The sequence below is a fragment of the Chitinophagaceae bacterium genome, from assembly GCA_007695095.1.
Lineage (GTDB): Bacteria > Bacteroidota > Bacteroidia > Chitinophagales > REEL01 > REEL01.
The window spans coordinates 1-43,337 of sequence record REEL01000123.1 but is presented as its reverse complement, the minus strand read 5'-3'; the positions used below and the strand labels follow the sequence as shown (position 1 = coordinate 43,337).

The 43,337-nt window shown below is 36.0% G+C and carries 41 protein-coding genes; 15 read left to right on the top strand and 26 right to left on the bottom strand.

Going from position 1 to position 43,337, the window contains the following annotated elements; translation table 11 throughout:
* Nucleotides 1-442 precede the first annotated feature (442 nt).
* The 7 genes from EA412_09805 to EA412_09775 all read left to right on the top strand — a co-directional run bounded on the left by EA412_09805 (nucleotide 443) and on the right by EA412_09775 (nucleotide 6,195).
* Nucleotides 443-1,567 (top strand): ATP-binding protein, encoded by a 1,125-nt coding sequence (locus EA412_09805; GenBank protein TVR77986.1) that lies wholly within the window; start codon nucleotides 443-445, stop codon nucleotides 1,565-1,567.
* Between the two features lie 191 nt (nucleotides 1,568-1,758).
* On the top strand, nucleotides 1,759-1,938 hold the full coding sequence (locus EA412_09800; GenBank protein TVR77985.1) for a hypothetical protein: 180 nt from the start codon (nucleotides 1,759-1,761) through the stop codon (nucleotides 1,936-1,938).
* Nucleotides 1,939-2,403: 465 nt separating this feature from the next.
* Nucleotides 2,404-3,504 (top strand): deoxyribodipyrimidine photolyase, encoded by a 1,101-nt coding sequence (locus EA412_09795; GenBank protein TVR77984.1) that lies wholly within the window; start codon nucleotides 2,404-2,406, stop codon nucleotides 3,502-3,504.
* Between the two features lie 39 nt (nucleotides 3,505-3,543).
* Complete coding sequence (locus EA412_09790) at nucleotides 3,544-3,690, top strand: DUF2256 domain-containing protein (GenBank protein ID TVR77983.1); 147 nt, start codon at nucleotides 3,544-3,546, stop codon at nucleotides 3,688-3,690.
* Complete coding sequence (locus EA412_09785) at nucleotides 3,687-5,162, top strand: cryptochrome/photolyase family protein (GenBank protein TVR77982.1); 1,476 nt, start codon at nucleotides 3,687-3,689, stop codon at nucleotides 5,160-5,162. Before EA412_09790 ends, EA412_09785 begins: the two co-directional genes overlap by 4 nt.
* Before the next feature lie 195 nt (nucleotides 5,163-5,357).
* Nucleotides 5,358-5,753, top strand: coding sequence for a hypothetical protein (locus EA412_09780; GenBank protein TVR77981.1), 396 nt, complete (start codon nucleotides 5,358-5,360; stop codon nucleotides 5,751-5,753).
* A 61-nt stretch (nucleotides 5,754-5,814) separates the two neighbouring features.
* The gene (locus EA412_09775; protein ID TVR77980.1) at nucleotides 5,815-6,195 is read left to right on the top strand and encodes a hypothetical protein; all 381 of its coding nucleotides are present in this window, start codon (nucleotides 5,815-5,817) and stop codon (nucleotides 6,193-6,195) included.
* 16 nt (nucleotides 6,196-6,211) lie between these two features.
* Here the strand turns inward: EA412_09775 and EA412_09770 are convergent, their stop codons facing one another.
* The 9 genes from EA412_09770 to EA412_09730 form a co-directional block, all read right to left on the bottom strand.
* The gene (locus tag EA412_09770; GenBank protein TVR77979.1) at nucleotides 6,212-6,724 is read right to left on the bottom strand and encodes a DUF2480 family protein; all 513 of its coding nucleotides are present in this window, start codon (nucleotides 6,722-6,724) and stop codon (nucleotides 6,212-6,214) included.
* 108 nt (nucleotides 6,725-6,832) lie between these two features.
* Complete coding sequence (locus EA412_09765; protein TVR77978.1) at nucleotides 6,833-8,929, bottom strand: hypothetical protein; 2,097 nt, start codon at nucleotides 8,927-8,929, stop codon at nucleotides 6,833-6,835.
* Between the two features lie 105 nt (nucleotides 8,930-9,034).
* Nucleotides 9,035-10,300: an HlyC/CorC family transporter gene (locus EA412_09760; protein ID TVR77977.1), complete on the bottom strand. Its 1,266-nt coding sequence runs from the start codon at nucleotides 10,298-10,300 to the stop codon at nucleotides 9,035-9,037.
* A gap of 36 nt (nucleotides 10,301-10,336) precedes the next feature.
* Complete coding sequence (locus tag EA412_09755) at nucleotides 10,337-10,579, bottom strand: hypothetical protein (GenBank protein ID TVR77976.1); 243 nt, start codon at nucleotides 10,577-10,579, stop codon at nucleotides 10,337-10,339.
* Nucleotides 10,580-10,595: 16 nt separating this feature from the next.
* Nucleotides 10,596-11,285, bottom strand: coding sequence for an LPS export ABC transporter periplasmic protein LptC (gene lptC, locus EA412_09750; GenBank protein ID TVR77975.1), 690 nt, complete (start codon nucleotides 11,283-11,285; stop codon nucleotides 10,596-10,598).
* The gene (locus EA412_09745) at nucleotides 11,237-12,616 is read right to left on the bottom strand and encodes a tetratricopeptide repeat protein (GenBank protein TVR77974.1); all 1,380 of its coding nucleotides are present in this window, start codon (nucleotides 12,614-12,616) and stop codon (nucleotides 11,237-11,239) included. The genes lptC and EA412_09745 overlap by 49 nt, the downstream gene beginning before the upstream one ends.
* A gap of 61 nt (nucleotides 12,617-12,677) precedes the next feature.
* On the bottom strand, nucleotides 12,678-13,988 hold the full coding sequence (locus EA412_09740) for a hypothetical protein (protein TVR77973.1): 1,311 nt from the start codon (nucleotides 13,986-13,988) through the stop codon (nucleotides 12,678-12,680).
* Nucleotides 13,978-14,706: a type III pantothenate kinase gene (locus tag EA412_09735; protein TVR77972.1), complete on the bottom strand. Its 729-nt coding sequence runs from the start codon at nucleotides 14,704-14,706 to the stop codon at nucleotides 13,978-13,980. The genes EA412_09740 and EA412_09735 overlap by 11 nt, the downstream gene beginning before the upstream one ends.
* 3 nt (nucleotides 14,707-14,709) lie before the next feature.
* Nucleotides 14,710-15,462, bottom strand: coding sequence for an NAD-dependent epimerase/dehydratase family protein (locus EA412_09730; protein ID TVR77971.1), 753 nt, complete (start codon nucleotides 15,460-15,462; stop codon nucleotides 14,710-14,712).
* Between the two features lie 71 nt (nucleotides 15,463-15,533).
* Between EA412_09730 and EA412_09725 the strand changes: the two genes are divergently transcribed.
* Nucleotides 15,534-16,283 carry a sulfite exporter TauE/SafE family protein gene (locus EA412_09725; GenBank protein ID TVR77970.1) on the top strand — a complete coding sequence of 250 codons (750 nt, stop codon included), beginning with the start codon at nucleotides 15,534-15,536 and terminating at the stop codon, nucleotides 16,281-16,283.
* Here the strand turns inward: EA412_09725 and EA412_09720 are convergent.
* Both EA412_09720 and EA412_09715 read right to left on the bottom strand, forming a co-directional pair.
* The gene (locus EA412_09720) at nucleotides 16,280-16,546 is read right to left on the bottom strand and encodes a hypothetical protein (GenBank protein ID TVR77969.1); all 267 of its coding nucleotides are present in this window, start codon (nucleotides 16,544-16,546) and stop codon (nucleotides 16,280-16,282) included. The two genes, EA412_09725 and EA412_09720, sit on opposite strands and share 4 nt — an antisense overlap.
* Before the next feature lie 2 nt (nucleotides 16,547-16,548).
* Nucleotides 16,549-17,121, bottom strand: a complete 573-nt coding sequence (locus EA412_09715) for a sigma-70 family RNA polymerase sigma factor (GenBank protein TVR77968.1) — start codon at nucleotides 17,119-17,121, stop codon at nucleotides 16,549-16,551.
* A 55-nt stretch (nucleotides 17,122-17,176) separates the two neighbouring features.
* On the opposite strand from EA412_09715, the gene EA412_09710 reads away from it, so the two are divergent.
* The 5 genes from EA412_09710 to EA412_09690 all read left to right on the top strand — a co-directional run bounded on the left by EA412_09710 (nucleotide 17,177) and on the right by EA412_09690 (nucleotide 23,985).
* Nucleotides 17,177-18,427: a hypothetical protein gene (locus EA412_09710; GenBank protein ID TVR77967.1), complete on the top strand. Its 1,251-nt coding sequence runs from the start codon at nucleotides 17,177-17,179 to the stop codon at nucleotides 18,425-18,427.
* A 178-nt stretch (nucleotides 18,428-18,605) separates the two neighbouring features.
* On the top strand, nucleotides 18,606-20,270 hold the full coding sequence (locus EA412_09705) for a T9SS C-terminal target domain-containing protein (GenBank protein TVR77966.1): 1,665 nt from the start codon (nucleotides 18,606-18,608) through the stop codon (nucleotides 20,268-20,270).
* 198 nt (nucleotides 20,271-20,468) lie between these two features.
* Entirely contained in the window at nucleotides 20,469-21,833 is a 1,365-nt protein-coding gene (locus EA412_09700; GenBank protein ID TVR77965.1) for a hypothetical protein, read from the top strand.
* Nucleotides 21,834-21,955: 122 nt separating this feature from the next.
* A complete protein-coding gene (locus EA412_09695) occupies nucleotides 21,956-22,399 on the top strand; it encodes a response regulator (GenBank protein TVR77964.1) in 444 nt (147 codons plus the stop codon).
* The gene (locus EA412_09690) at nucleotides 22,399-23,985 is read left to right on the top strand and encodes an NAD(P)/FAD-dependent oxidoreductase (protein ID TVR77963.1); all 1,587 of its coding nucleotides are present in this window, start codon (nucleotides 22,399-22,401) and stop codon (nucleotides 23,983-23,985) included. The genes EA412_09695 and EA412_09690 overlap by 1 nt, the downstream gene beginning before the upstream one ends.
* 393 nt (nucleotides 23,986-24,378) lie before the next feature.
* Here the strand turns inward: EA412_09690 and EA412_09685 are convergent, their stop codons facing one another.
* Nucleotides 24,379-24,891 carry a hypothetical protein gene (locus tag EA412_09685; GenBank protein ID TVR77962.1) on the bottom strand — a complete coding sequence of 171 codons (513 nt, stop codon included), beginning with the start codon at nucleotides 24,889-24,891 and terminating at the stop codon, nucleotides 24,379-24,381.
* 360 nt (nucleotides 24,892-25,251) lie between these two features.
* A complete protein-coding gene (locus tag EA412_09680; protein ID TVR77961.1) occupies nucleotides 25,252-25,680 on the bottom strand; it encodes a hypothetical protein in 429 nt (142 codons plus the stop codon).
* Nucleotides 25,681-26,061: 381 nt separating this feature from the next.
* Between EA412_09680 and EA412_09675 the strand changes: the two genes are divergently transcribed.
* Nucleotides 26,062-27,726 (top strand): hypothetical protein, encoded by a 1,665-nt coding sequence (locus EA412_09675; GenBank protein TVR77960.1) that lies wholly within the window; start codon nucleotides 26,062-26,064, stop codon nucleotides 27,724-27,726.
* Between the two features lie 284 nt (nucleotides 27,727-28,010).
* Here the strand turns inward: EA412_09675 and EA412_09670 are convergent, their stop codons facing one another.
* The 9 genes from EA412_09670 to EA412_09630 all read right to left on the bottom strand — a co-directional run bounded on the left by EA412_09670 (nucleotide 28,011) and on the right by EA412_09630 (nucleotide 37,639).
* Nucleotides 28,011-29,222, bottom strand: a complete 1,212-nt coding sequence (locus EA412_09670) for an FAD-dependent oxidoreductase (protein TVR77959.1) — start codon at nucleotides 29,220-29,222, stop codon at nucleotides 28,011-28,013.
* Nucleotides 29,223-29,306: 84 nt separating this feature from the next.
* Entirely contained in the window at nucleotides 29,307-30,536 is a 1,230-nt protein-coding gene (locus EA412_09665; protein ID TVR77958.1) for a phosphoglycerate dehydrogenase, read from the bottom strand.
* A 31-nt stretch (nucleotides 30,537-30,567) separates the two neighbouring features.
* Entirely contained in the window at nucleotides 30,568-31,518 is a 951-nt protein-coding gene (locus EA412_09660) for a hypothetical protein (GenBank protein TVR77957.1), read from the bottom strand.
* Between the two features lie 9 nt (nucleotides 31,519-31,527).
* Nucleotides 31,528-32,733, bottom strand: coding sequence for an aspartate aminotransferase family protein (locus EA412_09655; GenBank protein ID TVR77956.1), 1,206 nt, complete (start codon nucleotides 32,731-32,733; stop codon nucleotides 31,528-31,530).
* Nucleotides 32,734-32,796: 63 nt separating this feature from the next.
* Nucleotides 32,797-33,573, bottom strand: coding sequence for a cyclase family protein (locus tag EA412_09650; GenBank protein ID TVR77955.1), 777 nt, complete (start codon nucleotides 33,571-33,573; stop codon nucleotides 32,797-32,799).
* Between the two features lie 12 nt (nucleotides 33,574-33,585).
* The gene (locus EA412_09645) at nucleotides 33,586-35,043 is read right to left on the bottom strand and encodes an aldehyde dehydrogenase family protein (protein ID TVR77954.1); all 1,458 of its coding nucleotides are present in this window, start codon (nucleotides 35,041-35,043) and stop codon (nucleotides 33,586-33,588) included.
* Between the two features lie 87 nt (nucleotides 35,044-35,130).
* A complete protein-coding gene (locus EA412_09640; GenBank protein TVR77953.1) occupies nucleotides 35,131-36,657 on the bottom strand; it encodes a hypothetical protein in 1,527 nt (508 codons plus the stop codon).
* Nucleotides 36,658-36,743: 86 nt separating this feature from the next.
* Nucleotides 36,744-37,157, bottom strand: a complete 414-nt coding sequence (locus EA412_09635) for a hypothetical protein (GenBank protein ID TVR77952.1) — start codon at nucleotides 37,155-37,157, stop codon at nucleotides 36,744-36,746.
* Between the two features lie 113 nt (nucleotides 37,158-37,270).
* A complete protein-coding gene (locus EA412_09630) occupies nucleotides 37,271-37,639 on the bottom strand; it encodes a hypothetical protein (protein ID TVR77951.1) in 369 nt (122 codons plus the stop codon).
* A gap of 76 nt (nucleotides 37,640-37,715) precedes the next feature.
* Between EA412_09630 and EA412_09625 the strand changes: the two genes are divergently transcribed.
* A complete protein-coding gene (locus tag EA412_09625) occupies nucleotides 37,716-38,177 on the top strand; it encodes a hemerythrin domain-containing protein (protein ID TVR77950.1) in 462 nt (153 codons plus the stop codon).
* Here EA412_09625 and EA412_09620 read toward each other — a convergent pair.
* The 4 genes from EA412_09620 to EA412_09605 all read right to left on the bottom strand — a co-directional run bounded on the left by EA412_09620 (nucleotide 38,174) and on the right by EA412_09605 (nucleotide 43,226).
* A complete protein-coding gene (locus EA412_09620) occupies nucleotides 38,174-38,743 on the bottom strand; it encodes a methyltransferase (GenBank protein ID TVR77949.1) in 570 nt (189 codons plus the stop codon). The genes EA412_09625 and EA412_09620 overlap by 4 nt on opposite strands.
* Before the next feature lie 56 nt (nucleotides 38,744-38,799).
* Nucleotides 38,800-39,582 carry a 2-(1,2-epoxy-1,2-dihydrophenyl)acetyl-CoA isomerase gene (locus tag EA412_09615; GenBank protein TVR77948.1) on the bottom strand — a complete coding sequence of 261 codons (783 nt, stop codon included), beginning with the start codon at nucleotides 39,580-39,582 and terminating at the stop codon, nucleotides 38,800-38,802.
* Nucleotides 39,583-39,652: 70 nt separating this feature from the next.
* On the bottom strand, nucleotides 39,653-41,629 hold the full coding sequence (locus tag EA412_09610; GenBank protein TVR77947.1) for an ABC transporter ATP-binding protein: 1,977 nt from the start codon (nucleotides 41,627-41,629) through the stop codon (nucleotides 39,653-39,655).
* A gap of 7 nt (nucleotides 41,630-41,636) precedes the next feature.
* Nucleotides 41,637-43,226 (bottom strand): LysM peptidoglycan-binding domain-containing protein, encoded by a 1,590-nt coding sequence (locus EA412_09605; GenBank protein ID TVR77946.1) that lies wholly within the window; start codon nucleotides 43,224-43,226, stop codon nucleotides 41,637-41,639.
* Nucleotides 43,227-43,337 lie beyond the last annotated feature (111 nt).

Sequence of the window (43,337 nt, the reverse complement as noted above, 5' to 3'; positions counted from 1 at the left end):
CTACCGGACAAGAAATTAAACGTAATTCTGAATTAAAATACGCATTCTACATCAAACAAACTAATTATACCGGCATAATTAGAAGTACTGCTATATAAATAATGTTCAGGTTCTGCTACCAATCCGGCATGCTACTTCCATGAAAAAACCGGATAAAAGACTTCGATAGCTCTCTGCCTAAGGCAGATAAAGAAACCAGTAGAAAACAAAAAGTAGCTAAACAAAACCGTTCTTTGAATAAATGCTTATTTTTTTAACTCGTCATGCAAAGAGGTCTTTTTAGAAATATAACCGGCTTTTTGTCTTGTTCGGAGGAAGCTCATGATTAGCGCGGAAGATAAACCAAAAACAACTCTCAAACTGACCAAATTAATACAAATTCTGTCATTATACTGACTAAATTAACAGTTTTATTAATTTTGTATTAACAATCTCAACAACAATGATAAACAGAGTATTGCGATATGAAATTGAAAAACATCTGAACAAGCAAAAAGTAACACTTTTGCTTGGTGCAAGACGCGTGGGTAAAACTGAATTGCTGAACACTATTTACCAAAAAAATAAAGACATTACTTTATGGCTTGACGGAGAAGACGTGCTTGTTGAAAAAATGTTGGAAGAACGCAGTGTATCCAATTATTCAAGAGTGCTTGAAGGCTATAAATTACTGATTATAGATGAGGCTCAATATATCCGGGATATTTCCCGGAAAGCAAAGCTGATGATTGATAAGATCAAGCCCCTGCATATCATTCTGACCGGTTCGTCTGCTTTCGATTTGGTTCAAATGGGCGAACCGCTGACAGGCAGAACGATTACTTACCATTTATTTCCGCTTTCTCAAGAAGAGTGGCAACAAAATGAGAACCCGTTGCAAACAAAACAAAACCTTGAATCAAGACTTGTTTTTGGCAGCTACCCTGAACTTTCTACAATATCCACACAAAAAGAAAAGCAGAAATACCTGAACGAATCGGTTAATATTTATTTACTGAAAGATATATTGGTATTTGAAAAAGTCAGGAATGCGAAGAGATTAAAAGATTTACTTGTTTTACTTGCTCATCAGATTGGTTCGGAAGTTTCTTCTAATGAACTTGGAAGGCAACTCGGTATGAGCAAAAACACAGTTGAACGCTACCTTGATCTTTTTCAAAAATCGTTTATCATCTATCCTTTGACTGGATACAGCAACAACCTGCGAAAAGAAGTGACAAAGAGCAAAAAATGGTATTTCTATGACAATGGCATCCGAAATGCACTCACCGGTAATTTTCAACCTCTTTCTGTCAGAAATGATACGGGCGAGCTGTGGGAGCAATATATCCTCAATGAAAGAATGAAATACAATATTTACCGGGATAAGCATATGCAGTATTTTTTTTGGCGGACTTATGACGGACAGGAAATTGATTTGATTGAAATGCACAATGGAAAATTGTTTGCCTTTGAATGTAAATGGCGAAATAAAAAAGTAAAACCACCCAGAGCTTTTGTGAAAAATTATCCGGATGCAACTTTCGAAACGGTCCATCAGGACAACTACCAGAAATTTATTACTTAATTTTAAATGGAAATAATTTCTTCATAAATGTATTTTAAATTTTCAATCCTCAAACTAACCAAATTAATACAAATTATGTCATCGTACTGACCAAATTAACAGTTATTTGTATATTTCATGCAAACAAGTTTTGTCCTAAAATTAGCGATATCAGCGATCGGGAATTGGAAGCGTTTTTGAAACTTGATTGCATGCTACTTACACGAAAAAATCGGATAAAACACTTCTGTGTATCTCTGCCTCAGGCAGATAAAGAAACCTGTAAAAATGGGATAGTAGAAAACAAAAGTTCTTTGAATAAATGCTTATTTTTAATTCGTCATGCAAAAGGTCTTTTTATAAATATAACCGGCTTTTTGTCTTGTTCGTAGCAAGGATGCTACGAACAGTGGGGGATGTTGAAATTGTTTGAACATGCGGCTAATAAACATAAGCGTAATAAACAATATCCTCCTGAGGCGGACATGTTCAGTTTTGGACACATGAAAATCAACCAAAAGAAATTTTTAGTCATAAGTTCATGCAACAAAAGCTTGATTACATCCATGAAAATCCTGTTCGGACACGTATAGTTGATAATCCGGAAGATTATATATATTCGAGTGCAAGAAATTATGCCGGAAAGTTGAGCGTGATTAAAGTTGATTTGTGTAATATTTTGAATGATTCGTAGCTACAACGAATAGCGGGGTCTTCTTTCCGAGGCTTATGGGTGAAATTATGCTTTTACTAAGGGTTTAAGCGAGACAGTTAAATCAGGGGAGGTTCTTATTATTTTTTTCAGAAAAAACAAGATTCCAATATTCTTGTTAAGTGTAGAACATTTAAAAATATAGATGAAAGTTGAAATACCAACAGACTACAAATCCGTTTTGGAAAAAATAGAACAAATCGACCCGCTGAAGTATGGGAAAACCCGAAACTATATTGACGGAGCCGTTACCTATTTGTCTCCCTACATTTCAAGAGGTGTTATTAGTACCAAAATGGTACTCGAAAGTGTTTTAAAAAGGGAGTTTAAACTTTACGAAATAGAAACCTTTGTAAAAGAGCTTTGCTGGCGGGATTATTTCCAAAGAGTGGGACAGGTAAAGGATTTAAATAAAGAGATTAAACATCTTCGGCAGGATTTTTTAAATTATGAAATCCCGGAGTCAATAGTAAATGGAAAAACCGGAATAGAGGGCGTTGACAGGGCTATACACCAATTATACAAAACCGGATATATGCACAATCATTGTAGGATGTACACTGCTTCTATCACTTGCAATATCGGCAAGTCACATTGGTTGCACCCCGCAAAATGGATGTACTATCATCTGTTAGACGGAGATTGGGCAAGTAATGCCTGCAGCTGGCAATGGGTTGCAGGAGTAAACAGCCATAAACAGTATTACGCCAATCAGGAAAATATCAATAAATTTACCCGAACCGGGCAGACAAATACTTTTTTAGACGAGGCCTATGAGCAGATTAAGGAGATGGAAGTTCCGACTGAGCTGCTGTCTACACAAAAGTTTTTACCGGAGACCAAATGGCCCGAAATCCCGGCTGTAGGGGTAGACAGAAACAAGCCTACTTTTATTTATAACTACTATAATCTGGACCCGCTCTGGCATAAAGAGGAAGAGGGAAACCGTATTTTGCTGATCGATCCTCAATTCTTTTCTGATTTTCCAATAAGTGAAAAGTGTGTGGACTTTATGTTGGCTTTGAGTAAAAACATTCCTGATATTCAGGTGTTTAGAGGCTCTTTTGAGTCCTTGGCTAATACTTATCAATTAGAAAAGATATATTTTAAAGAGCATCCGCTAAACTACGGATATAAAGGAATCATGGAAGAAAGAGATTGGATTTCTGAAAATATCAGTGGTTATTTTCCATCTTTTTTTTCTTACTGGAAAAAAGTTAATAAACAGCTGTCCAACATAAGCTGAAGGGATGTTTTACAACCAAAAACGCCAAAGGCTGTTTTTATGAAAAACATCCAAAAACAAAATTTACCCGAAAAGATTTGTATTGTATGCAAACGTTCTTTTTCCTGGCGCAAGAAATGGGAAAAGGTATGGAGTGAAGTAAAATATTGCAGCGATAAATGCCGAAAGAACAAACAAAAATTATGAAAAAAACAGGCATCCTTTTCCCACATCAACTTTTTGAGCAAAACCCACTTATTTCAAAATGTGAAACCATTTTTTTGATAGAAGAATCATTGTTTTTTAAGCAATTTAACTTCCACAAGCAAAAAATTGTATTTCACAGAGCAAGTATGAAGTTTTACGAAAGCTATCTTCAGTCAAAAAACATTCAGCTTAGATATATAGATTCATTTGATGAGTTGTCGGATGTTCGAAAACTCATTCCACACTTGAAGTCTAAAGGCATTCAAACTTTAGAATACATAGACACAACAGACAATTGGCTGGAACAAAGAATTAGCAAAGCCTGCAAGGAAAATCAGATTCAACTGAATAAAAACAGAACCCCATTATTCATCAATTCTTTTGAAGAAATAGAGAGCTATTTTTCAGGTAAAAAGCGATTCTTTCAAACGGATTTTTATAAGACTCAGCGGAAAAACAGAAATATTTTAATAGAAAACCGGCAAAGTCCGGTCGGTGGGAAATGGACCTATGACAGTGAAAACCGATTAAAATATCCGAAAGCTAAAGTCCCGCCAAAAGTCAATTTCGCAAGTTTAGACAATTTTTACAATGAGGCTGTAGCTTATACTGAAAAACATTTCCCGGATAATATTGGCAAAATAAATACCGGATTTATTTATCCAACAAATTTTTCAGAGAGCAAGAAGTGGTTAAATGATTTTTTTAAAAATAGATTTATGGAGTTTGGGCCTTATGAAGATGCTATAGTTTCAAAGGAAAATATTTTACATCACAGTCTTTTAACTCCCATGTTGAACACAGGCTTACTAACTCCCGGCTTTGTGGTAGAGGAAGCTTTGGAATTTGCTGAAAAAAACAATATACCTATAAATTCTCTTGAGGGTTTTATAAGACAGATTTTGGGCTGGCGGGAATTTATCAGAGCTGTTTATGAATTAAAAGGCAACGAAGAGCGAACAAGAAACTTTTGGGGGTTTAAGCGTAAGATTCCGCCTTCCTTTTGGGATGGCACTACCGGTATTGAACCTGTAGATGTCACGATTAAAAGGGTATTGGATACCGGTTATTGCCACCATATTGAACGGCTCATGATATTGGGTAATTTTATGCTACTGTGTGAGTTTGATCCCGATGAAGTGTATCGTTGGTTTATGGAGCTTTTTATTGATGCATACGATTGGGTAATGGTTCCGAATATTTACGGAATGAGTCAATTTGCTGATGGCGGTATCATGTCCACCAAACCGTATATTAGTGGCAGCAATTACATCATAAAAATGAGTGATTATAAAAAAGGTGGCTGGCAGCCGGTATGGGATGGCTTATTTTGGCGGTTTATGGACACCCACAGGGATTTCTTTTTACAAAACCCTAGGCTGGGAATGTTGGTAAAAACCTTTGACAAAATGCCAAAAGAAAAACAAAAAAAGCATTTAGAATATGCTGCCGGATTTTTAAAAACACTATAAGCTCAAAAAAGAAAACCCTCAAAATCATTTTTTCACTTTTTATTTAATAATATAAGGTATGAGGCCGGGTATTTACAGATACAGCAACTTTTGGGATAGAAAAAAACATTAGTTTTACCCAAAATTTATAGTTTGAGAAAATAAATTAGAGTTCACCTCTTTTACTTATTTCAATAGAATAAACACAAAAGTCAGATGATAGGATTTTTATCCAAAAACCCTCAAAAACTCTTTTTAATTGATAGCATAGGGGCATTGCTATCAGCATTTCTACTGGGGGTCGTTTTGGTAAAACTTGAGCCTTTTTTTGGAATGCCGCGAAAAGTCTTATATTTATTATCTGCAATAGCTTTAATCTTTGCAGTGTATTCCTTTTTCTGCTTTTTATATGCCCGTAAGGATTGGAGAATATTTATGAAGTATATCGCTTTTGCAAATTCGGCTTATTGCTGTTTAACCATTGCATTGGTATTTTACTTTAACAGGCTATTAACCATTGCGGGTCTTTTATATTTTATCATTGAAGTTACATTGATTTTTGGACTTGTAATACTAGAGCTAAAAGCGGCTTCAAGGAAGAGCGTAAAATAAAAAGGAAAGAAAAGCTTTTATTTTATAGATTTTATAATTCGAAAAGATTTAAACAATATTTATGGAAAGTTTATTTGTGCCGGGTATTATGGTTATGTTATTTGCTTTTTTACTGACATCCTGTAATAGTGAAGAGGTGTATGAAAAGATTACGGGTAAATGGGATTGTGTAAGCTGGACCTCTGAGGCACATGCTGATAATCAATGTTTTGGAAGAGATGTGTATTTTGTTTTTAATGATGACAGGACATACAAATCCAAATTGGGCGCAGAGATAGATAGCGGTACATTTAATATTAGTGGTAGAAATCTCACAGTCAACCCCATAAATAAATTAGACATAAATGTTGAAATACTAAGGCTTACACAGGACTCGCTTAGCTTTTTGATGAATGCCGGTGGAATAGAAGAAAAAATGCTTTTTGAAAAAGTAACTAACTGATAAAGAAGTTAATTTGTTAAGTTTTTTTCTTGTAAACCGGAACTGTAGAGCAAGGCTCCCCATACATAAGCGATTTGACGACAGGTAGTAGCTTATTGGTAATTGCAATATATGCAGCGGCATCAATTCCGGGTTTATTACAACCTTTTACAACAACTCTTTTAGATTCAAAGCTTTCAGGATTTAGTCTGCTTATTTCATCGATTAATTTTAATTTTAAAAGTTCTTCCGGTTTCATAAAGTAAACCTTCTCTGCAATGCCACTTAATTTTGCCGCTATCAACATATATGCCCAATGTGGCAGGATGGCGTCAGCGGAGCAATATAATGCAACCTCCTTCCCGGTAAAGGCTTCTGTTGAGAAGTCTTCTAAAGACTGGCGGAAAGGCTTTTCCATTAAAGCAATCTCCTGAACTAAAAATTGTTTTAAATCAATACTGCTGATACTATCTTTAGCCGGTAAATATTTTTCTAAATCAAGAGTAATAATTCCACTTTTTGCTACTCTGTTTACTAAATTCTCGCTCATTTTTTAATGTTTTATACCTTAGTTAAATCGGTTTTAAAATAAATAGTTCAAAAAAAAAGAGTTGCCTCAAAAGGAAGCAACTCTTTTTTCATTTATTTATAAAGCAGATTAATAAAACTCATGTCTGTTGTCAACGATGTTAGACGTTTCTTTTAAATTTTCAAGCAGATTAAAATCCACCCGATTATTAATATTTGTTTTAATCTGTTGCTTTTGAGTCGTAAAATCTGTAATCGAAGGAGCTTCTTGCTTAGAGATTAAAGAAATGACAAAAACACCTCTGTTGCCGATAATTGCCTGCGATAAGTTACCGGGTTCCATACCTGCAGCAAAAGCCACCACTCGTGGCTCTTGCCCGATGCCGGTAAGGAAATTTTCGTTATAACCTAAGCCGGTAGCCGTTTTTACATCTACTTCTAAAGCATTTGCTAACTGATTGATGCTTTGATGTTGACCTCTAAGTGTATTCATTCTTTCGGCCAGTCTTTCGCCTTTTTTTTCTAAAATTACAGCAGCTTTTGCCTGCTCTCTTACCATATCAAGCTCTGCTGTGCCTTTTCTGGTCGAAGCGGTAACTATAGCAACCACATAGCTGTCGTCAAGACTAAACGCACCTGAAACTTCGTGCAATCTTGAGCGAAAAGCCCATTGAACGATTTCTCTGGAAACACCAATTCCGGGCACCATGTAATCATTTTGGCCTAAGCCGTTAGCGCTTTTTATTTCATGGGGAGCATTTTCTCTAAACTCCTCCAATGTTCTGTTTTGACCGGCAAAAGCACTTGCCTTGGAAAAGGCGCTTCTTTCAGTTTCACTTCCGGCTCTTATAGAACGGGATAAATAAGCAACTTTCACTGCTTCAGTTGATGGTTCGGCTCTTGTTATTTCTATTATATGAAACCCTTGCTGACCGGTAACTATGAATATATCTCCCTGTTCTCTTTTAAAGAATAATTGATCATTAATTGTAGCAAACTGGTCTCCGGGCATTACCCAGCCTAAATCACCACCTTGTGAGGTTGTAAAAACGTCATCACTGAAGTCGTTGGCAATAGCAGAAAAGCTTGCGCCATCTTTAATTTCTGCCAGCAATGAATCGGCTAATTCTCTTTTAGTTGTAAACTCTTCCTGTGTGTTTACATTCAACTGAATGTGTCTTGCCTGAACAGAATCAGGAATTAACTTTCTATCTACCAACTTGGCTAAAACAAACTTATCGTTTTCAAGATACGGGCCTAAAATTTGTCTCGGCTCCATAGTAAAAAAGGTATCAGTAAATTTGCCACTGATTTGATTTATATTAAGGTAAGCCGGGTTAAAAGCTGTTTCTGAATATAGTCTGATATAGGTAGAGTCATCATTGGTCGCCTTAAAGTCATCTTTTCTTTCTAACAACCAGTTTTTTGATTCTAAAGAATCTTCTTTACTTGGTATGATAGGAAAGCTCACGAAGTCTATGCTTCTGGTGGCTTCTGTTTTATATCTTTTCGGATTGTTATTAATGTGATTTCTGAGGTCTCTGTCAGAAACATCGATTTCATCGTCCTCCAGAGTATTATAAGGAAGATAGACAAATTCAAAATTAACATTTTCGTTTTTTATCGTATGGTCAAAACGGGCTTGCCATTCAGGAACAAAAACAGCATGTTTAATCAGGTTATTATACTTTTCACGCTTTCTGTTTTGAAGTATAAAACGCTCAAAGGCTATCCACTGAGCACGCATTTCACCTGTAGGATCCTGGTCAAGGTTTTGAATAATGTTCAATACTTCCTGAGGATTGTACTGACCTGTTTCCGGATTTGTAAAAGCCTGAACAATGTTAGGGTCAGGGCTTTCTCCTGAAATCATTTCAAGTAATTCATCACTGGTTACCCTTATGCCTAACCTTTGGTATTCTCCGGTAAGGATAATTTGTTCAACCATTTCTTTCCAGGTGTCATTTCTAAGTGAAAAAGTAAGCTCTTCACCCAAAGTTCTTTGTCCTGTGTTAGCTCTGTAGTTGTCGAGCGTTTGCTGATATCTTCTTTCAAAGTCTTGAAGGCTAATGGTTTCACCATCTACACTTCCTACATTTGTAGGCCTCCCCCCTAAAGCTGTTCCTTCAGAACTGATGTCCATGAACAAAAAAGCAATAATAGCGACAGCTATAAGAGCAATGAGAAGAAATCCAAGTCGATTTCTGATTTTAATTATTACACCCATTTTATTTTTCAGGTTTTTTTTGATAATTTTTGCAAAATAACGGTTTTCTAGATATATGACAAAATAAAAGCGTCATTTAAATTACGTTTCTTCGTTCAAGATGTTTTATTGTTTTTCTAAAATCTTAATTTTTAAGGTTTCTATACGCTTTTCACTGACATTCAAAACAGTAAACTCAAAGCCATCAATTTCGATGACCTCATTCATGTCCGGAATGCTTTCATGACCTGAAACAACAAGTCCCGACAAGGTTTCAAAGTCTTCGTCAGGCAAGTTAAGATTATATTTTTCATTGACATAATCTATCTCCATTCTTCCTGAAAAAATATATTCAGTTTCTGAAATTTGTTTTTCAATAAACTCATCATGATCATATTCGTCTCTAATTTCTCCAAATATTTCTTCCAGGACATCTTCGATAGTTACAATTCCGGCGGTTCCCCCGTATTCATCAATAACCCAGGCAATACTTTTTTGGTCTTTTATAAAGCGGCTCAACAAATCTCTGGCAGGCATAGACTCCGGGATAACCGGTATTGGAAAAATGATATCTGTTATTTGTTCAGGCTTTTTTAACAATTCAAAATGGTGGACATACCCCACAATGTTATCAATATTAGTGTCATAAATTATTATTCTGGAAACCTTATTCCGAATAAACGTTTTTTTAAGCTCCTGAATGCTTGATTTTACTTCTAAAGCAATGACTTCAGGTCTCGGTATCATACACTCTCGCACCTTTACTTCTATAAGAAAAAGTGCCTTTTCAAAAATGGTTGTTTTTATATCTTCATCACCATTTTGTTTATTTAAGTAAGGGTTTTTAATGATGTGCTCGAGATCGTATTTGTTAAAAACAGGTGCCGCATCTGTATAGTTAAGTCTGAAAACATAATTTAAAAGAAATTTTGAAAGAGCCACCATTATTTCAACGAGGGGATATAAAAGGTAATATACGAACCAGATAGGGAGTGCGAAAAACGATAAGATGCTGTTAGGGTTTAGCCGGAATAGAATTTTTGGCAGAAATTCCCCAAAAAATAATACAACGAAAGTGGTAATTAATGTAATGAGCAGCAAACTGGTGAAATCACCGGAAATAGAAGCCGGAACAAGCTCAATGATAAAAGGTTCCAGCAAAAGAGACATCGAAAGCGAGAAAATAATTAATGCAATATTATTACCGATGAGCGTGGTGCCGAGAAAGCGAGACTGATTTTTAATAAATCGGGATAGAATTTTTCCGGAAAGGCTGCCTTTTTTCCTTTCCAGTTCTATTTGCAACTTATTGGAAGAAACAAAAGCCAATTCAATCCCGCTAAAAAAGCCGGACAAAATAATTGTAACAATCAGGATTTGTATACTATCCATTTAATAGGTGTAATTTTTTACAAAGATATTGCAAGATTAGCCGGAATTCTTTTTTCTTTGCTCTTTTTCAAAGGCTTTCCATTTATCTTCTTCATATCTCTCTTGAACTCTCTCCTGAACGGTAGAAGCAAAAGATATTGACCAGGCAATTCCTGAAAATAAGAAAATTAATATAACATGGTTGTGAAGAAAGCCCTCCATAATCCATAAGACAGCAGCAAGCACTATCCCGAAGAAAGCTGTGGCCAGCATTATTTTTATTTTGAGTTTATTCCACATAACGGTTTATTTTTTACTAAATACTCTCGTCTTGTAAGTTAATAATTCCTTTGATATTTAAGATGGTATATTCTGAAAAATCTTCATTAGCATCTAATCCATCGCCATAAATTATTTCATCAGCCGTTTGTATTCTAACAAATTTTTCAGAATAAATTCTGGATGTTTTCTGATTCCAAATGAGTTCTTCGGTGTTTAATTTTTCGCCTTTTTTATTTATTACTACTACATCATCTTTAGCAAGCATCTCTTCTGTTTTTTCGTTTCTGAGTCCGTAGTTTGAGGTCAGTTCATTTTCTATATCTCCATCCTCATTATAAAAAATCAGGTGGAGGCCTTCCGGAAATTCTGTTAAATCATCTTCTCCAAAGTGTCTGATTAATAAGGGTGCACTTAGACGGGCTTTAATAATTCCTTTTTTGCTGTAAACAATAAGAACATCTCTGCCTTGTTCATCGGGCATTTCCAATTTTGAGTAAAGAGCTTTTATCTCATCAGGATTTGTTGAGCAGGAAAATGAAAACACCGTAACAAATAAAATTAAAGAAAGTACGAAGCCTTCTTTTAGGTACTGTAAGGACATTATATAGTGAATATAAGCAATAAAGCTGTAGGTTACAAGTAACCTACAGCTTTTTAAAACAAGTTCATTTAATTTTAGTTTGATGGACCATATCTTACAGTAGTTGTCTCGTTGATCCAACATTCTATTTTGTAAGAATCTCCTTCAGTTAAGTCTCTCATAAAGGATTCCCCCCTTGAAGGCATAAATTTTTCATATCGGCTGATTCTTTGATTTGCTTCAGAAGCAACACTTCCATCAACCTGCTTAGCTCTTTCGTACATGTCTATGGCTATCCAGGTTACAACCTGACTATCCCATCCGGTTCCTTCCCCACAAAGAGGGCCGCTGGAAGCATATAGATCCCCGATAAGTATGTAAGGCTCTCCCCATGATGACCTTAAGTTGATTGCCTGACGGGCAAAGGTTCTGGATTGAGGAAAGTTTTCAAGTCTTCTGTATACTTTTGCCAGCTCCAGAAAATATTCTGCTTTTTTTGCTCTATCATTTTCAAGCTCTGCAGCCTGGTTATAATATGGAATTGACTCTCTCAGTCTGCCACTAGTGGATAATGAATTGGCAATTCTAAAGGCATTTTCAGCAGATGGATTTTGTTCGTTCAGACTGATAAGAACTTTCATGAAAATTGGGTCAGACTGACAACGAGCCATTCTAAGCTGGTTATACATGCGCTCAAGTTGCTCTGCATTATCTTTATTGTCCGGATAATTTCTTTTTACGATTGGTAATAATGTTTCACAATCTAAATATTCTGAAATCAATGGCTCTATCCTTTCTCTGGCAGCCGTAAAGCCGGCAACATCATTGTTTTTTCCAATATTATAATCTATGATGTCCATCATTTCCTCATAAACTTTTATTACCTCTTCTTTTTCGAGATTGTTTGCTCTTTCAGCGCGCACAACGGTAAGTATATAGGGGTGCACAAAAAAGTGTCTGTTGTCTTTTCCGGCTAACTCAAAAGACCGTTTAAAGGTTTTTCGGATAGCTTCATTATCAGACGGACGTAAGTTAAACATGTCAGAGGCTTTGAAGCCTAAAACAGTAGGGTCTTCACTAAAACATTTCATTCTGGTGTCATAAATCAAAAACAAGGTATCTATGAGTTTTTCTTTTCTGGCATCATCGGTTTCTTTGGAGATAAAATCCTTATACATTCTTACACCGTCAATATGAAGTCTCTGACGTATAGCAGGTGCATTCTTAAAGACATATCTCCAGTGTGGCGCTGCTAATTCGTAGTTTTCCTGATCAAAATGTGTCCGGTAAAGAGAGTATTCTCTTACAGTAAATGCGCTGTCCGGCCCATATTCTGAGCAGCTAATATTTTCCAAATCGAAGATGTCGAGAACATCTTTTTTTTCAGCTACAGCAATGTTTCCGAAAAACAAGCTGTATATTAATGTAGACACAATTGCTGAATATATCCATTTCATAGTCGTTAATTTTTCCATAATTCCATGATTTCTGTAAACAAGTTAAATATCTGTGAAGCAAAATTATAAAAAACTATTTTTAATTAAACTCTCTTCGTATGAACCATCTGTCGTTTAGCGTTAAGCCCAGGTAGCCTTTCACAAAGGTTTCATTAAACAGATTGTCTGTATTTGCTCCACGACTTCCCACTTCAAGTCCGAGATTTATTCTGTTAAAAAAGCTTCTCATTGGTAAACCTAGTCCAAAAGTTATACCAAACTCGTTTAATTCTTCCCCATCAATTGTCAAACCTTGAGAACCAAAGTATCCTCCGAGCCTGTAGCTAACTCTCTGAAAGTAGTTTCCGGCACCACCGGTTTCTTGTCCCTGACGTAAAATTTGTTCCAGATTTGGCATTTCGGGAGTGTATTCCAAACCAAATGAAACTCTGTAAACATCATTATATGCATTTTGAGTAAGCACATCGTCAAAATTTTCCCAGTTTGACCAGGAAAATTCAGCACCAACCATGAAGGTGCTCCCCATGTAATAAGATGCTCCAAGCTGAAACCCGGCAGGTATGTTTGACTCTAAGGTGTTGCCGGTTGATATGCTAATCGTATCAACGATGTTTACTCTTCTATTTTCAACAAAAGTAAATCTTTGCCAAACTTCATCCTGAGTAATATTCATTTTCTGCGCTGTATTTCCGCTCACTCCAAATACAATACGCTGAGTTTCGCTTAGCGGCAGATTGTATTGCAATCCTGCTTCCCATTTAAATACACTAAATTTATTCGCAGTTAATTTTCGGCTGTTAAGCATAAATGGCGTTCCCGGGAAGGCCAGTTTTTTAATTCGATTATATCTGCCAAAGATTAAATTTCCCTGAAGTCCGAAAGAAAGGTTTCCAACCTTATATCCGGAACCAATAAAAACCTTATATAAGTCCCCGTCCCCTTTAAATATTTGATTTACCGTAAGTCCGGTTTCAGTATCTGTTCCGGTATTTTCAAAATGATAATTACTTCTTGAAAAAGGCAATAACCCAAAGCTTAGTCCCCAGTTTTCTTTGAGTGGGAAGGCAAAGGCAAAGTGATTTATCGAGGCGTCGTTAGATTGATATGTGCTATCACCCAAAGTGTAGGAGCTTCTTTGAAAAAAGATTCCGGGCTCAAAGGTTGTAAGCCCTATTGATGCATAGGAAGCCGGATTTGCTGTATTGATTCGGTTTCTTTGTTGTACTGCAGCTCCAAGCCCCCCAAAACTTTTTTGCTGTGTTGTAACGGCATTGTCTAAATCTCCGATTCCAAATCTTGAATATGGTGAATTTTCCTGTGCTTGTATGGAGGAAACCAATAAAAAATTGAAAATCGTAAAAGCAAAAAAGTGCTTCAGTTTATGTTGCATTATAGTATAAAATTTTATCTAATCCCAGCATGACTAAATCAGAATTTGCAAATATCTTATTTTTTAGCTGAGTTTCAAAGAAGTGCATGTCTCCTCCGGTTAATAAAATGTCAATTTCTTTGAACATTTCTTTGTAATAGTTAATAAATCCCTGAATTTCCAGCAGTGTTCCAAACATAACTCCGCTGTTTATGGCTTCATTTGTTGAATTTCCGGTTACCTTAAAATTGCCGGATGCACTTAACAACGGCAATTTGTCTGTATAATTATGTAAAGCTTTAAATCGCATGTGTAAGCCGGGAAGAATGCTGCCTCCCATAAACCCCTTTGTTTTATCAAAAAGATCAATAGTGATACAAGTTCCGGTATCTATTATTATACAATTTTGATTATGGTATCCTTGTGCATAAGCTGCGGCAGCGATTCTGTCTTTTCCTAAGCTTTCTGCTTGCTCATAATTTATAGAAAAAGGTAGTTTGGTCGTGTGGGAAAGTTCAATAATGTTTTTAGCGTCTGTATTTTTTAAAAAAGAAAGACTTTCCTCGCTTATATTTCGAACGCTGGTTAAAATAATTCCGTCAAAGGGGTATTTTTTTCTCCAATCGGAAATTTTTTTTACAGATATATTTCGGCCGGCCCATTTTTCAACAATCTTACTGTTTGAAATTACAGCTTGCTTTACTTTACTGTTTCCGGCATCAATACAAAGGTTTATCATTTTTTAAATATTATTTGATTGATACACAAAGATGCCTCTTTCTTTTATATCTGTTTTGTCAATCATTGAGGCGGCAACAACTTCTGCCGGGATAGGTCTGTATTTGCTTAAAAAGCCGGTAAGGGCGAAGCTGGAAAGTTTAAGTACGTAAGCAGTAAGGTTTTCTAAAAAGCGCTTTTCTTTTCTTTCACCTAAGAGCAGGGATGGTTGAAAAACAAATAACTGGTCAAAATCCATGAGCTTCAGACTGTCTTCGACCTCGCCTTTTACTTTACTGTAAAAAAAAGTAGATTGCGAGTTGGCTCCAATCGCTGTAACAATCATCATTTTTTTGACATTATTTTCTAAGGCGATACGGGCAAAATTTACCGGATAATCATAGTCAACTTTTTTAAACGCAGCTTTAGATCCGGCCTTTTTCCTGGTTGTGCCTAAGCAACAAAACAAATAATCTCCACTCAGTTGCTCACGGTAGCTGTCGGGGTTTTCAAAATCGGTGACGATTTGCTTTAGCTTCGGGTGATACAAGGTAGATTTTTTTCTAACAAACACTTTAACTGACTCAAAGTCCGGGTTTTCAAGCAGCAATTTTGTGAGATGCTGACCTATAAGCCCGGTAGAACCAATAACTAAAGCAACTTTTCCATTTTTTATGTTCGATTCTTTTTCCATTATATTTTTTAAATAAAGGCTTTTAAAAAGCTTAATTCTCATACTTAAACTCAATGTAAAAGTATATATTCTTAAGCAAAGCATTTTTGAATTTACAAATTAGTTTAGAAAGGCAATATAAATTGGAATTATGTAATTTCGTCAAAAAATAAGGGGTGTTAATTGAATTGTTATTAATTGTTGCAGTTGGTTTTTTTGCCGGTTTAGTAAATGCTATTGCCGGTGGTGGTTCTTTGCTGACATTGCCCGCATTAATTTTTTTAGGATTACCTTCTGTGGAGGCTAATGCCACGAACCGGCTTGCTGTATTAGTGCAGTCTTTTTTTTCAGTTCTGAGCTTGAAAAATTCCGGAATTTCTGAATTTCGCTTGTCAATATTACCTTCAATATTCGCAGTCTTAGGGTCGGTAGTTGGTTTTTGGATTGCTATACATATTTCCTCTCAGTGGTTTAATCTTACCCTGTCCATCGTTATGTTGCTGATTGCTTTTTTAATGATTTATAAGCCCAAAGCTGAATTTATAGCTAAGGTTAAGCATAAAAATCCGGTAGCCGCGGTCGTGTTTTTTTTATTGGGTATATACGGGGGGTTTATTCAGGCCGGGATTGGAGTAATTATGTTGATTTTAATACCGGTTTTATTTGGTTTAAATCTTGTTCATTCAAACTTTATAAAAGTATTTGTAAATTTTGTTTTTACTCTCTTTGTGTTAATCCTGTTTGCCTATGGAGGTTATATAAACTGGGAGAGTGGAATAATGCTTTCTGTGGGAATGGCTTTTGGTGGCTGGTTTGGTAGTAAGTGGTCTGTCCGTCTGGGACATTTAGGTATTCAGCGGGTGTTGGTAGCTGTGTTGGTTATTATGTCAGCTCGTTTATTTTGGATCAGCTTTATTGCCGTTTAGTCTTTTCCGGAAATAATACTCAGGCTTATTTTATTCTTTATTCCGTTTACTAAATCTTCAGAGACTTTTTTTCTGTGTACTTTTCGACATAAAAAAGTTTTAAAGTTTTTTTCAATATCGTATATCTCTAAACAACAAGAGCAATGTTGAATATCTTTTAAAAACTGTTTTTCCTGTTCATGACTGTAAGCACCATCTAATGCCATCATTACCTTTTCAAGCATTTCATCACAATCATGCTTATTACATTCTTTTCTATTCATATCTACAATTTATAACCTAAGTTTTGAGCGTATTCTTTTAAAACATCTTTTAACATTTGCCTTGCTCTGTGTAATCTTGATCTCACAGTGCCTATTGGAATGTCTACAATCTGAGCAATTTCTTCATAAGTAAATCCTTCTACATCACACAGTAATATGGCTGTTTTAAAATCAACCGGTAATGAGTTCAGGGCTTTGGTAACTTCATCTCCCAACATATCCTGAAAAACATCCTGTCTTAGATCCAGGCTTCCTACTTTTGCATCGTCATCGGTATTGTGATAATTTACAATTTCCTCATAGTCAACTCTGGAAGGCTGTTTAACTTTTTTTCTGTATTCATTAATGAATGCATTTTTCAAAATTTTAAACAACCATGCCTTTGCATTCGTTCCCTGGTCGTATGAATCTATAAACCGATAAGCTTTCAGGAAAGTTTCCTGCACCAAATCATTTGCATCCTCCTCGTTATACGTAAGGTGAAAGGCGAAGTTATAAAGGGCCTCTATATGCGGAAAAAATTCTTTTTCAAAAACTTTGTCCTTATTTTGTTTATTTTGTTTTTTATCTTTCACTTTTCAATTTCAAAGTTAAACTTATCATACATAGAATTAATAAAATTTTTTAAAGTTGGTTCAAAGGTATCTACAATCTTTTAAACAGGAAAGTAACTTGAGCAGAGATTCTGCATTAGTTGTTTTTGCAAGTACCCTTTTTTTTGCAGGTCTTTTTTTTTCAAAGGCCCTGTTAAGTATAACTACAGCGTTACTTCCTTTATTGGCAGTCGCCTTTTTTATTCAGAAAAAAATTGATAAAAAAATATTTTTATATCACCCCTTATTTTGGTTTTCAATATTATATTTTCTTTCAGTGCTGATCAGTGGGTTATATTCTTCAAATACAGAATATTTTTTGGAGAGACTGCGGATTAAATTGCCGTTTTTGATTTTGCCATTGACTTTGGGAGCTTTTGCCATTTTAAATAAAAATCATTTCCGGCTTCTGAAAATTATTTTTCTGTGTATAGTGATGATTGCCATTTCTTTTTCTGTTTTTAATTTTATTATTGATTTTGAAAATGTGATGGAGAGTTATAAGTATGCTAAAGTTTTACCTACTCCTATTCATCACATTCGGTTTAGTCTCCTGGTTGCTTTAGCCGCATTTATTTGTTTGACAGAGCTGATTAAAAAGCCTTTTTTCGCAGATAAATTGTGGTACTTTTTTGTGATTGTATTGTTAATTTGTTTCGTTTATCTGCACATATTGGCCGTAAGAAGTGGCTTGCTGGCATTGTATGGGGGGCTTTTTCTAATACTGGTTTTAGAATTGTTCAGAAGAAAAAAATACCTTTTTATATTTATCAGTTGCCTGTTTTTAATTGCACTGCCATTTCTGGCATATCACACCATCCCGACTTTTGCTCAAAAATATCATTATATGAAGCACGATATTGGTATGTATAAAGCCGGAGAGAGGGAGGTCGCTTATTCAGATATGCGAAGGCTGATTTCTTTAGAAGCGGGACTTATAGCAGCCAAAGAAGGTGGTTTTACAGGTCACGGATACGGAGATATTAGAGAGGCTGTTGACGGAGCCTATGAAAAGCTGAAACCGGAAGTTCCGGTAGAAAACCGAACCCTTCCCCACAATCAATTTTTATTTTCTTTTATAGGTGGTGGTGTTTTAACACTTTTAATGTTATTTTTAATGACCTTCTTTCCATTTTTTTCTAAAAAGAATTATGTTTTATTAACACCTTTAGCTTTTCAGTTTTCTCAATTTACTTCATTTATGACGGAGCATCCATTGGAAACTCAGATTGGGGCAGCTTTTTTTCTGTTTTTTCTATTCTTTTTAGGTAGTGAAAAGGAAAAGTAGTACTATGGTCTATATGACACTATTTTTATTGTAAGCAGGTGTTAAATTTATTTAATAACACAATGTTAACCCATTGTTTTTTAGTTTATATATAATTTATTTATGTCTTGATTCTCGTTAAAGGGAATAATTGCCTATATTTGGTCTGAATTTAAAAACTAACTAAATTAAAAACATTATGAAAAAACTTTTTTTAAGCGTACTTTTTTTAAGTATAGGTATTTTGACTGTTAAGGCCGACAGAAATGCTCAGCAATATTCAAATGCTTCAGCCATAAATCCTCAGAACTTATTTAGTGCGGGCAGTTCTTCCACAACTATTTGCGAAACGCTAACAAACATTACGGCAACAGACTCATTTATTATTTACATGACGAATGATGGCTATGTTGCCGGCCAAAACGAGTTTGGAGATGTGGCAAAAGCAGATTTCTTTCAGAATAGTTATCCGGGAAACACATTAGACAGCGCATTGCTGTTTATTTCGGCAGCCAGTTCTTCAGGGCCGACAGCAACTTTTTCTGTAAATGTTTGGGATAATACCGGAACTAATGGTCAGCCGGGAAATGTGATTATGACGGAGCAAATTTTTTATGACGATATTGTAGGTTTTGCAAACTCAGGTTCACCATTTGTTGTTGAGTTCTCAAACCCACAACCGATTAACGATGATTTTTATTTAGGCATAGAGTTTTCTTATGCTCCCAATGATACAGTTGTTTTGTTGACAACAACAGACAGAGGACCCGGAGCACCAAATTCTGCCTGGGAATTATGGAATACCGGTGACTGGGTTCCGTATAATGATGCTACTGATGGCTGGGGTTTAGCTGTTTCTCATGCAGTATTTGCCGTTATGTGTGAAGAAGTTTTTGATCCATGCCCCGGCTATACATTAGATATAACATCCGTAAATCCTGACTGTGGTGAGGAAAACGGCGAAGCAGCGGTTGTAGCAACCGGAGGTATTGAGCCTTATTCGTATCAATGGAACACAGGAGATACCGGCTCTGAGGTGTTTAACTTAGGTGGTGGATTATTTAGCGTTACTGTGACAGATAGCTTAGGTTGCGAAGAAACAGCCAGCGTTGAGCTTATTTTTCCAAATGCACCAACAATTGATTTCACCACTGTATCGCCAACCTGTATTGGTGATAGTGACGGCTCAGCTATGGTAAATATTAGTGGTGGTACTGCGCCCTTTGACATTCTTTGGCAAGACGGATCAACTGATAATACAATCAGCGGACTGGAAGCCGGGCTTTACTCAGTAACTGTAACAGATGCGAATGATTGTGAAGTAACGGGAGAGGCCGATGTCAGAGAGCCGGATCCTATTACAGCCGTATTAACAGTTGTAAATGCCACTACAAACGAGAGTGAAGATGGATCAGTAGAGGCCTCTGTAAGTGGAGGTACCGATCCATATTCTTATGAGTGGAGCAATGGAGGAGAAGCGAGTGAAATTACAGATTTGGAATATGGTGAGTATACGCTTACTGTAACAGATGCAAATGGATGTATCGCTACATTTACTGCTGATGTGCTTTTTGATGAGGAAGTGAATTCAGTTTTTGAGGTTAAAACCTTTAATACAGTAAAAACATATCCAAATCCGGTTAATGATTACCTTAGAATTAACCATGAGCAGCTAATAGGACTTGAGCAGGTAGTTGTGACAATTTTTGACGGTAACGGGAGAATTGTTTACTTAGAGCAACAAACGAATTTAAACGCTGAGTATATTGAAATAAATGCAGCAGAATTTACTGAAGGGATTTATTTTATCCGTGTTATTTCAGAAAATGATGTTTTAATGCAAAGCAGGTTTATTAAGCAATAAAAAAAACTTATTTAGAAACTCTATTATATTAGAGCCTTGTTAACAGCAAGGCTCTTTTTTTTTTAAGAAAATTTGTAACCTTTACGAGAGGATTAAAAGTATTACTAAAAGAAGAGCTTCTAAGCGAACAATCAAAATCCCTTTAAAAGCTGCGCTCCATTATTACAAATTGACTTTAAAGACAGGTTGTATTTTATTATGAATTTTTGGGAAAAGTACCGTAAAGGTATTGAATTACGCTGTACAGAAAACAGGTACGCTAAAAACGATGTATCATATTGGCGGGATAAGCTATTTGCCATTACAATGAGCTATATATTGCCTTTAACTTTAATTGCTATAATCCCCGGAATCTTTATGGGATTGTTAGTGGGAAGTATTGCCATTGTTATATTCGACATAGCTGTTTTAGTTCTTTTAATTTTGATTATAGCACCTACCGACTTGCCGGTAATCTGGAGAAAACGGATTTTTTGTTTCATCGCTTATAGCTCAGGCGTATTCCTGCTGTTTTTTATTGATGATTCAGGACCGGGTTTACTTTATCTGCTGGCAGTATCCATTTTTTTTATATTAATTTTTCATAGCAGGAATGCCTTTATAAGCTTCTACGTTAACCTTTTTGTTTGTTTATTAGTTGGAGTTTTTATTAAGTTTAACCTTATTCCTTATGAAACTACCGTGCAGGTTGAAGGTTTTGAAATAGAACACTGGATAGCCGTATCAGCTAATCTGCTTTTTTTGAGCGCTGTTTTTTCATTTTTAATTCCCAAACTGTTTTTTGGTCTAGAGGCCAGTTTAGATAAACAAATAGAATTGGGAAATAAGCTAAAAGTGAATCAAGAAAGCCTAAGCGCCTCGGTAAAGAAGTTAGAACAAAAAAATGAAGAGCTTGAGCAGTTTGCCTATGTTGCTTCTCACGATTTGCAGGAACCTTTACGAATGGTTAGTGGTTTTGTCAGCAAATTGGAGCAACGATATAATGACAAACTTGACGACAAAGGCAGACAATATATTTCTTTGGCTGTGGGCGGTTGCAAGAGGATGAAAAACATCATTATTGACCTACTTGATTTTTCAAGAACCGGAATTACAGATAAAGAAATTGAGCTTTTTGATGTGCAGATGGTTGTAAATGACATTATTGGTTCACACCAAAACTTGATAGAAGAAAAAAAGGCATTAATAAAAACGAATCAATTACCACAGATTTATTCATACAGGTTGCTGATTACACAAGTTTTGCAAAATCTGATAAGTAACGCATTAAAATACAGTAAAAAGGACGAAGTACCAATTGTTGAGATTAGCTGTGAAAAAACACCGGAATATTGGAAATTTAAAGTTCAGGATAATGGCATCGGAATAGAGGAAGAATATTTTAGTAAAATATTTGTTTTGTTCCAAAGACTGCATGATAAAGATGAATACAGTGGAACCGGAATTGGTTTGGCAATTGTAAAAAAAGCTATAGAAAGTATGGGTGGAGAAGTCTGCTTGGAGTCAGAGGAAAACAAGGGAACAACTTTTTATTTTACAATCCCGGTGATTGAAAAAGGTTAATTTTCAAAAATATTTAATATTTTTATTGAAGAATTTTCTACAGTTAAACTATTCTAATTCTGAATTTAAAGTAAAAAACATCCGGCAAAGATGAATTTTCTAAAAGCCATTAAATAAGTAACATGAATAGGATACATATTTTACTGGTTGAAGACAATGAGGGAGACATCATTTTAACTAAAGAGGCTTTTGAAGAGAGCGAAATTAACAATTCGCTATCTGTAGTTAAAAACGGAATCGACGCACTCGATTATGTCTTTAAGAGAGGTAAGTTTATGGAGTCGGAAAGCCCGGAGCTGATTTTACTCGATTTAAATCTACCAAAAAAGAACGGATTTGAAGTATTGGAAATTCTAAAAAGCTCTGATAAAACAAGACACATACCTATTATAATACTTTCTACTACTTCATCGCAAAGAGATGTAAACCTTGCCTATCACTATCAGGCAAACTGTTTTTTATCAAAACCTTTGGAGATAGATGATTTTATGGAGATGATACATGCCATTGAGTATTTTTGGATGAGTCTGGTAAAATTTCCTAATAAAAATATTTTAGCTCAATAATGATACAGTCATACAAGAAGCAATACAATATTAATGAGCCTTTCGACAGTATTGTTATCGGTTCCGGAATGGGAGGGCTTACAACGGCGGCCTTGCTGGCAAAGTCCGGTCAAAGAGTTTTAGTATTGGAAAAGCATTATACTGCCGGTGGTTTTACACATGTTTTTAAACGAAAAGGCTATGAGTGGGATGTGGGAATTCATTATATCGGCAGTGTGGATAATGATAAAAGTGCGTTAAAAAAAATCTTTGATTATGTGTCTGACAACAAGGTTAAATGGGCAGACATGGGGGAAGTTTATGACAGAATAGTGATTGGTGAAAAAATCTATAATTTTGTAAAGGGTACTAAAAACTTTAAAGCAAAGCTGAAATTATATTTTCCGGAGGATAAAGAGGCCATAGACGCTTATGTAGATTTGATATTTAAGGTTAGCGGCCTCTCCAAAAACTTTTTTGTAGAAAAAGCATTGCCGCCGGTAGTCAGTTTTGTTGCCGGCAGTTTTTTAAGAAAACCTTTCCTGAAATATGCTAGCCAAACAACTCAGGCGGTTTTGAGCAAACTCACCAATAACAATGAATTGATTAAAGTTTTAACCGCTCAATTCGGTGATTATGGCCTGCCTCCGGAGCAGAGTAGTTTCGCTATGCATGCCATTTTGGTTCGGCATTATTTGTCAGGTGGATTTTTTCCTGTTGGTGGTTCATCCGTAATTGCAGATAGTATAGCCGGAGTTTTACATAAGCATGGTGGAGCAGTCTTGGTTAGTGCAGACGTAGAAGAGGTGGTGGTTGAAAACAATAAAGCCATTGGGGTTAAAATGAGTGACGGAAAGGTCTTTTATGCGAAAAATATCATAAGCAATGCCGGAATTGTTAACAGTTATAAAAAACTGCTGCCTGAAGAAACATACCGGAAACAAAAATTGGAAAAACAGCTGAGTAAAATAAATCCCTCTGTTGCTCATGCCTGTTTGTATATTGGGTTAAATGGTAGTCCGGAAGAGTTGAACTTACCCAAAGCAAATTACTGGATTTATCCGGAGCAACTAAGCCATGATGAGAATGTCCGGAAGTATCTGAAAGATATTAACGAAGACTTTCCGGTGGTCTATATTTCCTTTCCCTCAGCTAAAGACCCGGACTGGAGTAATCGTTATCCAGGGAAAAGCACCATTGATATCATTACTTTGTTGCCCTATGAAATTTTTCAAAAGTGGGAAGACACCAAATGGATGAAAAGAGGAGAAGAGTACGAAAAGCTGAAAGAATCTTTATCCATCCGATTGTTGGAAGAATTATACAAAAGAGAGCCCGCCTTGAGAGGAAAAGTAGATTATTACGAGCTATCAACTCCATTAACGACCAAACACTTTGTAAACTACGACAAAGGAGAAATCTATGGAATAGATCACAGCCCGGCTCGTTTTCAACAAAAGTTTTTAAAACCCCGCACACCGGTAAAAAACTTTTACTTAAGTGGCCAGGATATCGTAAGCTGTGGGGTTGGAGGTGCTGCTTTTTCGGGTGTTTTAACTGCCGGTGTTATTTTAAATAAAAATGTATTGAAAGAGGTGATGAAGTAGGAAAAAAGGGGTACTTACAATTTTCTCAAAACTTTTTTTACTGCACAAAAGCCACCAAAAGTCCTCAATTTTGCAGTTCATAAGTTACTTTTAATCTCTAACAAATACATTTTAAATATGATTAATTCTTAAAGGAGTAAAAAGGGCTTTTAATATTTTGAGTTTTTATCGGTCTCTTTCTTGAAAGGCACAAGTTGCTTAATATATGGCTTTGGTTAAAGACTTGCGATAGTGAAGGTGTTTCCATTGTATACCATAAACTACTTTTGGGTCTTGCATTTTACTGCTGTTCAAATTTACACCGCTGAATTGGTGATTAATGTAATGTTTTACTCTATTGAGTTTGTTAAATGCTCTGCCAATGTCTTGCTATTCTGTTTATTTGCGTGTTCTTTAACATAGTTTTTCACGAAGTATTTCGATGGCTTTATTTTTTTCTCTTGCACGTCCTACGCGTAAAGCATCACACAAAGCCATGTATTCATAAAATTCAGGATCTTTCAAACAAGCTTCCGGCACTTTAGGATGCAGAGGTTCAATGGATTCTCCACGAACGGTTCCTTCGCCATAGGGCCATACATAAGCCTCTTCACTTACAATTTCTTGATTTAATGGGGGTGCTGCATGTGCCGTGGGCATACCTCTGACTTTAGCTCCGGGATGCTGAGGATATACATAGCGTAAACCATGCGTCAAAAAGTCTAAAATAGCAAGTTTCATCAAGTGCTTTTTGTCTTTGGTAATCAATCCTGCCAGGGAAGAACGGTTCAAACTTTCGCTTACTTCACTGCCACTGATACCCAATTCAATGGCTAAATCTTTCATTAACCAAGGCGTATCTTTTTTAGCCGCTATCTTTAACAAAATCACGATGTCATGTGGCCGCATGCCGCTATGCTTTTTCATTCTTGTTAGATTTATAACAACAAAGTTAATAATCAATTCTCAATTCGCGAATCGCGAATTGAGAATTGATTATTTTAAAAAAAGATTTGGATCGAATATTTAGTTTATCGAAGGACAAACCTAAAATACCTGATTTATCACACTCTTTAATAATGCCTGTGAATTGGAGATTTTGGATTTAACTAATTTAATTGATGCATCAAAAAATTTCAACTTATCAGTTTATAAGGAAACCGTTTCTTTGTCTTTTGGTAAAGCTACCTAAATATGGGTTAAAAGCTTGCACATGCTAAGAAACCCTTCTCGGCATTCAGAACTTTCTCTTTAAATTCGTCTAACCCCAGTTATTCAATTCGTAATTTATCGGTTATGCAGTTCTATCTGGTTTTTTACAAATTCAATCAGTCTTTGGTTCTTATAATCGAACCATTTTTGTCTGTATTCACCTGAGCTATCAATTTCCCATTTGAAGTTGCGAAATGGTTTGGATTTATTCAATGCTTTAAATAACTTGTCTTGTATATTCTGATTATCAACTAACTCTGCAAAATCGGACATTACTTCGAAACTCTCATGTGATGTCATTTTTTCAAATTCGAAATAGTCACCCCAATTTTCATCTAATTTATCCAGAGTCTCTTCCCATGGTTCGGTATCTTGCCCAATCCAGTCAACATCATTAAAATTTGGAGCTACTTCAATTTCACCCGTTTTCAGGTGGTAATAACAACACAATCCCATGTCAAGATTTTCGGCTATATCTTTTATTTGTCCTTCCGTTAATTTCATGTAGCTACTTCTTTTAAGTTTGTTTGCAACATTTTTAAACGCTTAACAAAAGTAAAAAAAATGAGCATATTCTAATTTTTCGAAGATATTAGCTTTTCCCTAAAAAGCAAAAGTTCCTCAGGTCATGGCTTGAGCTAATGACTTGAGCCGAAAGTAGTCAATTTATGTCAAGGAACACCCCTTTTATTTTCCGTTGACCATCATAATTTGTCCATTAACTGCCACAGCCAATTTTCCCCTTTTAACTTTCAATCTTTTTTACTTTCTCATCACTACATTGCTAATTACTTAAAGAACATTTATGTTTGTATAAACGATTCTATGCTTAGAGACGTTTTCCTGTTTGCACGTGAAAAACTAAATTCAATTATTTGATACTTTATGAACTTTAATTTTTTAAGAAGCTTTTTGATAAAGTTAATCCTGCTGTTTTCAATAAGTTTGCTTGTTTCCTGCAGCTATTACTTTGGTAAAAATCGCCTGCCTTTGGGAGCTAATTTTGATAAAGAGCTTCCCGTACTTGAGTATTCAGAACGTTTAGGAAATAGAATTTCGGCAGAGGAACATTCACTTACGGCTTATTACTCAAATCAAATATTAAGCGATTGGGAAACGCGGGGCAAAGTTTCAGAGCCCCGAATAATGATAGCAAAGCTTTTAAGTGGAAATGAAATTGATAAAGTAAATGAATATATTAAAAGTCTGGAACCCTGGGGGCGGAGTGGCACCCGTTGGATACTAAATCCACGCGGCGACTATGATTTTACTGAAATTCCCTTATGTGTGTTGTTATATACTTTTCGAGATAAGCCGGACATTCTATATCCGGAAACACAAAACCACATTGCCCAAAACCTTTTGATTCACAGTGGAGGAAAGCCGGCTTTAAAAACACCCCGTACTTTTAGAGTTATGAGGGAAACAGAAAACCATATTTTGATGAGCGAAACCTCACGCTACTTGAAAAACCAGTGGATGTATGAAAATGTCAGTGATGATAAAAAGTATAACAATATTGAAAACGGATTGGAAAAGTGGTTATTAAATCATGTAAATGAGTTGCGAAAAGGAGGGTTCTTTGAATTTAACTCTTTACCGTATTCAGGATATTCAATCAATGCTTTACTGGTGCTTCATTCATTTGCAGAGTCTGAAGATATCAAAATCGCAACTCAAAACCTATTGGATCAGTTAGTTTGGGAATACACCTACAGCAGCAAAAATCTAAGAAGATTCCCCCCTTTTAGAAGACAATTTTCCAGAGCAGAGCTCAGAACGTTTCATCAAGATCCTATGAGCGGAATCATGAAAGTCTGGATGGATGCTGCCCGGCATACGAAAGGAGTTGAAACAAATCATCTCCGTCATTTCGGTTTAATAGCATTGTTAACAGATTACAGACCGCCCTTAGCTTTAGTAGAAAAAGCCTTGTCAAAAGATCGGGATTATTATTTGGCTATCGGCCGGGGACATAATTCAACTCCTGAAATTTATAGCGGAGGACCGGGTTACCTGATTAGTGGAGGAGGCACTCAGCCCTGGAGAGGTACACAGATAATTGCACGGCAAACCCTGCTTTTTTTAGATGATAAAGCCTCAGTTATAGATTCCTGCTTTTATATACCTGGAAGGGGGAAACGGGAAAACTGGAACAATACAGGAGTGTATAAAAAATTTGCTGTCGGAAATCATGAAGTGCATATTCCTCAGCATATGCAAGCACTAAAACAATCAGATAATTGGAAACTTTTTGAAACACCAACAGAAAGTTTGTATGTGGTTACGTATTCAAAAGAGGATTTAGGATTGATTTTTCTAATCCGCTCAAAAGAACAGGATTTACAGCGAAATTTTGAATCCCTTATAGCAAGAAATGCTCAAAACAACCTCTACAACACAGCCATTACATTTGCCGGAGATACGATTGAGTACAAGCTAAGAAAATCTTCGCGCAGGGAGGTTATCCGCCAAATAAACGGTGAAGCTAGAAACAGAAAACTTTCCCGTTTTCCAAGGATTGAATTTATTGAGGCTGAAAACTTATAGTCATTATTGGTTTAAAATTTTCTCCTGTTTTGTGTGCGACGTTGATGCCCCCAATTTCTATGTTGATAATCAGTGCTTTATTGACAAAAAATCTTGATTTTGGGTGACCCATTGCACAAAACAGGAATGGTTAATTTGAACAATAGAACATTTGAATGAAGAAATCAGAAATCAGAACGTTTCTAAAATTAACCGGTTTCTTTCATTTTACTTCACTATACGATTATTCGAAGGTTTTATTATTCAATTATTTTATAACCCTGATGGCTGAAAACTTATAGTCATTATTGGTTTAAAATTTTCTCTGCTACCAACCGACCACTTTTCATTGCGGCATTCAAAGATGGATTGAGGTGATAATCTCCACAATTATAGGTTCCGTCCTCATTTAGTAAGCTTTCAGAATCAGGATAGTCGATATAAGAATCAATTTCCGGTAATGCTTTTCTTATATGATATATTTTTGCCAGGGTCCAGCTATCTACATTACCAAAGCTTTGGGAAAGCTCCTTTTTTACATCCTCAACTAATTTATCTTCATTTACATCCCTGTAGTCACCGATTAAGGTAACTGATATCAAAGAATTTCCATTTACAGAATAGGAACCCGAAACATCTGACATAACGGTAATGTTATTTACGAGTGAATTTTTATCTGCATTCAGCAATAAAATGGGCCTGTCAACTGGTGAAGTTCCGGATGAAAAATATAGGTTTGTCGTACTCCGCCACTCATCTTTTTGATTTTTATTAAAGCTAAAGATTATAGCCTCTACTTCTATTTGACTTCCATTTTCCAAAATAACTGTATTTCCTTCATGGCTTTTATATCCGTTTTCGGTAAGTAACTCTTCACCGGAAAGTTGCTCAGACAGTTGTTTGCTTATTTCTTCGATTCCAAAAGCAGGAATAGCTGCGTCTCCTTCCGAAAACATTTTAAAAACAAACTCAAACATCCGGCTTGAAGTTCTCAATTCTTTTTCTAAATAAATGCCTGACAAAAAAGGTCTGAAGAATTGTTGAATCATTTTTTCAGAAAAACCAAAATTCCTTAAATATTCAAGAGTCGTCAATTCCTTCTTTGTAAAAATTTCTTCAATTGATATTTTACTGAGTTGTTTTTTTAATTTTAAAATTTTCAACTTATCGGCTATAGTTCCTGCGTCGGAAAACAAGGTGCTAAATAAAGTTGAGGGCATTTTGAAAGGGTCTGATAGTATTGTTTTTTTTCCCTTATTAAAAATAAGAGCTCCGGGTTGGAAGTATCTCAATTTCAATTTACTATAATCCAGCACTTTTTTTGCCTCCGGATAGGCCGTCAATAATACCTGAAAGCCATGGTCTAAGAGAAAACCATCAAATTTATCCGTTTTCACTCTGCCTCCGGGCCTGTCAGTAATTTCGATTACTATAACTTTTTTTCCGGCTTTTTTTAAGTAGTGTGCAGCGGTTAAGCCAGAAATTCCTGCACCAATAATAGCAATAGGTTTGCTCATAGTTAATCGTTTTAAGCAGTAAACGCTTTTTTGTCAGTTTGGTTTTAATCGAAAAACAGAGGTCTAAAGTTTTAGTTTTTCAAATTAATACAAAATTCTGGTTTTGATGGTATTTTTTATATCATTCAGTGCTTTTAAAACTTTTTTTCCACTTCCTTTATCGATGTCCAGCACAACATATCCAATTTCATTTTTAGTATTTAGGTACTGAGCTGAAATATTAGACCCTGCTTTAGCCACCACGCTATTTATTTCAGAAAGCATGCCCGGTACATTTTTGTGAATATGCAGAATTCGGCTGGTATTTTTCTGAGGAGGCAGACTAATTTCCGGTATAGAAAAAGAACCTGTTGAAATCCCCTTATCTATGAAGTCAATAATTTTTGTAGCTACTTCCCGGCCAATATTTTCCTGAGCCTCCAATGTTGAACCACCTATGTGAGGGGTTAAAATAACATTTTCCATGCCGGCCAGGATACAATCAAAGCGATCCCCGTTTTTTTCCGGTTCAATAGGGTAAACATCAATTGCTGCACCTTTAATTCTTTTATTTTCAATTGCTGATTTTAATGCTTTCAAGTCAATTACATTTCCACGACTCAGGTTTAAAATGACAGCACCTTCTTTTATTTTTTCGATATTCTTTCGGTTGATAAAATTTGAAGTTTGTTTACTAAGCGGAATATGCAAAGTAATTATATCAGAAGATTCCAGTAAACTATCCAAAGAGCTAATCTGCTGTGCATTTCCAAGTGCTAATTTTTTTTCTGTATCATAGAAAAGTACTTTCAAGCCTAAGTTTTCTGCCAAAATACTAACCTGAGACCCTATGTGTCCGTATCCAATAATTCCCATAGTTTTACCACGCAGCTCATGGCTGGCTGTGGCTTCTTTTTTCCAAATTCCCCGGTGTGCAGCTGCATTTTTTTCAGGGATTTTTCTCATTAACAAAATACTTTCACCAATAACCAATTCAGCTACTGAGCGGGTATTAGAATAAGGTGAGTTAAAAACAGCTATACCCTCTTCAGCCGCAGCATCTAAATCAACCTGGTTTGTTCCTATGCAAAAGCATCCTATTGCTAATAGTTTTTTTGCATTTCGCAATACAGCTTTTGAAACTTTGGTTTTGGAACGAATGCCCAAAATGTGAACATCTCTAATTTTTTCTTTTAACTCTGATTCTGATAAAGCTCCCGGAATTTCTTCAATATCAGAAAAGCCCGCTTCTGCAAAGGTGATTTTTGCTGTTTGACTAATGTTTTCAAGGAAAAGTATTTTTATTCTATCTTTTGGAAAAGATGTTTTTTTCATGGTTTAATTTTAGAATAAGGGTAAAAGTCTACTATGGAAAAACTTCAATAATCGTTCCGTTTTCTCCGGCTAAATAAGCGGATGTGGTAGAAATCATAAATACACTCTTAAAATGAATATCAGGGATTCCATTAATTTTTTTCCAGGTTTTACCGCTATTTGAAGTATATGCCGTAAAGCCATTTCTCCCGGTAATCATGCCGTGATTTTTATCATAAAAATGAATGCTTTCGGGATTATTTCTGCTGCTAAAAAGGCGATTCCCCTCTAAGACTGTTTGCCAGCTTTCTCCGCCATCAACTGTTTTTAAGACTTTCCCCTGATAACCCAGTAGGAATCCGGCATTTCTGTCAACAAAAAACATATCGATAAAAAAATCTCCCTGAATAGCTGTGTTATGCCAACTTTCTCCGCCATTATGGGTAAACATAAGAACTCCATAACCGGCAGCAAATCCGGTATCCTTATCAAAAAAATGTAAACAGCGAATAGCAGGTTCAAAGGAGCTGCTTTCCCAGTGCGTTCCTCCACTTATGGTTTTGGTAATTTGCCCATTGCTGTAACTTTTGCCACCGGCTAAATAGATAACCGTGTCGTTTGCAATACTTATGTCCTGAAAGGGGTGATAATTTCCATATTGATACAAACTCCAATTTTCTCCTCCATCTAAGGTGCGAAAAATGCGTCCGTCAAAACCTATAACTAATCCAAACAGAGGATTCACAAATCTGATTTTATACAATGCTTTATCAGTTATACTGTCACTTATCCAATTTTCTTCATGGTCTTCTTTTCTCAACCAGAGGCCATCTGTATATCGGTTTCCTCCACAAGCTATCATTCCCAAACCTTCCACATAATAGATGTCTTCTACAGTAATGTCTGTATTTGTTTCATGAGGGATATAGTTATAGCTTACTTCATCAAGTTTTTGACAGGAAAAAAACAAAACAGGCAAGAATAAAAGAAGCAGTTTTTTCATGTCTTTAAGTTAAGCAGTTTTTTCATTTAAAGCGGTTTCTTCAATTGCCTGAAGAATTATTTGAGATGCTTTTTTAGCGGTTTCCAGATCCATTATTAAAGGAGGCGCTAACCGAAGACAATGAGGGGCAAACAAAAACCAATCCGTGATTAAGCCGGATTCAATACATTTACTAATTACATCCCTGTTAAACTTTTCAGACTCAAATTCAATTGCCATAAGAGCTCCTTTTGAACGAAAAGATACAATTTTTTGATGTTTGAGTTCTTTTTTAAATAATGCTTCCAGGCGAAGTGCATTTTCCCACAACTTTTCTCTCAAAATCACCTTTAGGCTTGCCTTAGCCGCTGCGCAACTTACCGGATGCCCTCCAAAAGTTGTAATATGACCTAAAACCGGATTATCGGTAAAGTTATCCATCAGATTTTTAGAAGCGATAAATGTACCTATTGGCATGCCACCTCCAAGTGCTTTAGCTAAAAGCAAAATATCCGGAACAACTCCTGATTGCTCAAAGGCAAACAGCGTTCCGGTTCGTCCCATACCGGTTTGAATTTCATCAAACACTAAAAGCGCCCCGGTTTCATCACACTTCTTTCTAATGCTCTGTAAATATTCCTCCGGAGGTACGGTTACCCCGGATTCTGCCTGTACAGGTTCTATAAAAATACAGGCTGTTTTTTTACTAATTTTTTCTATATCAGAGCTGTTGCCATATTCTATCATTTTGCAGTCCGGCAATAGTGGTCTGAAGTTTTGCTTAAAATATTCATCACCCATAATGCTCAGTGCTCCCTGGCTACTGCCATGATAAGAGCTTTTGCAATAGATTATCTCGCTTCTGCCGGTAACTTTCTTAGCCAGCTTCATAGCACCTTCCGTTGCTTCTGCTCCGGAGTTTACAAAATAACAACTGTTTAAAGATGCCGGTAAATTTTCTGATAATAAATGAGCTAATTCTGATTGAGGATATTGGGCGTATTCGCCGTATACCATAAGGTGCATAAACTTTTCTGCCTGATGTTTTACAGCTTCAACTATTTCAGGGTGTCCGTGACCAAGACTGCTAACACTTATACCTGAAATCATATCCAGATATTTTTTTCCTGATTTTCCAAATAAATAAACCCCTTTTGCTTCTTGTATTTCAAGCATTAACGGAGCTGTAGAAGTTTGAGCTACATGTCTTAGAAATAATTCTCTGTTTGAAATCATAAATTCAAAGTTAAGGATAAAATCAGATTGATAACAAGCATTAGTTTTTAGGAAAACCTGAATTTAAGAAGACTCTTCTTCCAGCGCATACAATATCGGTTTACTGGGACTGACGTCCAGCTCAAAACTGACAATCTGGATATTTAGCAAATACAAACCATCAGGTATGCTTTCAGGAACATAAATCATTTCAGTAATGGTTGCGTCTTCGCGAATTTGGTGGGGATACTGCCAAAAGGCTTTGTGTCCGGCAAGCTTTCCTCCGTCACTTTCTCTGTCAACAGAGGGAAGGTCTGTGAGTAAATGTTTAATATTAGTTTCAGTCGCCATCCATTGAAGTGCTTTCACATCAAAATAAGCCGGATTTTCACCGGTATAGTCATAAATTTTCTTGTTGGGAGTATTTGGCAACGTTCGAATAATAAGTGCCTCTGCATCCTGATAATTGGCAGCAGCATTTTCAATCTGGTTTTTTAATAATACCCGATCTTTATTTTCTGTTTCTTCAGGAGTGAGGCTAATCAGCAGAGCCGGAAACCAGAACCTCCTTAAACACTGGTTTATGGTGAAGGGGCGGTCAGTAATATGACCTACACATTCTGTATGTGTGCCGTTTCCGTGAGGATTTATCTGTACATTAAAAAAGTTTACCGGAGCGCCTTCAGAAACGGCTCCCACGAATTTTCCATCTTCACTTTTCCAGGGCTCTGCATAAAATGGGGGAGCTCCCCAAGCTTTTGGCCCATCAGCATTTACTACTAAAGGAATGGAAATGTCAAGCGGCTTCATTAAATCTGCCTGGTAGCATTTTTTCTCGGAATTATACCAACTTAATTTCATAATAGGGTAATATCAAAAATACTTTAAAGTAAAATCTATCAACCTTTTTGTAAACTTATTATAAGGCGGATGCATAAATTTTGCCAAGCTAAAAACAGTGTTTTGTCGCATAACTGATTTTTCATGAGAAAAAGCTTTGAATCCGAATATTCCGTGAGCATTTCCGATGCCGCTATTATTCACCCCTCCAAAAGGAAGATTCTGATGGGAAACATGTAAAATTGTGTCGTTTACCAAAACTCCGCCTGAAGTGGTATTTTTCAGATAAAACTCAGTGTTTTTATTATTTTTTGAAAAGACATAAAAGGCTAATGGCTTTTCTCTTTTTTGGATAAAATCTACAGCTTCTTGGGGATTTTTATAGGTGAAAACAGGCAAAACAGGGCCAAAAATTTCTTCCTGCATTATTTCGGCATCTTCACTAATGTCAGTTAGTATGGTTGGAGCAATAAAATTTTGTTCTGCCTCTACATTACTGCCATATAGAACCTTTGCTCCTTTTTCAATGGCGTCTTCAATTAATGCGCTTATTCTTTGGTGATGCTTTCTGTTTACTATGCGGCAATAATCACCATTGGAAATGATATCCTGTCCGTCTCTTTCATATTTATCTTTTACAGAAGCAATAATTTCAGTTATTAATTCATCTTTTACTTTTTCATGAACCAAAAGATAGTCCGGGGCAATGCAAGTTTGACCGCTGTTTATTAATTTACCCCAGCTAATTTTTTGTGCAGCATCTTTAATTTTCGCACTTTCGTCTACAATAACAGGAGATTTGCCTCCTAATTCAAGTGTTACTGAAGTCAGATTTTTAGCGGCAGCTCCCATAACAATTTTTCCTACAGCCGGACTTCCGGTAAAAAAAATGTGGTCAAAAGGTAACTTTAGGAGCTCTGCACCTATTTCGTGATCTCCTTCTATAACTGCGACTTCATTTTCCGGGAATACCAACTCAATCAATATCTTTATTTCTGAAGCCGTGTTAGGTGTAAATTCAGAGGGTTTAATTATAACAGAGTTTCCGGCAGCAATAGCTGATACCAATGGCCCAATTGCCAAAAAGAAAGGATAATTCCAGGGTGATATAATCAGTACTCTACCTTTTGGTTCATACATAATTTCAGCTGAAGATCCGAAATGCGTCATTGGCGTTGATACCGTTTCCGTGCGCATCCAGTCAGACAAATGCTTTCTTGTATGCCTTATTTCTGTTAAAGTAGGGTAAATTTCTAAAATATCAACTTCTGACGGTGCCTTTCGGAAATCTTTATATATCGCCTGTTGAATATTTTCCTTTCGTTCGATGATTACATTCATCAATTTTTTCAGCTTTGCCTTTCTTTCTTTGGCAGTCGTGTTTTTTAGTGCTTGTAGATTTAGTTTTTGCAGATTAAAAACTTGCTCACACCTTTCGATATCTGTGTTTTTTGACTTTGGAACAATAACAGCTTCAGCAGATGTACTCATAATTAGTATTTATGTATTAGAAAACCTATTAAATATAACAACATTAGACTTAAATAAAAAGTTGTATTGTTATTTCTTTTTGAGAATTTAGCGTTGGATTTCTTCAAAGCGATAAATCAGACCATTTTTATCATATAAAAAAAGCAGCCCTCTGTCATAGTTTCTCTCTTCGAGAAATTTTTGTGCATCAGCGGGACTTTCTACATAACGAACATTCCTCTTTGCATAATAAACAAGCTGAGGATTTGCCGGAGACTGTTCTATAAAAAAGACAGCATCTTGTTCCTTAAATCGGGCTATAAAATTGCCGTTTTGTTGATATGTTTTATATTCTTTACCCTTTATAGATAGTTCGCCCGGCAAGTTAATCACATAAAAATTCATAACTGAAAAAAGTAATGCAATCACACTTCCCAAATAAAAAGCCTGGGGATTGTTTTTAAATTTTATATATAAAATCAACCATAAAGCACCTGCTAAAAAGGCTAAAAAAGGAGCTAAATAAATCGTTGTAAAATCATGACCGACATAGTTTGGTAAAATAAGATGGATTAGCAAAACCGGAAGTAGAGTTGACAGTAGAAGCTTTATAAAAACTTTTTTATGCTTGAAATTTTTAATCGTCGGATAAGCTAAAAAAGCGGAAGCAATAATAAAAACGATTATTGCAAAGAAATTTACTCCATAATTTACCACAGCAACTTTTAGATGACTGAAAATATTCAAAAAGCTATTTCCGGATACCCCCCTTTGCCCAAATCGTTGAAACCACTCCGCAATTACTGCCTCAGAACCATTTATACGACTATAAAGATAAAATGTAATGCCAATGCTTAGCAAATGGGCCACTCCGAAAAGAACAGATGAAATGACCATTTTTTGCTTTTTCTCCGTAAAAAAAACAGCATGTAACAAAAGCCCGGCAACAAGCAGATAACTAAGCCAGGATGTAAGTCCCCCTAAGAATCCGCTTACTAAAAATAAAGGGAAAGCTAATTTTTGAGAGATAAATGGTTTATCTGTCAACATGTTCCACCATAAAAAAAGAGAGGAGATAAAAAACAGCTGAACCAGCGTATCGGACATATAAACATTTCCCTGAAACCAGAGCGTTGCCGGGTTTAACATATAAATCAGGAAGCAAACGATGCCAAACATTTCTGCATATTCAGGTAATTTAACTTTTCTGATTAGCAGCTTTGCCATGTAAAAAATTAATATTCCGCAGAGCAAATGTATTATCCACTGAAAAAATTGTAAGCCAAAAACATTTGGCGGGGATTGAAAAATATTAAATAAGATATATGGCATATAGTATGCCAGAGGAGGATGTGAAATGTAGTAGTAGTTCCCTTCTTCATCAACCATTTGCATGCTCCCGGTTGCATGATTATTAATGAATTTATTTGCTTCAGCACCATAAGTCATAACAGGAGCAAAGTTGTACTCCGTTATACCGTTTTCCCACCATATATCCATAACACGTAAAGCTACGGCAGTACAAAATTCATGATGATAAGAAAGAGGTCTGTTGGATTGCGGAGAACGGATAAAGCTCACTAATATGAAAGTGAGCAAAAAAATATAAAAGGGTTTTAGGTTTGATTTTAACATTCTGTGTTTATGGATTGCAAAAGTAACAAGGAAGCATTGATAATGCTCAGAAGAATGTTAAAATCTTTTTATCCCGGGATTTATTTCTATCGGGCAGACTCTTCCAATTCTCTGAATTTGTCGTTCAGGTATGTAATGTAGGCGGCCAGCTCTTCAGGGTATTCGATCATCCATTTGTGGATGTTTTCTGTAGGGTCTCCGGCTTCACTTCTCTCAGGAAAGTTTGGAGCATAATTTTGACGTTTTGCTGTAACCACAGGCATGATTTCATTGCTTATTTTTTCTCCGGAATAAGGTAGTTGAAAAAATTTTTGGTGAGCATTCACCAATAAATCATTTCTATCTTCAATCGTCATAGATTTAATTCTTTCCTTTAGTCTGTTTTCAGCTTCTGCCGGATTTAGTGAAAGAAAACTAATCATAAGGGTTATTAGAGCAGTAAACAGAAAAGCGCTATATTTTCTTAGTATCATGATTTTTGTTTTTATTATTCCAAACATCTAACTTAAACAAAAATTTGAACAAATTAAAAAACTGAATACAGTTTTCTACATTTAATTTATTGCCTTAAAGCTCTTTACACATAAAAAAGCAAATTTTCTTTTAAACTCTTTTAATCTTTTGGCAGGTATGCTAACCACTCCCCGTCTACCTTTCTGAGTAAAATCTCATCTTCATTTTCAGCCTGATTACAGCAGTAGGTACATTTAGCATAGTTTCCTTCTATTTCACAGCTAATGGTTTTAACAACCATACCACCATAGTCATCAAAATCATCTTCTGTGCCAAAACTTTTTCTCATACCTTCCACCATATCGAGCATCATTCCGCTTTCTCGGGTTGCATATCTTTTTGCCAGATGTACTTCATTGTTTGACAAATGAGTCAAGAATTTTGTAGCAACTTCTTCAGGACTGTCTTTCCTGTTACATGCTGAAAACATAATGAAAACAGTAAGAAATAAAAAAGTAATGGCTTTCATTTTAAAATTTTAATGGTTAATTTATGTTATATTATTCAGCAATATTAATCTAAAAAAATTAAATAAAACGAAAAAGATGGAAAAAAGAACACCGCTAAAAAGACACGCTGCGCTTATAGAGCTCTCCCGGGATCATCATGACGGACTACTGCTAGCCCAATTAGTTAAAAAAAACGCCCCTGTTTACAGGGATTTGCCTGTAGATCCGAACGATAAAATAACGTATCTAAAGGAACAATTTGAAAAAAAACTAAAACCTCACTTTCAGACAGAAGAAGATATTCTTTTTAAATATACAAAGGGCTACTCTGAAAAAATTGAAATGTTGACAACAGAATTGACAGGGGAACACAAATTAATGAGTTCTTTAATTGAAAAGTTGGATAGTCAAATTCCTGATGTTGAGCTTATGGACACATTTGCCCACACATTGGAAAAACATATCAGAAAGGAAGAAAGAGTTCTTTTTGAAGAAATTCAAAAAACTTTGTCTGAAGAAGAATTAAATGAATTGAGTCGGATGCTAAATAACCGTTAAACCTTATTTTTAAGAGCTTTCATAAAAAACAGGGGCGGCAAATTCATAGGCTCAAAATATTTTTCAACAGTAGTAAACTCTTTTTTGAGAAATTTCATTGCAAAAAATGAATGTTGATAGATGAATAAAATACCGTTTTCACTCAGGCTTTTACAGGAGTTTTGAATTATTTTAGTAACTACCGCTTTGGGTAATAGCGATAAGGGGATGCCTGAAATAATCACATCTACTGAAGCACAGTCTTCCTTTTCCATAAGGGCTTCAATGTTTTCTGCTGAGTCATGTAATACAATTAACCTTTCGTCATCTATTTTATTGAGAATATTAATAAACTCAAGGTTTGTTTCAATGACAATTAATTTGCTGTCTGCCGGTAATCTTTCAAGAATGGCATAGGTAAAAACACCTTCGCCCGGGCCATACTCTACGACCGTTTTTTTGGTCTCGAGATTTAATTTGTCAAGGGCGTTTTTGACTGCTGTATTAGATGTTGGTATTAAAGAAGCAACTTTAAAATCCTTAAAGAATTCTTTGAGAAAAACCAATCTTTTTTTTGTGTTTACCATGTTTTAGAATTAAATACTTCATACGTGATTCACGCATGAATGTTTACATTTATATTTTATTTTCCTTTATATTCCGGAGGTCTTTTTTCTAAAAAAGCTGTAACTCCTTCTTTATAATCGGCTGTATATCCGGCAATTTCCTGCGCATAAGCCTCTTCATTTAGCATTTCCTCAAGATTTTTATGATAAGACTTGTTAAGCATAGACTTTATCAGACCTACTGCTTTGGTGGGTGCTTTTGCATAATAATCTGTAAGCTCTTTAACCGCCCGGTCTAATTGATCTGCCGGTACAACTTTATTGACCATACCAAATTCTAATGCTTCTACTGCGGTAATTTTGTCTCCCTTTGTAGCCAGTTCAAAAGCTCTGTGATATCCCATTAGTCTGGGTAAAAAATAGGACGAGCCCGAATCAAGCACTAATCCGATTTTTATAAAAACTTCAGTCATAACTACATTTTCAGCGGCAATAACTATATCACATGCCAAAGCCAAAGAACAGCCTGCGCCTGCCGCAACTCCGTTTAATCGGCAAATCACCGGTTTGGGCATTTTTCGAATAGACGAAATAATAGGATTATATCTTTTATGGACAGATTCTCCCAGATTTCTATCCCCCAGTTTGCCTTTAATATCTTTTAAATCCTGACCGGAACAAAAGGCTTTTCCTTCTCCTGTTAAAACTAAAACCCTTACATTGTCGTCTTTTGAGGCCTCTTTTAATGCTTTTTGTAAATCAAAACTCATCTCTTCGTTAAACGCATTATAAACTTCAGGCCTGTTAAGGGATATCGTAGCTACCCCATTTTTTAGTTCATACTTTAAAGTATTGTACATAGATTAATTTTATTCAAACTTAGTAATTTTTTAACTGAGTTAAAAAACCACTATTAGTAAATCCGTTTTTTCATTGTAAGTTTTCCAATGAATTTAACTTATTTTGTGCATCTTCCATCTCTTCACCCAGTTTTTCCCACAAGCTTTCTGCCTCAGCTATTTTTTTCTTCATTTCACCATAGACTTTTAAGAGTTCAGGATCCGGTGAAGAACCGTTATAATTTTCAGGGTCAGCTAATTTTTCTTCAGTTTTTTGTTGTTCTTTTTCCAGTTGGGTGATTAAGCTTTCCTGCTTAGAAAACTCGTTTTTTAGTTTTTTTACTTTCTTTGCCAGCTCTTTTTTTTCAAAAAATTGGCTTTGCTTGTCTGAAATCGGTACTTTCTGTTTTGAAGATTGTTGTTTATCTTTTCGCTCCAGCTCTCTGATATCTGAAAGTTTCTCTTTTTCAAGATATTCGTAAATATCTCCCAGATGTTCTTTTACTTTTCTGTTTTTAAATTCAAGGACTTTGTTGGTAAGTCCTTTTAGAAAATCCCTGTCGTGAGATACCACAATTAGTGTTCCGCCAAATGCTAAAAGTGCTTTTTTCAAAACCTCCTTAGAGCGTAAGTCAAGGTGGTTTGTAGGCTCATCTAAAATCAAAAAATTAACCGGATCCAATAATAGTTTTGCCAGGGCCAAACGACTTTTCTCCCCACCGGAAAGTACAGACACTTTCTTGAATACATCATCCCCCGAGAATAAAAATGCTCCGAGTAAACTCCTTGCTTTAGGTCTCATTTTTTCGTCAGCAGCATTTTCAATTACATTTAAAACCGTTTGATTTCCGGCAATTAAATCTGCCTGGTGCTGTGCATAATAACCCACTTTTACGTTATGTCCCCACTCAGCTTTTCCTTCTGTGTGCTCCATATTCTTTGCAATTATCCGCGACAAGGTCGTTTTTCCTTCTCCGTTTCTGCCAACAAAAGCAACTCTGTCAAATCGCTCAAAAAATACATTGATATTATTCAGGACTTTTTTCTCCCCATAAGCATGTCCCAAATTATATGTTTTAAAGATCCACTTGCCGCTGGGAGGAGCTTCAGGAAATGCGAATTTTATATTTTCCAGGTCTTCTTCTTCGGCTTCCGGAAGCACATTTTCCATTTTATCGAGCTTTTTCACAAGTGACTGAGCAAACTTTGCTTTACTGGCTTTTGCGCGGAATCGCTCTACATTTCGTTCCATCTGAGAAATCTTTTTCATCATATTCTCCCGCTCAGACAGCATCAATCGTTTACGCTCTTCTTTTACTTCTTCATATTCCGAAAAATTTCCTTTATGATGATATAACTTGCCATTTACCAGCTCAAAAGTTCTGTTAATAACCTTATCTAAAAATGCACGGTCGTGAGAAACTAAGATAATGGCTCCTTTAAAACTTTTTAAATAAGATTCTAACCACTGAACTGATTCTATGTCAAGGTGGTTGGTTGGCTCATCCAGTAAAACTAAATCCGGATTACTTAATAAAACTTTTGCGAGTTCTATTCGCATTTGCCAGCCTCCGCTGAAATGACTAACCGGTTTATCCAGTTCCTCTCTCAAAAATCCAAGTCCCATTAGTACCTGTTCAACACTTTTGTTTACCTGTTCAATCCCCAAAATTCCGGCGCTTTCATTCAATTGGTGTAACTGATCAAGCGTATCCATATAGTCATCGGATTCAAACTCTTCAAATTTTTGGATTTTATCTTCTACAGCCTGGATTTTATCGATTAAGGCATTTAGCTCTTTGAAAGCTTTTGAAGCTTCTTTTCTTACGGTTTCATCCCCTTCTATGTTTATTTCCTGTTTCAGGAAGCCGATAGAGTAATCTGAGGGTACTTCAACCTCTCCGCTGTCAGGCTTATTTTCTCCGTTTAACAATCTTAAAAGAGTTGTTTTGCCTGCTCCGTTTCTACCAATTAAGCCAATTCTATCGCCGGGATTAACAACGAAAGAAATGCTATCCATGAGAAGTTTTCCTCCTAATGTTATTTCTAAATTATTTGCAAAAAACATAGTCTGATTATGGTTGTTTTATTTTGAGTACCATTCCCGGCCTCAAGGTTCGTGAGTCACTAAGGTTATTGGCGCGCCTAAGGTCGTCAACGCTCACTTCCGGGTATTTTCTGGAAATGTCCCAAAGGGTATCCCCTGAGCGAACCGTATATAGTTCGCAGTCGCATTTTTCCGGATCAATGGTGGCAGAAACACCCGGGTTTGTTCTTTTTGAAGATAAATATGCTCTTTTTTGAGCAAAGTCCATGTCATTAATGCCTCTGTATTTATCCGCATTGCCTTCCGGAACAAAAATGGTTAATCGCTGACCAACTCTTATAATATTACCTCTGATATTATTCCAGTCTCGAATGTCTTGTGCCCTAACGTCATACCACTCAGCAATAAAGCCTATATTATCGCCTTCTTTTACGGTATAATGCAGTCTTACAGAGTTTTCCGGCACTATTGTTCTTTGGCTCGCCGCTTGAGTAACTGCCGGCACAGGATCAACAGGAGCAGCCTTTCTTTCCATTGCAAATAATGTATCTGCATTTGCTTCAAAAGAGGCTAAATACTCTATCGGCAGCTTTAAAGGAAAGCCATTTCCGGACTCAGGGATAAATTTTGCCCTATAGGCAGGGTTTAAATATTCAATTGTTTCTTTTGGAATTCCCAGCTTTTCTGAAATGAGTGAAAACGTAATTCTATCTTTTATCATTATAGTATCTGTTGCCATCCATTGATAATCATTTTCAACCGGCCTAATGTTAAACTTATTATGATAATTCATTACAAAAGCAGCTCCAATAAATGCAGGTACATAGCCCCTTGTTTCGCGAGGGATATAAGGAAGCAACTCCCAATAATTTCTTTTTCCCCCCGACCTGCGAATGGCTCTGTTAAGATTCCCCGGCCCGCAATTATATGCAGCTAATGCCAGCAACCAGTCTCCATAAATGTTGTGTAAGCTTTCCAGATAATTTAAAGCCGCTTCAGTAGCTTTATAAGGGTCGCGTCGCTCATCCACAACAGAATTGATAGTTAGCCCCAGCATTCGTCCGGTAGGTTGCATAATTTGCCATATTCCCGTTGCTCCAACTCTCGATACTGCATGGTTGTTTAAGGCTGACTCTACAACCGGAAGGTACTTTAATTCATGTGGCATTCCTTTTCTTTCAAGGGCTTCTTCAAAAATCGGGAAATAGGTTTCTCCAAGAACTAACATATGAGCTACTTGCTGCCTTCTTTGATATGCGTATAATTCAATAAATCTTTTAACTCTGTTATTGAACGCAAAGGGCATTACAACCGGCATTTGCCTCAACCAGGCATGCAATGTTGAATCCGAATAATGGGGTAATGCGCTTGTGTCAAAACCAAAAAAATGTGCCTGATTTTCAGACTTATATCCCTTGTATAGGTTAACTAACATACTATCAAGGGTACAAGCCACGTAAAAGGATTCCTCTTCAAATTCTTCAGTAGTATAAGCAAGAGATGCCGTGTCAGATTTTACATCAACACTTTCATAAACCGGCATTAAATCACCGGCAAATAAACTACTGCTAAAAATGAGGGTTATAACAGTAATACTGAGTTTTTTGAATTTAAGCATTGATTTTTTGTTTAAAACGGTGTTTTAAGTTTTAAATTTCCCCAATTTATATATTGAAATTGCAAATTTCCGCGAAAATAGTGAGACCACAAAGACCTTAAATAGATTTAT

What these genes read in the sequence shown, in the direction of transcription:
- EA412_09805 (TVR77986.1), top strand. Translation starts at nt 443, where the DNA reads ATGATAAACAGAGTATTGCGATATGAAATTGAAAAACATCTGAACAAG.
- EA412_09800 (TVR77985.1), top strand. Translation starts at nt 1,759, where the DNA reads ATGCTACTTACACGAAAAAATCGGATAAAACACTTCTGTGTATCTCTG.
- EA412_09795 (TVR77984.1), top strand. Translation starts at nt 2,404, where the DNA reads ATGAAAGTTGAAATACCAACAGACTACAAATCCGTTTTGGAAAAAATA.
- EA412_09790 (TVR77983.1), top strand. Translation starts at nt 3,544, where the DNA reads ATGAAAAACATCCAAAAACAAAATTTACCCGAAAAGATTTGTATTGTA.
- EA412_09785 (TVR77982.1), top strand. Translation starts at nt 3,687, where the DNA reads ATGAAAAAAACAGGCATCCTTTTCCCACATCAACTTTTTGAGCAAAAC.
- EA412_09780 (TVR77981.1), top strand. Translation starts at nt 5,358, where the DNA reads ATGATAGGATTTTTATCCAAAAACCCTCAAAAACTCTTTTTAATTGAT.
- EA412_09775 (TVR77980.1), top strand. Translation starts at nt 5,815, where the DNA reads ATGGAAAGTTTATTTGTGCCGGGTATTATGGTTATGTTATTTGCTTTT.
- EA412_09770 (TVR77979.1), bottom strand. Translation starts at nt 6,724, where the DNA reads ATGAGCGAGAATTTAGTAAACAGAGTAGCAAAAAGTGGAATTATTACT.
- EA412_09765 (TVR77978.1), bottom strand. Translation starts at nt 8,929, where the DNA reads ATGGGTGTAATAATTAAAATCAGAAATCGACTTGGATTTCTTCTCATT.
- EA412_09760 (TVR77977.1), bottom strand. Translation starts at nt 10,300, where the DNA reads ATGGATAGTATACAAATCCTGATTGTTACAATTATTTTGTCCGGCTTT.
- EA412_09755 (TVR77976.1), bottom strand. Translation starts at nt 10,579, where the DNA reads ATGTGGAATAAACTCAAAATAAAAATAATGCTGGCCACAGCTTTCTTC.
- lptC (TVR77975.1), bottom strand. Translation starts at nt 11,285, where the DNA reads ATGTTGGATCAACGAGACAACTACTGTAAGATATGGTCCATCAAACTA.
- EA412_09745 (TVR77974.1), bottom strand. Translation starts at nt 12,616, where the DNA reads ATGGAAAAATTAACGACTATGAAATGGATATATTCAGCAATTGTGTCT.
- EA412_09740 (TVR77973.1), bottom strand. Translation starts at nt 13,988, where the DNA reads ATGCAACATAAACTGAAGCACTTTTTTGCTTTTACGATTTTCAATTTT.
- EA412_09735 (TVR77972.1), bottom strand. Translation starts at nt 14,706, where the DNA reads ATGATAAACCTTTGTATTGATGCCGGAAACAGTAAAGTAAAGCAAGCT.
- EA412_09730 (TVR77971.1), bottom strand. Translation starts at nt 15,462, where the DNA reads ATGCTTTGCTTAAGAATATATACTTTTACATTGAGTTTAAGTATGAGA.
- EA412_09720 (TVR77969.1), bottom strand. Translation starts at nt 16,546, where the DNA reads ATGAATAGAAAAGAATGTAATAAGCATGATTGTGATGAAATGCTTGAA.
- EA412_09705 (TVR77966.1), top strand. Translation starts at nt 18,606, where the DNA reads ATGAAAAAACTTTTTTTAAGCGTACTTTTTTTAAGTATAGGTATTTTG.
- EA412_09700 (TVR77965.1), top strand. Translation starts at nt 20,469, where the DNA reads ATGAATTTTTGGGAAAAGTACCGTAAAGGTATTGAATTACGCTGTACA.
- EA412_09695 (TVR77964.1), top strand. Translation starts at nt 21,956, where the DNA reads ATGAATAGGATACATATTTTACTGGTTGAAGACAATGAGGGAGACATC.
- EA412_09690 (TVR77963.1), top strand. Translation starts at nt 22,399, where the DNA reads ATGATACAGTCATACAAGAAGCAATACAATATTAATGAGCCTTTCGAC.
- EA412_09685 (TVR77962.1), bottom strand. Translation starts at nt 24,891, where the DNA reads ATGAAAAAGCATAGCGGCATGCGGCCACATGACATCGTGATTTTGTTA.
- EA412_09680 (TVR77961.1), bottom strand. Translation starts at nt 25,680, where the DNA reads ATGAAATTAACGGAAGGACAAATAAAAGATATAGCCGAAAATCTTGAC.
- EA412_09675 (TVR77960.1), top strand. Translation starts at nt 26,062, where the DNA reads ATGAACTTTAATTTTTTAAGAAGCTTTTTGATAAAGTTAATCCTGCTG.
- EA412_09670 (TVR77959.1), bottom strand. Translation starts at nt 29,222, where the DNA reads ATGAGCAAACCTATTGCTATTATTGGTGCAGGAATTTCTGGCTTAACC.
- EA412_09665 (TVR77958.1), bottom strand. Translation starts at nt 30,536, where the DNA reads ATGAAAAAAACATCTTTTCCAAAAGATAGAATAAAAATACTTTTCCTT.
- EA412_09660 (TVR77957.1), bottom strand. Translation starts at nt 31,518, where the DNA reads ATGAAAAAACTGCTTCTTTTATTCTTGCCTGTTTTGTTTTTTTCCTGT.
- EA412_09655 (TVR77956.1), bottom strand. Translation starts at nt 32,733, where the DNA reads ATGATTTCAAACAGAGAATTATTTCTAAGACATGTAGCTCAAACTTCT.
- EA412_09650 (TVR77955.1), bottom strand. Translation starts at nt 33,573, where the DNA reads ATGAAATTAAGTTGGTATAATTCCGAGAAAAAATGCTACCAGGCAGAT.
- EA412_09645 (TVR77954.1), bottom strand. Translation starts at nt 35,043, where the DNA reads ATGAGTACATCTGCTGAAGCTGTTATTGTTCCAAAGTCAAAAAACACA.
- EA412_09640 (TVR77953.1), bottom strand. Translation starts at nt 36,657, where the DNA reads ATGTTAAAATCAAACCTAAAACCCTTTTATATTTTTTTGCTCACTTTC.
- EA412_09635 (TVR77952.1), bottom strand. Translation starts at nt 37,157, where the DNA reads ATGTTTGGAATAATAAAAACAAAAATCATGATACTAAGAAAATATAGC.
- EA412_09630 (TVR77951.1), bottom strand. Translation starts at nt 37,639, where the DNA reads ATGAAAGCCATTACTTTTTTATTTCTTACTGTTTTCATTATGTTTTCA.
- EA412_09625 (TVR77950.1), top strand. Translation starts at nt 37,716, where the DNA reads ATGGAAAAAAGAACACCGCTAAAAAGACACGCTGCGCTTATAGAGCTC.
- EA412_09620 (TVR77949.1), bottom strand. Translation starts at nt 38,743, where the DNA reads ATGGTAAACACAAAAAAAAGATTGGTTTTTCTCAAAGAATTCTTTAAG.
- EA412_09615 (TVR77948.1), bottom strand. Translation starts at nt 39,582, where the DNA reads ATGTACAATACTTTAAAGTATGAACTAAAAAATGGGGTAGCTACGATA.
- EA412_09610 (TVR77947.1), bottom strand. Translation starts at nt 41,629, where the DNA reads ATGTTTTTTGCAAATAATTTAGAAATAACATTAGGAGGAAAACTTCTC.
- EA412_09605 (TVR77946.1), bottom strand. Translation starts at nt 43,226, where the DNA reads ATGCTTAAATTCAAAAAACTCAGTATTACTGTTATAACCCTCATTTTT.